Source organism: Reyranella sp. (assembly GCF_004297405.1).
Taxonomy (GTDB): Bacteria; Pseudomonadota; Alphaproteobacteria; order Reyranellales; family Reyranellaceae; genus Reyranella.
In genome coordinates this window covers 224,965-281,336 of the sequence record NZ_SCVC01000032.1, presented here as the reverse complement: position 1 = coordinate 281,336, position 56,372 = coordinate 224,965, and the positions used below count along the sequence as shown (strand labels likewise).

Genomic DNA, 56,372 nt, shown 5'->3' with positions numbered 1-56,372 from the left:
CGCGAGCACGACGTGAAGATCCGCCTGCTGGGCGACTTCGCCATCATCCATGCACGCACCAGCTACATAAAACCCGATGGCAGCACGGGCGGCGGTTGGTACACCGACGACTGGCAGCTCCGGCCGGAAGGCTGGCGCTGCGTCGCGGCCCATGTCAGCCGCGGCTGATCACCTTCCCCGCGTACCCTAGAGTATCCTCCATGTCCCCGAATGCAGGCGCTGATTCGTCGCCGGCCGCCTGGCGAGTCGTCTTCGCCTGCTTCCTCTCCGCCGTCTTTGCCTGGGGCTTCGGCTTCTACGCGCACGGCATCTACATCGTCGAACTGCAGAAGGAGCATGGCTGGTCGACCGGCCTGATCTCCACGATGGTGACGGCGCACTATGTGCTGGGCGCCCTGCTGCTGCCGCGCATCGCCGATGCGATCACACGCTTCGGCCCGCGCGCGGTGTTCCTCAGCGGCCTCGGCACGACTGCGGCAGCCCTGCTCTTGCTGCCATCGGTGACCGAGCCCTGGCAGCTCGCGGTGCTCTACATCGTCATGGCGCCGGGCTGGAACGCCACCAGCGTCGCGGCGATCGCTTCGACCGTCGGCCAGTGGTTCGACAAGAAACGTGGCCTCGCGCTCAACCTCGGGCTGAGCGGCGCGACCGTAGCGGGCCTCGTGATGGCACCGGCACTGCTTGCGACCATTCCCATAATGGGATTCGCCGACGCACTGCGGCTGATCGTGCTGATCTCGCTCGTGATTGCCGGCGGCGCCGTTCTGTTGTTCGTGCGCCGCGGTCCGCTCTCGCCCAAGCCGGCGCCCGCGGGAACAAGTCGCCTAGCGCCGCTGCGCAGTTGGCACTTCTGGAGCATTTCCGCCCCCTTCGCGCTGATGCTGGTCTCGCAGGTAGGTTTCCTCACCCACCTCGTGCCGTTTATCAGCGCGCGCGTCGCCGCCGGTGCGCCGGCGGTCGATCCGGGTCTTGCCGTCGGCATCAATGCTTTCATGGCATTGGTTGGCCGCATCGTGCTGGGCTTCGTCATCGACCGATTCGAGCCGCGGCGGGCGTCGGCCGCCTGCTTCATGGTGCAAGTCGCGGCCATTGCCGTGCTGGCCTTCGCCGAGGCGCCGCTGGTGGTCTACGGCGCGTGCGCCGTCTACGGCTTCTCGGTCGGCAACAACATCACCCTCTCGCCGCTGATCGTGCAGCGCGAATATGGCCCGGACCTGTTCCCCGCCATCGTCGCGCTTTCGTCTGCCGTGGTGCAGATCGTCTATGCCTTCGGTCCCGGCCTGCTCGGCATTCTGCGAGACGCCTCCGGCGGCTACGGCGTGCCGCTCGCCGTCTGCATGGCATTGAACGTCACCGCATCGATCCTGGTCATGATGCCACCACGCGCAATCGCGCGGGAACTGACTAAGCCAGGAACTTGAGCCCGTTGATCACCTTGTCGATGGTCTTGCGCGGCCCGTGCACGCCCAAGCCGACGAAATCCAGCGCATCGGCCGGCGCCGCGGCGACGGCGGCGCGATTGTCGGCATCGTTGGTCGTCTTGAACATGGGCTCGATGTAGATCGCAGGAACCAGCTCGCGTGAGAGCGCGCGCTGGTGGGTCCGGCGCAGCTCTTCGAGTGTGGCGCCGAAGACGAAGACCGGCTCGCGGATCAGAGGGGAATAGGACCGCCCGGTACCATCACGGTAGGGCTCTCCCATCAGTTCAGGACGCGTGCCGGCCAATCCACCGGCGAGGAAAGCGGCGATGTTGGCCAGTTGCCAGGCGGCAAGATCGGCACGCAGGACGAGGGCGGTCTTGGTCTCGTAGATCATGCTCCCCATATGGAGCATGCTGCGCCCACCGTCTTGAACGTTCGTGCATGAGCCCCACCCCTCCCCGCTCCGACCGCATTCGCCTCGACCGCCCCTCTTCGGGCCTGCAGCGCCTGGCGGCTCGTTTTGGCGGCCATGCCTACGACCCGCATCGGCATGAGACCTACGGAATCGGTCTCACGCTCTATGGCGTGCAGCAGTTCAATTATCGCGGCAGCCTGCGCGCGAGCCGGGCGGGTGACGTGCTGGTGCTGCACCCGGACGAGGCTCACGATGGCCACGCCGGCGAGGGCGGCGCCTTCGCCTATCGCATGCTCTATGTCGATCCAGCGGCGATCTCTCAGGCGCTGGACGGCGCCAGTCCGCCCTTCGTCACCGACGTCGTCAAGCGCGACACCGCCATGGCCGGTCTGATCGACGAGGCCTTTGCGGATTTTCCGCGTCCGCTCGAACCGCTGGCCATCGATGCCACGGTGGCACGGATGGCCGATCTGCTGGAGCGCCGCAGCGATGGCTATCGTCGCCGGCCGGTGACCAACACAGCAGCACGCGCAGTCCATCAAGCGCGCGAGTTCCTGGTCGCTGAAGCTCATCGCACAGTTGCCTCGGAGGAGCTGGAACGCGTGAGCGGCCTCGACCGGTTCACCCTCGCCCGCCATTTCCGCCAAACCTTCGGCACCTCGCCACATCGCTTCCAAGTCGGACGCCGGCTGCAGCGGGCGCAGTCCATGATCGCCGAGGGTGCCGCATTGTCGGAAACTGCAGCGGCCACGGGCTTTGCCGACCAGAGCCATCTCACGCGACATTTCTCCGCGCGTTTCGGGCTGACACCTGGACGCTGGGCGATGCTGTCGCGATGAATATCGCCTAAGCGAAACGTTTGGCGCCGGCGACGCAGAGAACGACCAGCCCGGTCACTGCGATCATCGACCAGGCGACAGGTTCGCCGAGGAGCATCCCCGCAAGCACCAACCCGAAGAAGGGCTGAAGCAACTGCAATTGCCCAACTCCGGCAATGCCGCCGAGAGCGAGGCCCCTGTACCAGAAGATGAAACCAACGAGCATGCTGAAGACCGAGACGTAGGCCAGTCCAAGCCAGGCCGGACCGCCGATCCCGGTCCAGACATCCGGCAAGGTCACAACGGCGATCAACGCCATGATCGGAAGCGCGACCACGAGCGCCCAGGAGATCACCTGCCAGCCGCCCAGGCGGCGCGACAAGCGGGCTCCCTCGGCGTAGCCAAGGCCGCAGAGCAGGATGGCAGCGACCATAAGCAGATCGCCAGCCGATGCGGCGAAATCGCCATTCGCCAGAGCGAACCCCGCGACCGATGCAGCGCCGATAACCGAGAAAAGCCAGAAGGCTGGCTTCGGCCGCTCCCCACCCCGGACGACGCCGAATATCGCAGTCGCGAGCGGCAGGAGGCCGATGAACACGATCGAGCGCGCGGACGTGATGTGCTGCAGCGCCAAAGCCGTCAGCAGCGGGAACCCGATCACCACCCCAAGCGCCACCACCGCGAGCGGCACGAGATCTTCCTTCTCTGGGCGCTTCTGACGGAGCACCAGGAGCAGCATCACACCAAGCAACGCCGCGATAACGGCGCGAGCCGAGGTCAGAAACAGTGGGGTGAAATCACTGACCGCCACCCGGGTCGCCGGAAGTGAGCCGCTGAAGATGATGACACCGAGGAGGCCACTGCCCCACCCGTCTCCCCATCCGCCCGCCGTGCGCTGCATGATGATCCCCATCGCGACTCCCTTGGCGATAGCGGATGAGGCATTGCAGCGACAGCCACACACCCATACGGTGGGATCGAACAGTATGGATAACAGGAGCCATACAGTTGGTGAATCCCGAAACCGCAAACGGCACGGCAGCGACGCGCACGGAATCCGTGATGGCCGCGATCCATCGTCGCCTGGCAAGCCGCACTCTGACGGCCGGCGAGAAACTCCCGTCGATCCGGAAGTTCGCCCGCGACATGCATGTCTCGCCCTCGACCATCGTTGAGGCCTATGACCGCCTCGCCGCCGAGGGCCTGATCCGGTCCCGTCCGGGTTCCGGCTTCTACGTCGCCGGCGCATTGCCGCCGGTCGCCCTGGCGGATGTCGGACCCGAGCTCGACCGTGCAATCGATCCCTTCTGGGTGTCGCGGCAATCGCTCGATACCGGGCCCACGATGCTGCGGCCCGGATGCGGCTGGTTGCCGTCTGACTGGATGCCCAATGCAGCGATCCGACGGGCAATCCGCGCGCTGGCCAAAGCCGACGACGCCGTGCTGACGGATTACGGCGCCACGCGCGGATCCCTTGCGTTGCGCCGGCTCCTCGTCCGCCAGTTCGCCGCCGAGGGGATCGAAGTCGGCGCCGACCAGATTCTCCTGACGAGCTCGGGCACGCGGGCGATCGACCTCGTCTGCCGTTTCTTGCTCAATCCCGACGATACCGTGCTGGTCGACGACCCTTGCTACTTCAACTTCAGAGCGCTGTTGCGCGCGCACCGGGCTCGGATCGTGAGCGTTCCCTACACGCCGACCGGGCCGGATATCGCGTGCTTCAATGAGGCGCTCGCGACCCACCGCCCGCGCCTCTATATCACCAACGCCGCCCTCCATAATCCGACCGGCGCGACGCTCTCGCCGCAGACCGCTCACCGGATCCTGACCGCGGCCGCGGCCCACGACCTCACCATCATAGAGGACGAGATCTTCGCCGACTTCGAGCCTGAGCCCTCGCCGCGACTTGCCTCGCTCGATGGTCTCTCCCGCGTGATCCGCATCGGCAGCTTCTCCAAGACGCTTTCGGCCTCCATACGCTGCGGCTACATCGCCACTCGGCCGGACTGGATCGAAGGACTGGTGGATCTACAGGTGGCGACGGACTTCAGCGGGCCGAGCCCTGTCGCGGCTGAGCTCGTCGTAGGAACGCTGACCGACGGCAGCTATCGCAAACACGTGGCTGGCCTCCGCACCCGCTTGGCGAGACGACGTCGGGAGGTTGCCGGCCAGCTCGAAGGGCTTGGCATCCGCCCCTGGACATTGCCACGCGGCGGTTTCTACCTCTGGTGCCGACTGCCTGACGGGCGGGACGCGGCTGAGGTGGCGAAGGCTGCGCTCCGCGAACAAGTCGTGCTTGCCCCAGGCAATGTTTTCAGCGTGAGCCAGTCGGCCACCGATCTCATGCGCTTCAACGTGGCGCAGACCAACGTTCAGGCGCTTCGCATTCTCGGACAGGTGCTGCGCTGAGGGCACGGTCTACGTCGCGAAACCCGGCAAGACCAGTGGACTCAAAGCAAAAGCCCCGCACCAATCGGGCGGGGCTCTGCAGAACGTTCGAAGATCGTGACCTTGTGGCCGGCGCTCAGAGGCCGCCGTTCACGACCAGGCACTGCCCGCTGACATAGTCGCTGTCGGGGCTGCAGAAGAGATAGACCGAGCCGGCCGCTTCTTCCGGCAGGCCGCCACGGCCGAGCGGGATCATCTGGTTCATGGCGGCGATACGGCCACCCTGGACACCGACCTTGACCTTGCGGCCCTGGACTTCGATCTCGCCGGCATCGCCCTGGGAGAGCGGCTGGGTGAGACGCGTCTGGATGTAGCCGAACGCGACGGCGTTCACCGTGACGTCGTAGCGGCCGAATTCCTTGGCCAGCGTCTTGGTGAGGCCAACGATGCCCGCCTTGCCCGCCGAGTAGTTCGACTGGCCAGCGTTGCCGTTGACACCCGAGGTCGACGAGATGTTCACGACCTTGCGCACGATGCGCTTGCCCTCGGCACGCTCCTTCTCGACGGCCGTACGGAAATGCTGCTGGAAAGCGCGCAGGACGCGGAACGGCGCGGTCAGATGAACATCGAGGATGGCGTACCACTGCTCGTCGCTCATCTTCTGGATGACCGAGTCCCACGTGTAGCCGGCGTTGTTCACCACGACGTGGCAATCACCGAAGGCGTCGACGGCCGTCTTGACGATGCGATCGCCGAAGTCGGGCTTGGCGACGTCGCCGTTGCAGGCCACGGCCTGGCCGCCCATCTTCACGATCTCGGCCACGGTCTCCTTGGCCGGCGCGTCGTCGATGTCGTTGATCACCACCTTGGCGCCGTCGCGCACCAGACGCAGCGCGATCTCCTTGCCGATGCCGCGGCCCGAACCGGTGACGATCGCCACCTTGCCATCCATCTGACCCATCTTACGTCTCCTGTTTCCTCGGGCTAGGCCAGTGCGACCGTCGCGTTGCCCTGCAACGTGTCCTGGCCGTTCTGGTTGGTGCACTTGACCTCGAGGTCGACCAGCTTCTCGCCATTCGCCTCGCGCTTGCCCGTGACCTTGCCGCTCACGGTGATGACGTCGCCCACCCAGGTGATCGAGGTGAAGCGCGTGCCGAGCCCCCGCACCTGCTTCTGTGGCACCCAGGAGGTGACGATGCGGCCGAGGAAGGCCATCGACAGCATGCCGTGCGCGAACACGTCCTTGAAGCCGAACTTCTTGGCGAAGTCGATGTCGACATGGATGGGATTGTGGTCGCCCGAGCCGCCGCAATAGAGCGCGAGCTGGTGGCGGCTGATCGGCGGCAGCACGATCGGCTTGATCTCGTCGCCGACCTTGACCTGATCGAACTTGGGAACGGATGTCATGGTGCCCTCCCTTACTTCTTCGCCGCGTCGGGGTTGCGCACGACCGTGATGCCCTTGGCTTTGGCCACGAGCTTGCCGGCCTGGTCCTTGAGCTCGGTCTCCGAGGCCACGAACCACAGGGCGCCGCCCTTCTTGTCGTAGATGTCGACCACCTTCTGCTGGCAGGTGATCTTGTCGCCGACATGCACGGGCGCGAGATACTCGTAGTGCTGCTCGCCGTGCAGGATCAGGCCGATGTCGACATTGAGCAGGCGCAGGAGCCCGCCCTTGTCGGGATCATCATTGGTGACGGCGGTGAGATAAGTCGGCGGCGCCGGGATCGCGCGGTAGCCCGCCTTCTTGGCGGCCTCCTCGTCGACATAGATGGGATCGTCTTCGCCGATGGCCTTGCAGAACAGACGGATCTTGCCGGCTTCGACGGTGGTGGTGAATGGCTTGAACGTATGACCGATCAGCTTCTTGTCGAGCTGCATGGGCCGCCTCCTCCGTGGTTTGAAAACTAAAAACCCTCTCCCCGGTCCCGAGACCGGAGAGAGGGTTACCCTTGCAGGGTGCTACTCGTAGCGGCCGACGATGGCGACGCTCGACACGTTCTCGCGCGGCGCGCCGCCGAGATTGTGCGTCATGCCGATCTTCGGGTCCTTGAGCTGGCGAGCGCCAGCGCGGCCCTGGAGCTGCAAGTACATCTCGTAGAGCATGCGCAGGCCGGACGCGCCGATCGGATGGCCGAAGCACTTCAGGCCGCCGTCGATCTGGCAGGGGATCTTGCCGTCGGCGTCGTAGAAGCCGTCGAGCACGTCCTTCCAGCCCTTGCCCGTCTCCGAGATGTGCAGGTCTTCCATGGTGACGAGCTCGGTCACCGAGAAGCAGTCGTGCACTTCGAACATCGAGACTTCGTTGCGCGGGTTCTTGATGCCGGCCTCTTCATAGGCCTTCTTCGAGGCGATGCGCGTGGTGTGGAAGTAGCTGCCGTCCCACGAGTTGTGGCCCGACTCGGAACCGTTCGACACCGAGAGCTGCAGCGCCTTGACGCTGACGATGTTGGCCTTGCCCAGCGCCTTGGCGATCTCCGGCGTGGTCACGATGGCCGCGGCCGCACCGTCCGACACGCCGCAGCAGTCGAACAGGCCGAGCGGCGAGGCGATCATCGGCGCGTTCAGGATGGTGTCCATCTCGACGGCCTTCTGGAGATGGGCCTTCGGGTTCTTGGCGCCGTTCTGATGGCTCTTCCACGAGACGTGGCCGATCGCCTTCTTGAGGTCCTCGCCGCTCACGCCGTGCGCCGTCATGTAGGCGGTGGCGAGCTGGGCGAAGTTGCCCGGCGCCGTGCCGTTGGCGCTCCATAGGGCCTGCAGCGGACCGCCACGGCCGCCCGGCAGACCGCCGTAGCCCGTGTCCTTCAGCTTCTCGACGCCCAGTGCCAGCGCGAAGTCGGCCGCGCCCGAAGCGACAGCGTAGCAGGCGCCGCGGAAGGCCTCGGTGCCCGAGGCGCACATGTTCTCGACATGCGTAACCGGGATGTTGGGCAGACGCAGCGTCGTCGAGAGCGGAATGCCAGACTTGCCGACATGCACCTCGTCGATCGCGGTCGAGAACCAGGCAGCGTTGAGCTGCTTGGCGTCGATGCCGGCGTCGGCGATGGCTTCCTTGTACGCCTCGAGCATCAGCTCCTCGGCGCCGCTGTCCCAGCGTTCGCCGAACTTGGAGCAACCCATGCCGAGAATGGCGACCTTGTCCTTGATACCACGAGCCATTGCAGGTCTCCTTGGTGTTGACGGTTGAACTCTAAACCCTTGACCGGAGGAAGGCGATCAGACCGGAGCCGCCTTCCAGAAGTAACGCTTGAAGCCGCCGCGCATCGTGTCGTTGTCGCGGATGCGGAAGGTCATGCGCATCTTCGCGCCGACCTTCACCTGTTCCTTGTCGCTGTCGGTGAAGTCGGCCATGAAGCGGCCGCCCTCGGGGAAAGTGATCATGCCGTAGTAGGCGGGCGGATCCGGGGAGTAGGTCAGAGAGTCGGCGGTGAACGACATCACGTTCGCCTCCAGCCCTGCCATGGCGTAGGGATCCTGGCTGTCGATGGCATGGCAGTTGGGATTGACGCAGACCTGGCTGCGCGGGAACTGCACCGTGCCGCAGACCTTGCACTTGCCGCCGACCAATCCGTAGATCATGTCGCGCTTGCGCCACAGGACGGAGAGCGCGGTCTTCTTGTCGAACTCCGCGCGCATGCCTTTGTCGATCGGCAGCATCTCGTTGAAAGCGAGGAACTTCATGTAGTTCTTCTCTTCCTTGCGACGCGCCAGCCAGCCCGACAGGCCCTTGCGCTTCGGCAGCTTGGCGTTCTCGGCCGTGACCTCGAACACCAGCACGTCGACGCCCTGGCCGAAGGCCACGACCATGATCTTGTCGCCCTCCTTGGCGGTCTCGAGCGCATCGACCAGCATGACCAGCGCATGCGCCGAGCCGGTGTCACCGAGGTTGGCGCCCAGCAGGTCGCGCACCGCACCCTCACCGACGCCGCAGATCTTGGCCATCTGCTTCGGCACGGCCGGCATCGGGCTCGGCATGATGAAGTGGGTGACGTCGCTGCCCTTCAGCTTGCAAGCAGCGAGCGCGGCCTTGATCGCCGGCGGGACGATCTTCGAGTAGCCCTCGTCGCGGATCCAGCGCTCTTCCCAGCCATAATCGAACTCGGCGTCCTCGCCACGGAAGTGGTCGACGAAATCCATCGACACGGAGTGATGGCCGACCAGCTTGGCGATCACGTTCTCGGTGCCGCAGAGCAGCGCCGCGGCGCCGTCGCCGTAGTTCAGCTCGTTCGCGGAGGCGACGCGGCCCATGCGCTTGTCGGCAGCGGCGACCAGGGTAGCGTCGCCGCTCTTGGACGCGTTGAGGCCGGCGATCAGCGCCGAAGTGCCCGCCTTCAGCGAGCCGGCAACATCGGACGCCAGCAGGTTCTGCTCGATATTGAGCGCCGTGCCGATCACGCCGGCGTTCTGGCGATCCTTGAAGGGATGCGTCGTCGAGGCAAAGTAGATGTTACGAACGTCCTCGGCCTTGTGGCTGGTGAGGCAATCGCGCGAGGCCTCGACGGCCATCGTGATCGAATCCTCGTCCCAGTTGGACATCGAGCGTTCGCCCTTGGCGAGGCCACGCAGGCCTGCGGCGAACCACTTGTTGGCGTCGTACACTGCCTGACGGTTGAGGCGCAGGCGCGGCACATAGGCCCCGTAGGCCACGATTCCGACCATCGTTTCTTTCCTCCAACTGGTCCGACGGACCGCCGGCTCCTGCCGGCGGCATTTCATGAATGAGCGTTTATGCTTCGCTCTTAGCGCGCTCGCCTGTGGGGAGCGAGCCGCATTTGCTCATGGCAGCCCCTCCCGCAAAACTACCTTCCGGTCTGCGGAACACCACCGGCAGCCGGCATCTCGCGCACCAGGTTGCGATAACCCGCACCTTCAGGGATGTGCAGGAAGCGCTTGCCTTCCTTCTCTTCGACCCACGGCTGCACCGTGACGATCTTGCGTTGAGCGGCAGCCGCGATCGCACCGGCGACCGTCTTGCCTTCCGCCAGAAGCTCGAGGTTCTTCTGCGTCGCATGCACCAAGGTGCGCTTGCCGGCCTTGGCTTCGTCGATCGCTTCCTGCGCGCCGATCCACACCGAGTCGACCGACTCCGATCCATCGTGCAGTGCGATCTGGTCCTGAGGCGCTTCGGCGAGGAAGAACCAGGTGTCGAAGCGCTTCGGCACGAAGGTCGGCGTGATCCAGTGGGCGTAGGGCACCATCAGGTCGGTCGCGATCTCGAGGTCCTCGGCCTCGACGAGATCGAGGATGCTCGCCTCGTCCTTGGCGAGCTTGGCGCGCCAGCGCTCTTCGATGCTCTTGAGGTCGGCGGCCGCGATCAACGCCTTCTGCCCACGCTTGCGCGCCAGCAGGACGCCACACTCTTCGAACGCCTCGCGTACACCGGCGACGCGGAACTTGAGCTCGGCATCGCCGATCTTGTCGGCGCCGCCGCAGCGGCTGCGCAACGAGGCCGCGCCGTCGGCCTCTTCGAGCTTGCCGCCCGGAAAGACGAGCGCACCGGAGAAGGAATCGATCTGATGATGGCGCACCACCATAAAGACTTCGAGCGGTGAAGCGGCGTCGCCGGTCTTAGACGGACGCAGCAACAAAACGGTGGTGGCGGGGCGCGGCGGGGCCGCTTCTTTTTTCGGTTCGTTCATCCTTGCCTGCATTCTTGTGACACGAGACTGTCCCATACTAGCCGCGACAGTGCCAACAGCACGGTGTATCCTGACATTGTCCATTCCGCTCTGAAGGAGCACGCCATGTCCGACACGGCTCGCACTCCCAACCCCTCCTCCACTCCTGGCCCCACTTCCCTCGCCGATGGTCTCAAGGTCCTGCGCGCCAAGTGGGGATGGATCGTCGCTCTCGGTGTCGTCTTCCTGATCGCTGGTGTCGTCGCGCTGGGCAGCGTGGTGGTGGCCACGGCATCGGCGGTGATGATCGTCGGCATCATGATGATCATGGGCGGTGCCGCTGAACTGATCGCCGCGTTCGGCGTGAAGGACTGGAAGCGGTCTCTGTTCTGGGGCCTGCTGGGCGTCCTCTATGTCGCGGCGGGCATCATCGCGATCCTCAATCCCTTCGCGGCCGCCACCATCCTCACCCTCATGCTGGGCGCGGCGCTGGTGATCGGCGGCGTGCTGCGCATCTTCCTCGCTTTCGAGATGCGAAGCGCTGGCAAGCCCTGGGGCTGGGTCGTCTTCTCCGGCCTGATCACGTTGCTGCTCGGCATCATGATCATCGTGCAGTGGCCGGCGTCGAGCTTCTTCGTGCTGGGCATCTTCCTCGGCATCGACCTGATCTTCATCGGCTCGGCCTGGATCTCGATGGGTCTGGCGCTGAAGCAGCGCGCGTGAGACGGACACGCGTTGAATGCGGAAGGTCTGGATCGAGGTCGCGCTGAACGGCGCATGGGGCCGCGCGCTCCAGCCTGGCATTCCTGAAACGGTCGAAGAGATCGTCGCGGACGGGATCGCCTGCGCCCGTGCCGGCGCAGGCATCGTCCATACCCACGCCTATAGTGCCGACGGGAAGCCCACCTCCGACTGGCAGGTCTATGCCCGGATCATCGAAGGCATTCGTGCCGAGATCGACGTCCCGGTCTATCCGTCTTACCCGCCGATCCCGCGTGCCGGCATGGACGCCGCAACGCGTTTCGCACATGTCGAGGCACTGGCAGCACGCGGCCTGCTCGACTTCGCAGTGGTTGATCCCGGAAGCGTCAATTTCACGACGACCAAGACGACGGCGACAACCAAGCCGGCCGGCACCTATCTCAACCCCGAGGATCATGTCCGGCACGCGCTCGCCTTTGCCGCGCGCCAGGGGCTGCATCCGGCCTTCGCGATCTACGAACCTGGCTTCACGCGCGCGGGCGCAGCACTTGCCCGAGCCGCCGGCGTCAAGGCGCCGGTCTATCGCGTCATGTTCTCCGACAAGTTCGCCTTCGGCTTTCCGCCGAAGCCTTACGCGCTCGCCGCCCATGTCGCGCTTCTCGAAGAGTCGGCGGCCGGTGCGCCCTGGATGATCGCGGGCCTCGCCGTCGACATCCGACCGTTGATTGCCGAAACCGTAGCGCGCGGCGGCCATGTGCGGGTCGGCCTGGAAGATGCGCCGCTCGGTTCGTCGATGAGCAACGTCGCCTGGGTCGAGGCGGCGGTACAACTGGTGCGCGACAGCGGCGCCGAGCCAGCCTCTGGCCCCGACGTGCGAAACGCCTTGCAAGCGCTACCCGCCGCCGCCTGACGTCAAAGCCCTCTGCACATTTTGCATGCGCCGGGCAGGCCGGCGCAGTGTAGCGTCGAGCCCACGCTTCCCAGGAGGAAACGATGGGCTACGACCTCGTCATCAAGAACGGCATCGTGGTCGACGGTACAGGCGCGGCGCGCTACCAGGCCGACGTCGCGATCGCCGACGGCAAAATCGCTGAAATCGGCAAAGTGACGGAAGGCACGAAGCGCACCATCGATGCCCACGGGCTCGTGGTCACGCCGGGCTTCGTCGATCCCCACACTCACTACGATGCGCAGATCTGCTGGGACGGCGCCGTCACGCCCTCCTCCTGGCACGGCGTGACCTCCGTGGTGATGGGCAATTGCGGCGTCGGAATCGCGCCCTGCAAGCCCGCCACGCGCGAGATCGCGATGAAGGACCTCGTGAATGTCGAGGGCATCCCCTTCGATGTGCTGAACAAGGGCATCACCTGGGATTGGGAAACCTTCCCCGAATTCATGGACGCCGCTGCGGCGCGCAAGCCATCGCTCAACCTCGCCTTCATCGCGCCGCTGACGCCGTTCCGTCACTACGTGATGGGCGAAGCCTCGATGGAGCGCGCGGCCACTGCGGAAGAGACGGCGCAGATCGCCGCCCTCATCGGCGAAGCTGTGGACGCGGGTGCGCTAGGTTTCTCCTCGACCACGCTCAATCAACACATGGGCTTCGAGGGCAAGCCGCTGGCCTGCCGCAACGCCAGCCGCGAAGAGATGAAGGCCTACGCTAACCAGCTCAAGCAGCGTGGCAAGGGCGCCATCGAGATCGCACTGACCCGCCAGGTCGGCGTACTGGAACAGGACCAGTGCGAGCTGCTCGACTTCCTGCTCGAAGAGAGCGGTCGGCCCGTTACTTTCATCGCGCTGTTCGATCGCGACGACATTCCCGAAGCGGTGCGCGATACCCTGCGCCGCGCCGCGCCGATGATCGCCAAGGGCGCACGGCCGCAGACCTCGCCGCTGCCGCTGACTCGCGAATGCAACATGGACAATCCCTTCGCCTTCGCCGCCTTCCCGTCGTGGAAGCGGGTGTTCGCCGATACGGCGAAGGACGCACAAAAGAAGGTCTACGCCGACCAGACCTTCCGCGATCAGTTCCGCCATGACCTCAAGAGCCCGACCGGCTTCAGCGATTGGCGGCGCATGGTCGTGCACAACGTCAACAACCCGGCGCTGAAGCAATGGGAGCGCAAGTCGATCGCCGAGATCGGCCAGGCGCAGGGCAAGGACGGCGTCGATGCCTTCCTCGATCTCGTGCTGGCCGACAATCTCGACGTCGAACTCACCATCTCCTCGTGGAATACGCGCGAGGACCGCATGCGCGAGCTGCTGAACAATCCCGCCATTCTGATGGCGCTGGGCGATGGCGGCGCGCATGTCGACATGCTGTGCGACGCCGGCTACCCGACCTACCTGCTGGGCACCTGGGTGCGTGAGAAGCAGGCGATCACCCTCGAAGAAGGCGTGCGCAAGCTTACCTCCGATCCCGCCGACCTCTTCGGTCTCAAGGATCGCGGCCGCCTCAGGAAGGGTGTGCCGGCCGACGTCGCGATCTTCGATCCCGACCGCATCGGCTCAACCAACCACGGCGAACGCCGCCACGATCTCCCCGGTGGCGCCAAGCGCATCGTGATGCCGTCGAAGGGCGTCGAATACACGGTTGTCAACGGCGCGGTGACTTGGGAACAAGGCAAACTCACCGACGCGAAGGCTGGCAAGGTGTTGAGGGGGTAGAGACTACCATGCCACGTTAGTGCATCGGCGTTTAGGCAAACGCTGAACACCTCACGGAGCGGCATGACTGAGACGCTGTACTTCGAAAGCATTAAAGAGCTGCGAGATGGATACTTCGTTGAGTATCATCCGCCCGGCGCAGACGATCGATTTGCCAAGGCAAGTCTCACTTTCACGCAGGAGACTGAGAAGGCAGTTGTCTCCAAAGCGATGCTAATGGAGCTGGGCATATGGTTGGAGCGATATGGCGTCCCAATCATGATGTCAGCATGGGACAAACGAGAAAATCGAATTCTTACCCAAGACGCTGGAGACTCTTTCCTCGTGGGTTGGAAAACATCGACAGGGAAATTCGTACACTCCTGGCACTACATCGATCTAGACGGATTTCTCGAGGTCAATCAGACCGAGCTGGATCGGCGGGCCATCTACAAAGACGTGCCATTCAAGACCCAAGAGCAAGTCAAGTTGAATGCCGCTGCATACGCTGCAGAACGTAGGCGTCAGAATCGGTACCTGAAGACGATCCTTCTTGTATGGCTTGTCGTGGTTCCAACCGGCATTGCTCTCATTGAGTATTTTGGTCCGGATTGGCTCGCGCTTATCGCACTCGTCTTAAGTTTGTGGCAGGCCGGAAAAGCAGGATACGGCTTGTGGCACAACTCAAAGCCATCACCGTGGGAAAAGGCCAAGGCCGAAAAGCAAAGAAGGATGGATCACTATTTCAATCATTGTGAGCGCAACCCGGAAGGCTTTGCACGTCTCGTAAGCGATAACTTCGAGAGAGAGGCAGTAGAACGAACACGCAAGGAAGCAGATGCACTCTCTGCCAAGCTGGTGATGGAGGGCCGGCGCGATGGCAAGCAGAACACCAGCTAAGGCTCGACCATGCGTGCAACAAAAATGGAGATCAGCAAGGTCGATGCTGCATGGCGACAACTGCGCACGGCAATCCCGGTGGCGCCAAGCGCATCGTGATGCCGTCGAAGGGCGTCGAGTACACGGTTGTCAACGGCGCGGTGACCTGGGAACAAGGCAAACTCACCGACGCGAAGGCTGGCAAAGTATTGCGCGGCTGACGCCACATCTCCATCTCATAGGCGCCCTCCGCCCTCTTTTCGCCTCTGTCACGGCCTGAAACCGCCACACGAGCCAAGGCGTAATGTTTCTACCCTTAGTGGCAGGCGAAATAGCCGAGCCATTACGGGAACGCCGGGGGAGGACGGGTCAGATGGGGCGCAAATCAAGCATGCGACTGCAGGCAGGCACGCTGGCCGGCCTTTCAATGCTCCTTCCTCTCCTCGTCACGCCGGCCAATGCAGAGAGCTGGAAGGCGGACATGCAGCTCGACAGGGCGCGCTCCGCGGGCATGTGCCTGAAAGGCGCGGAGAGCACCTACACCCTGGATCTGACGGGCAACACGCTCACCGGCAAAGCGACCACCAATTCGTTCCGAGCCCGGGTCGCGGCCGACGGAACGGTGCGCGACGATTTCCTCGCGGAACTCGACTTGGGATTGAATTCGACCGTGACGACCAAGCTGCAGAAATTCACGATCACGGGGAACGCCCAGACACGCGACCTCGAGCTGGCCTGGCCGGCGAGCGCCTGCATCTGGAAGCTGAAGCCACGCGGCGGCTGACCGCACCGGCGGTGTCGCTGAGGGCGTGATCGCTGCAAGGACCCTTGCTACGATCGGTCGTTGCGATCGGGCGCCCCGCGTTCCTACCCCTCACGGAGATACAGTGCAGACCACCCCGCTTTCGGACGACATCAAGCAGGCCCTGTCCAAGGTGACGACGGCCAGCATCACGACGATCCTGCTGAAGAAAGGCCTGCGCAATGTCTGGATGCGCGGCACGCGGCCGATCAAGCCCAGCCAGGGCCGGCTGGTGGGCCGCGCCTTTACCTTGCGGTTCGTGCCGGCGCGCGAAGACCTGGCGACGCCGGAGAGCTGGGGATCGCCGATCTCGACACGAGCCGCCATCGAGGCGATGCCCGAAGGCGCAATCGTCGTGGCCGACTCCATGGGCGTCACCGACGCCGGCATCTTCGGCGACATCCTCTGCGCGCGCATGGCCAAGAAGAAAGTCGCGGGCCTCGTTACCGACGGCGTGATGCGCGACATGGCGGGCGTACTCGCGACCGGGCTTCCCGTCTGGTGTCAGGGTGCTGCGGCGCCGCCGTCGGTCGCCGGATTGACCTTCGTCAACTGGCAGGAGCCGATCGGCTGCGGTGGCGTGGCCGTGTTCCCCGACGACGTGGTGGTGGTCGACGATGACGGCGCCGTGCTCATTCCCAAGGCGCTGGTCGAAGCCGTCGCCAAGGAAGGCCAGGAGCAGGAACGGCTCGAAGGCTGGATCATGTCGGAGGTGGAACGCGGCGTGCCATTGCCGGGCCTCTATCCGCCGAACGACGAAGCCAAGGCGCGTTACGCCAGCTTCAAAGAGAAGAAGTAGCGATCGTATCCGACGCTGCTTCCGCGCGTCGGACTTAGGGTCTGCCTGACAAGTCGCAACGACGGACTGTTGTTGCGAATGCCTTCGGGGCGGCGTCACGCTGCGCTCAACGCGGCCCTCCAGTGCCGCTCCCGGAGGACAATGCTCATGATCAGATCCCGAAGCGTGCGCCGCCGCGCCGTGTTGGCGACAGGTGCCGCCGCCGTGCTTTCCGCACCGGCGATCCTGCGCGCGCAGAATTATCCATCGAAGCCGGTGCGCGTGGTGAATGCCTACAGCCCCGGCGGCACTGCCGACGTCGTTTGCCGCATCTTCTGCGCCGCCCTGTCGACGCGGCTTGGCCAGACCTTCACGGTCGACAACAAGCCGGGCGCGGCCGGCACGGTCGCCGCGCAGATCGTCGCCCGCGCGCCGCATGACGGTTACACCCTGCTCTACGATGCCACCGCGCATTCGGTGAACCCGTCGCTGTTCGCGGGCCGCCTGCCCTACGACACGCAGCGCGATTTGCTGCCGGTGTTCCTCACCATGCAGACGCCGAACACGCTGATGCGCAATTCCAAGTTCGAGGCGCAAACGGTCGCCGAACTGATCGAACTGGCGAAGAAGAAGCCCGGCGCACTCGATTGCGCCTCGACCGGTGTTGGCACCGTGCAGCACGTCTCGCTGGAATTGCTGAACCAGCGCGCCGGAGTGCGCATCAATCATGTGCCCTACAAGGAATTCGGGACAGCGCGTAACGATCTGTTCGCCGGCCGCGTGCCGCTGCAGTTCAGCAACGTGCCAGGCACCGTCGCGGTGAAGAGCGCCAGCGAAGTGACCTGCATGGCGCATACCGGACCGAAGCCGGTCGGGGTGCTGGCGGATGTGCCGGCGATCTCCGGGGTGCTGCCGGGCTTCGAGACCTGGGAGTGGAACGGCCTCTTCGCGCCGGCCGGCACCGATCCCAGCCTGATCACCAAGCTGAATGCGGAACTCAACCAGGTGCTCAAGGTGCAGGAGACGGTGCAGCGGCTCTCGGAACTCGGCGCGCTGACGCGGGCCAACACCGTCGCCGAGTTCGCAGCCTTCCGCGAACAGCAGATCGCGTTCTTCGCCGAGATCACCAAGACTGCCAACATCCGGATCGAGTGAGGGCCGAGCGCATGTCCGATCCCCTCGTCCATCCCGCCTCACGCCAGATCATCGTGCGCGAGGACTGGCTGCGGCAGACGCAGGAGCCGATCCTCGAACCGGCGCTGCCGATCGTCGATCCGCATCACCATCTCTGGGCCAAGGACCACGGCGACTACCTCCTGCCGGATCTGCTGGAGGACACCGCCAGCGGCCACGACGTCCGCGGCACGATCTTCGTGCAGTGCGGGGAGATGTATCGCGCCAGCGGGCCAGACGACGAGAAGTCCCTGGGCGAGACGGAGTTCGTCACCGGTGCGGCGGCGATGAGCGCGAGCGGACGTTACGGTCCGACGCGCGCCTGTGCGGGCATCATCGGCATGGTCGACCTGACCCTGGGCGATCGCGTGGCTCCACTGCTCGAGGCACACACTGCTGTTGCCGGCGGACGGTTCTGCGGCATCCGCAACCGCACCGCCTGGCATGCTTCGCCCGAGGTGACCTCCAACCTCGTGACGCCGCCACCGGGCCCGCTCGAACACCCCGCCTTCGCCGATGGCGCGAAGCGTCTCGCCGCGTTCGGATTGCCGCTGGACGTGTGGGCTTATCACACGCAGTTGCCGCATGTGATTGCCCTCGCACGGGCGGTGCCGGAGCTGACGGTCGTCGTCGACCATGTCGGCGGCCCGCTGGGCATCGGCCCCTTCGCCGGCAAGCAGGCTGAGGTGTTCTCCGAATGGAAACGGCGGATGCAGGAGCTGGCCGCACTGCCGAACGTCGTGGTGAAGGTCGGTGGCCTCACCATGTATGTCAGCGGCTTCGATTTCCATCACCGGCCCAAGCCGCCGGGTTCGGAAGAATTGGCGAAGACGTGGCGGCCCTATGTCGAGACCTGCATCGAAGCTTTCGGCCCAAGCCGCTGCATGTTCGAGAGCAACTTCCCGGTCGACAAGGGCATGTGCAGCTACCCGGTCCTGTGGAACGCGCTGAAGCGTCTCGCCGCCGGCGCCGGCGCCGACGAGAAGACCGCGCTGTTCAGCGGGACTGCGATGCGCGTCTACAAACTCGACCGCCTGCCCGCTTCCCTTGCGATCGATCTTTCGTCACCTTGAGGGCATGAAAATCGTCCGCATGCTGGCGTTCGCTTTCCTGGGCGCCCTGGTGTCGGCGGTGTCCGGCGTCATGGGAAGCGCCTGGGCCCAGGCCGGCCGCCAGCCCATCGACTGGTCCACCGTCTCCCTCGACTCGATCGGCGGCGGCCCGCTGCCGACCGGCAATTACAAAGGTCAGGTAGTCCTGCTGGTCAACACGGCGTCGCTGTGCGGCTTCACCGGCCAGTATCGCGGCCTCGAAGCGCTGTGGCGCAAATACAAGGACAAAGGCTTGGTCGTGCTGGGCGTGCCGTCCAACGACTTCGGCGGCCAGGAGCCTGGCTCCAAGGAAGAGATCAAGCGCTTCTGCGAGGCCACGTTCGACGTCACCTTCCCGCTGGCCGACAAGCAGGCGGTCATCGGACCCGACGCCCACCCGCTTTATCGCTGGGCCGCGGCGCAGACGGGGCCGCTCGGCACGCCGAGTTGGAACTTCCACAAGATCCTGATCGGGCGCGACGGCCGGGTGATCGACTGGTTCACGGCCATGAGCGGAGTCGGCCCGAAGCTCGACAGCGCCATCGAGGCTGCTCTTGCCCGCCAATGAGACCGCGATGGTGCATAGCCGCGCTGCTGTTCGTCCTCACTGCAGCCCCTGCTTTCGCACAAGCTGACGATCACGTCTCCGACAGCGATGAACTTATCGGCTACTGCCTCGGCGCCAACACCGAACTGGTCGAACGCTTCCGCAAGATGCAGCTCTGGGGCTGCGGCAACGCGCCGGCGATGGCCTGGTGCCGCGAGGCCAAGAAGAGCGCCCCCGAAGCCATGCGCTACCGCGAGCGGCTGGTGATGCGCTTTGCCCGGGTGTTGTCCGAGAAGGGCCTGCTCGACGTCGAGCAACCCACGGCCGCCCGCAAGAAGCTGAAACAGTTCATCACAGATGGCACGAACGATGCGGAACTCTGTTTCAACGAAAAAGGTGACAGGGACGAAGCCGCCTGCGACCGGCTACAACGTTGCGCCGAAGCCGAGAAGTTGACGGGAATATCGTCGAAGTGAGGACGGGAAGATGAGCAAGTCGAATTGGCGGGACCGTGCAGGCACAAAGTTCACCTGCGAGAAGCAGCCGGCGCACGGCAGCAACGGCATGGTGGTGTCCAACCATCCGCTGGCCTCCGCCGCCGGCATGGAAATGCTGGCCGCCGGCGGCAATGCCGTCGATGCCGCTGTTGCCACGCAGTTCGCGCTCACCGTGGTCGAGCCGATGATGGTCGGGCTCGTCGGCGGCACGACCTGCCACATCCGCCTCGCCGATGGCAGCCATCGCATCCTCGACGGCATGAGCGCCGTGCCGAAGTCCGGCCGCCCCGACATGTACAAGCCCGTGCCCGGCGCCGCGCCCGAGGTCTACGACGTCGAAGGCCAGGAAAATCTCGTCGGCCCGAAATCCGTCGCGACCCCCGGCTCGCTGCGCACCTGGTGCCAGGCGCTCGAGCGCTTCGGCACGATGTCGCTCGCCGACGTGATGCAGCCCGCGATCCGTCACGCCGCGCGCGGCTTTGCCGTGACTCCCTATCTCTCCGATTGCATCCAGAGCGCCGCCTCCGACCTCGCGAAGGACAAGCCGGCCGCCGCCCTCCTCCTGGCCGATGGCGCACCGCTCAAGCCCGGCACGCGCCTCGTCCAGGGCGACTATGCCGAGGCGCTGACACTCGTCTCGAAGCAGGGCGAGAAGGCGCTGCATGGCGGCCCGCTGGGCGACCGGCTGGTCGAGTGCATGGAGAAGACCGGCGGCTTCGTCGCCCGCGCCGACCTCACCGACTACAAGGTGACGGAACGCGCGCCGATCCGCGGCCAGTATCGCGGCTGGGAAATCCTGGGCCCGCCGCCGCCTGCGGCCTCCGGCGTGCACATCACGCAGATGCTGAACATCCTCGAAGGCTACGACATCGCGAGTCTCGGTTTTGGCACCGTCGACACGCTGCACCTTCTGGCCGAAGTGCTGAAGATCGCCTTCGCCGACCGCGCCGAGGCGAGCGGCGATCCGGACTTCGTGAAGGTCCCGGTCGAGCGCATCGTCGCCAAAGCCTATGCCGACGCCCGCCGCTCCGCGCTCGACCTCGCGCGTGCTTCCGCCTGGACCGGCGGCCTCGCGGCAGCGGAAGGCGCGGACACCACGCACCTCACCGTTGCCGACGGCAAAGGCAACGTCGTCTGCACCACGCAGACCATCAACAGCCTGTTCGGCGCGCGCTTCATCGTGCCCGGCACCGGCATGATCCCCAACAACTACATGAACAACTTCGACCCGCGGCCGGGCAACGCGCTCTCGATCGCGCCGGGCAAGCGGGTCACGACCTCGATGTCGCCGGTGATGGCGGCCAAGGACGGCAAGGTGCGCTATGCGCTCGGCCTGCCCGGCGGCCGCAAGATCTTCCCCTCGGCGCTGCAGGCGCTGATCAACCTCATCGACCATGGCATGTCCCTGCAGGAAGCCGTCGAAGCACCGCGCATCTGGACCGAAGGCCCCGTGCTGGAGATCGAGCACGGCATCCCCGAGACCGTCCGCAAGGGCCTCGAAGCGCGCGGCCACAAGCTGCAGATCATGCCGACCGTCGCCGGCGGCATGAACGCGATCCAGTTCCACGACGATGGCAGCATGACCGGCGCCGCCTGCTGGCGCGCGGATGGCGTGGCTGCGGCATTGGGTGGTGGACTGGCGCGGGCGGGCGTGCGGTTCGAGCTGCCGCGCTAGGCCAAACGCCAAGCCAGAACGGGCAACGCCCCCTCAGCCGAAGCGCACGCCGTACTGGCCGGCAATGCCCATCACGTCGTCCGGCGTGAGCGGGCCCTTGGCGGCGGCGCGGTCGAAATGGCGGAACATCTCGGCCGCCTGCACGCCAGGCTGCGCCATGACCAGCAGGCGCACGGTCGCGTCAGTGTCGTTGCGAAAGCCGTGCAGGTCGCCGCGCGCAAAACGCGCGCAAGTGCCGGCGGCCGCTTCGGTCTCGCCGGCTTCGCTGATTAGGGTCAGACGCCCTTCCATGACATAGAGCAGCTCGTCGTCCGCCTCATGGCGGTGCGGCGGCACGAAGTAGCCCGGCGGCACGGGATGCTCGGCGACGAACAGGCCAGCCTCTTCCTTCACGATCATCGGCGCGCCCAGCACATTCAAGGTCTCGCTCATCTCGGTCTCCTCGGTTGAATGACGCGGACGAGGCTAGGCGCACCGCGATGGACCGAGGAGACGGCGGTTCTGGACAGATTGTTCGCCGGGGCGAACAATGGCGGCATGCACGATCTCGCAGGAATCGAGGCCTTCGTGGCCGTGGTCGAGCGCGGCAGCTTCACCGCCGCGGCCAAGACGCTGCAGACCGCCAAGTCTTCGGTAAGCGAAGCGGTGCGCGCACTCGAAGACAGGATGGGCGCGCGCCTGCTGGGGCGCACGACACGCAGCGTCGCGCCGACCGAAGCTGGCGCCACCTTCTATCGCACCTGCCGGCGGCTGCTCGACGAGCTGGCGACGGCGCGCGCCGAAGCGCAGACGCGCCACAAGAGCCCGACCGGCACGCTCAGGGTGGCCGCGCCCGACGGATTTGCGCCGCGCTTCATCGTGCCGGGCCTGTCCTCGTTCCGCGCCGCCCATCCGGCGATCGATATCGACCTGATCGAGGGCGCTTCGGCCGCGCGGCTGGTCGATGAGCGCATCGACCTCGCCATCCGCATCGTCGCGAAGCCCGAGCCCAGCCTCGTCGTGCGCCGCATCGCCACGTCGCGCATCGTCATCGTGGCCGCGCCCTCCTACCTCGCCGCGGCGGGCACGCCGACCGCACCGCGCGACGTCACGCGGCACCAGTTGATCGGCTTCTCGCCGCTCGACTGGCGCGAGAGCTGGCGGCTCGGGAAGGAGACGGTGAAGGTGAAGCCGAAGTTGCTGACCAACGCCACGGAGTCGCTGCGCGCCGCCGCGTTGGCCGGGCTGGGACTGGCCGCCGTGCCGGAATGGCTGGTGGCCGACGCGATCGTGGCGGGCCAGCTCACGACGGTGCTCGACGGCCATCCCGCGCCGGTGGGCGGCGTCTACGCGGTCTATCCGACCAACCGCCTGCTGACGCCGCGCATCCGTACCTTCGTCGACCACCTCGCGCGCGACCTCCGCGCCCGCGGACTGCCGCGATGAATGCCGTGGCCCTGCGCCGATCATGGCCAAGCAGATGCTCGGAGCCGACATGATCCCTCAAGATTACATGAAGACTCTTGACTAGCTCGGCCAGCCCGGCGGTCGCAAATTCTTGCCTTCAGCGATGGAGGCGCTGATCAACCTCATCGACCATGGCATGCCCCTGCAAGACGCTGTTCATTCGGGCCGGCGCGGGGCATCTAGCCCGACATCGTCGTGCGGGCTTAAGTCATCAGACCGCTCTGCTGGGCTCGGCTGATCCTAGGCGACCTTACGATGCATCGGAAAGTTGGCGAAAACGTCTCAAGCTCGAAGAAGCTAGCCGCTTTCCCGGCACCCACGTCTAGCGCGCTGCCACGTCGCTAGCCTAGTTTGGCAAGTCAAGGTCTTCGCTCTAATGCCGGGGTATGTCTGCCGATGACTGGACTGTGGCAGATCAATCTCGCGCCTGCTCGGTTAGTAAGGCGTTAACGAGGGCAATAGGGGCATTCTCCTGACGACCGTCTATAGCGGTTATGATCCCACCGAGGCCCTGCAGCCGACCACCTAGGTCAACTATCACAATCCCTCTCCCCTTCCCTTTCCCCCTCACCTTCAATTTGTTGTAGTGGAGAAGTTGGGTGCGCGTCCAACGAGGGGATAGGCCGGCAAACAGAACAACCCAACCTCCATCCATGGCTTCCTCGATGTTTGCCTCCAAATCTTCCCTAAGAGTCTGACTACTTGCATCCGCGCCCACTATGCTTTGCGCGACACCAAAGCCTGCCTCCACAAGCGCAGCAGAGTAAGGAGCCACGGCTTTCCGGTCCCCGACGTCGAACATGAAATACACAAACGTATCTCTTAGAAATTTATCAAGCTGTTGTGCATCGAAGTCAGACCTATCGACACGGATGTGGCCGATACGCTTTGGCTTCTTGTGTCTGGCTAGTTCCACGGCGTGTCGTTCGCGCTGAACCCATTGGGACCGTTCGGCCGCCTCACTTTCGCAGTACAGGAAGAAGTTGCGCGCAAGTATCTCTCGCTCAATCAGCGGCCAGAATTCTTCTGCATTCGTTAGAGCTACGAGATGGAAAAGAAGGGGAATAGTGTCCTTCTCTTCAAGGTAGTTGCGAACCCGTCGTACCATCTTGATGTCGGCACTAGCATGCGAAACGAAGATTAGCGTCTTGCCGATCATTTTCGCGTGCGCTCCTATCGCTAAGGAAGCGTGGTCGGTCTTGGAAGAAGTAATGCAGGCACGCCCACGTGGCAGAACGTGGGCTCACCCCTCCGCCAGCTTCGCCGCCAACCGATTATGCGTCGCCACGACGGGCGCCATGTCCATCGTGACGATCTCGCCGTCCTTCACCACCACGCGGCCGTTGATCACCGTCGTGCGGGCGGGCTGCGGCGCACAGAAGAGGACGGCGGCGACGGGATCGTGGAGCGCGCCGGCATAGCCGATCGTGTTCAGGTCGAGCGTGAAGAAGTCGGCGCACTTGCCGGGTTCGAGCGAGCCGATGTCGGAGCGGCCGAGAACGCTCGCGCCGCCCAGGGTCGCGAGTTCCAGCGCTTCGCGCGCGGTCATCCATTCCTTGGCGCGCACGGGATGCGACTGCGAGAGGTACATGTACTTGCGCGGCCCCTCGGGCGGCAGCAGGCCGAGCCGCAGCCGCGCCAGCAGCATCGCCTGGCGCGCCTCCATCAGGATGTTGGAGGAGTCGTTGCTGGCCGAACCGTCGACGCCGAGGCCGACCTTCACGCCGGCCGCCATGTACTTCTTGATCGGCGCGATGCCGGAGCCGAGGCGCATGTTCGAGCACGGGCAATGGGCCGCGCCGCAGCCGGTCGCCGCGAACTTCTTGATCTCGTCGTCGTCGACATGGATGGCGTGGGCGAACCACACATCCTCGCCCAGCCAGCCGAGCGACTCCATCCAGTCGACGGGGCGCAACTGGAAGCGCTCCAGGGTGAAGCGCTCCTCGTCGAGGGTCTCGCAGAGATGGGTGTGCAGCTTCACCTTGTAGTGCCGCGCCAGCTTCGCCGTCTCGGTGAGCAGCGAGGTCGTGACGGAGAACGGCGAGCACGGCGCCAGCACGATCTGGGTCATCGAGCCCGTGCTGGCGTCGTGATACTTCTCGATGACCCTCTGGCTGTCCTTCAGGATGAAGGGCTCCTCCTCCACGCAATCGTCCGGCGGCAGCCCGCCCTTGGATTCGCCGAGCGACATCGACCCGCGGCTGGCATGGAAGCGCACGCCGATGTCCCGCGCCGCCTCGATCTGGCAATCGACGTTGTTGCCGTTCTTGAAGACGTAGGAATGGTCGAAGACCGTGGTGCAGCCGGAGAGCGCCAGCTCGGCGAGGCCGACCAGCGTGCTGGCGCGCGAGGCTTCCGGCGTCGTCCGCGCCCAGACGCGATAGAGCGCCTTCAGCCAGGGGAAGAGGTTGTTGTCCTGCGCGCCCGGGAAGTTGCGGGTGAGCGTCTGGTTGAGGTGGTGGTGGGTGTTGACGAAGCCCGGCAGGCAGATCTGGCCGGTGAGGTCGATCACGGTGTCGGCAGTGGCCGGCAGTTCCTCGTTGGGGCCGACCTTCTTCAGGATGCCGTCCTCGGCATAGAGCCCGGCGTTCTTCAGCTCCCGACGCCCACCGTCCATGGTGACGAGGACGGACGCATTCTTTGCCAGCAGCGTCGCCATTTTTCGCGAATCCCACCCAGTTCCAGCCCGGGCCAGAATAGGCAATGCAATCGATTGCACCAGCGGAGAATGGTGAATGGCCCGGCTCAGGTCACAGCGGTGCCACTGGGCCAATCCGGCTCGCCTCGGATACGGTGTCGCGGCAACAAACCGTATGCGGAGAGCAGAATGGCCAAGCTGCAAATGGGACGACGCGCGATTGCGGCTGTCGTCGCGGCCGCCGCCGCGGCAGCGGCCCCCCTGCGTGGCGCACGCGCCCAGGATCGCCCCGGCCAGTCACCCGGGGGCCAGTCACCCGGGGGCCACTCGCCCGGGGCAGGTCGCCCGCCTCCGGAGGGTGGCCGCGACCGCGGCGGACTCATCTGGGCCCGCAACGAGTCCGAATTCGCCCAGGCGCTCCAGAGCGGCGCGGACGACGGCTACGTTCCCATGTTCGACCCACGCACCCAGGTCACGCTGACCAAAACCATCACCGTGCGGCAGAAAAGTAACGACGGAAGCCCCTGGGGCGCCAACGGCAACTTCGCCAGGGTCAACTGGGAGGGTCCCGCCAATGCCGACATGATCGTCTATCGCGGCGTGAAGGGCGTGCAGAACCGTGGGCTGTTCCTCGAGAAGTTTTCTCTGTCCGGCAACGGCTACAAAGGCACCCCGTGCGGCGCCTGCCTGAAGCTCTATGCACCGGATGGCGATGAGGGCGCGCTCTACAAGTTCACCTTGCGCGACATCTACACCTCCTACGGCACCTACGGCATCGTGCTGCAGGGCGCGGTGTTCGAGGGCATGTGCGAGAACGTCCACGGCGAGAATCACCGCAAGGACGGCATGCTCATGCAGCACACCAACGTCCGTCGGGACAATCGCGGCATCGTTTCCAACATCCAGCTGATCCACCCGAACATGAGCCGCAACATGGGCGCGGGCGTGCGATCGGTCTATTCCTGCAATGCGGTCTTCGGTTCGTTCATTCTCAATGCCGAGGGCGGCATCGTCGCACCGGACGGGCTGCGGGTCGGCTTTGCCAACAACGGAGAGAACACGGGCGAAGCCGTCTATGTCGTGCCGAGCAACGGCTACGGGTCCAACATCCTCTACAGCGAAGGCTCGACGGACGGCTCTACCCATGCCCGCGAGTTCGTCGATGGCCAATGGAAGAGCGTCGGCAAGCCGCAACTGTATCTGTTGTCCCGGGGCGCAGGCGTCAACGAGACCGGCAATCATGTTGCGACCTACGGCAATGCGGTCGGCAATCGCGCCATTCGAACCGTCAAGTAGGGCGACGGCGCTCGGCGCCTGATGGCCATCCGCAGAGCGGGAGTCGCCCACGACAGGGTTTGGTCGTCGCGTCGCGGCCGGGCTATCGTCGGCGGGCTTCGATCCCTCAGGAAACGCCCACTCGCCATGACCCAAGACAGCAGCACCTACTGGAAGAAATCGCGCGTCGAGCTGCGCGCCGCCGGGTTCGATCCGGACCGCACGGCCAAGACCACGGCGGTGGTCACCATCGCCAGTGCCTGGACGAACGCACATCGCTGCAACAACCGGGTGCGCGGCATCGCCGACCTGCTGGTCGAGCTGCTGGCGGAGCGCGGCGGACAGGGCCTGGTCGTCGGTGCGCCGGCGGTATCGGATGCCTTGACCCAGGGAACGCCGACGGCGGGCTATAGCCTCGTCTCCCGCGACGTGGTCGCCGACTGCTTCGAGATCGGCCACTACGCCCATCACGGCGATGCAATGATCGTAATCTCCGGCTGCGACAAGACCGGCGCGGCCGCGCTGATGCCGCTGGCGCGCACCAACGCCTTCGGGCTGGTGCTCTATCCTGGCACCAGCTCGCCGGGCAAGGTGAGCTTCGAGCCGTGGGCGTCCAAGGGCACCAACCTCACCATCATGGACTATGCCGAAGGCCGCGCCGCCCAGGAGGCCGGCCGCATCTCCGCCGCGGAGCTGGTCGAGCTGGAGCGCAATGTCATGCCGGGCAGCGGCACCTGCGGCGCGATGTTCACGGCCAACACGATGAGCACGACTGCCGAAGCGATCGGCATGATGCTGCCGCGCGGCGCCTCGCATCCCGCCGACTACGAGGCGGGCAGCGACATCCACGCAGATGTGCGGGCGCAGGCACGCGCGTCGGTCGAGGCACTCTACCGGCTGATGGAGGCCGGCATCCGGCCGCGCGACATCATGACGGAGCGCGCCTTCGAGAATGCCATCACGACGGTCTATGCGATGGGCGGCTCGACCAACATGTATCTCCACCTGCTCGCCATCGCGCGGGCGGCCGAGGTGCCGCTCACCATCGAGCGCATCCAGCAGATCGGCGAGCGGGTGCCGCTGATCAGTAACCTGCAGCCGCACGGCCCCTATGCGATGACGAGCCTGCATGCGATCGGCGGGGTGCCGGTCGTGATGAAGGAGCTGCTGCGCGCGGGCCTGCTGCACGGCGACGTGATGACGGTCACCGGCAAGACGCTGGCGGAGAATTTGGCCGCGACGCCGACGCTGGAGGAGATCGCCAAGCAGGACATCGTCCGTCCGGTCAGCCGGCCAGTTGCGCCGGCCAACAACCACATCAGCGTGCTGCGCGGCAACATCGCGCCAGAAAGCTGCGTGCTGAAGCTCTCGGGCAAGACCCTGGAAAAAAGCGAGTTCCGCGGCACGGCCAAGGTGTTCGACTCCGAGGCCGACACGATGAAGGCGATCCGCGCCGGCGAGATCAAGCCCGGCACCGTGATCGTAGTGCGCAATGTCGGCCCCGTGGGCGGACCGGGCATGCCCGAGATGGTGATGCTCACCATCCAGCTCCAGGGACGCGGGCTGGGCGAGGACGTGGCGCTGATCACCGATGGCCGCTTCTCCGGCGTGAGCCACGGGATCCTGATTGGCCACATCTCACCCGAAGCGGCGCGCGGCGGACCGATTGCGGCGGTGCGCGACGGCGATACGATCGTGATCGATCCCGGCAAGCGGACCTTGAACGTCGAGCTGTCGGATGCCGAGATCGCCCAACGCATGGCCGAATGGCGGGCGCCCGATCCAGCGGGGCGGCTGCGGCCGGGTTCGGTGCACGACAAGTACGTCCGGCTGGTATCGTCGGCGCACTATGGCTGCGTGGTCTGAGGGAGGGCGAGAGATGGACACGATTACAACGACGACACTCAGCGCCGCCGACCATGCGCAGGTGATGGCCGAATACAGTCGGGCCGGCGAAGCGCGTGCCCGGGCGCTGGGCAATCGCGGACCGATCCGCTTCGGCGCCGACGGCAAGCTCGACCCGGCGATCCTCGACGCTTACTGGACGAACGGCTTCTACGTGTTCGAGGGCACAGTCGATCCGGAGGAGCTGGCGGAGCTGCGCGCCGATGTCGAAGACGTGCTGGCGCGCGCCCCGGCCGAGCCCGGCTCGTCAGTGGACCGCAATGGCCGTCCGGCGCTGGGCGAGGGAATCATCAAGCCGCCTTATCGCTTGGCCAAGCCGTTGAGCGATTCGCTCGGTGGGACGACGAAGAACAACGGACGGCATCCCGTCGCCATGGAGCAGCCGACGCTGGGCAAAGACGGCCCAGCCTGGACCGTGGAACTGCTCGACGGCAACCTGCACCTGATGGATGCCTGCCTGCGGCTCTACGGCCATCCGGGGCTGCTGGCCGTCGCCGCGGCGATCAACGGCGACGATTTCGTGCCCTACAACGAGGTGACCTTCGTCAAGGAGGCCGGCCTCGGCCCGTCGGTAGCCTGGCACCAGGACGGCACGACCCACTGGGATGCCGCCGACTGGGACCCCGGCGCGCACGGCTTCAATTTCATGACCCAGCTCTATCCTAGCACGGCCGGCAATTGCGTCTGGGTGCTGCCGGGCAGCCACAAGCTCGGCAAGGCGGACATCAAGAAGCTGGCGGCCGAGAGCGGCTCAGACCGGCTGGACGGCGCCGTGCCCATGCTGAGCGGCGCGGGTGACACGATCATCACCAACCGTCAGCTCCTGCACGGATCGTTCGCCAATTCGTCGCCCGATCGCCGCATCACGCTCAATGCGGGATTCTTCCCGCGGCGTCGCGTGCTGGGCGTGACGACTCGCCGGCTGACCGGTGTGGTCGAGACCTACACCGAGGAGCGCATTGCCGAACGCTCCCGCATTATCCAGCTCGCCATCGACGCCCGTCGGCAGCGGTTCCCGCACGAGCGCGCTTACGACTACCGCCCCCTGGCGGGCCAGGAAGACCAGAATCGCTGGACCGAGGCAGCCCGCGAGGCGCTGCTGAAGAACTACAATCAGCGTGATATGTTCATCTAGGCAGGACGGGGCCGCAAAGACGGCCCTTGTCCGCCCCGCCCTCTGTCCTATATCCACCGCCGACAATTCACCTACGTCGGATGGCAGGGAATGAACGGAGACACCGGGACCGCGCAGTCGCATCAGTTCCAGGCCGAAGTGGCCGAACTGCTGAACCTGATGGTGCATTCGGTCTATTCGGAGACCGATGTTTTCCTGCGGGAGCTGATCTCCAACGCGTCCGACGCCTGCGACAAGGTCCGCTACGAGGCGATCGCTAACCCCGCGCTACTGGCTGGCGACGAGCGGCTCGCCATTCGCCTCAAGCCGGATGCCGCCGCCAAGACCCTCACCATCGCCGACAATGGCATCGGCATGGACCGGCAGGAGCTGATCGACAATCTCGGCACGGTGGCGCGGTCCGGCACAAAGGCCTTCCTGAAGGGCCTGAAGGACGCCAAGGACGGGCTGGGGCTGATCGGCCAGTTCGGCGTCGGCTTCTATGCTGCGTTCATGGTCGCCGACCGCATCGACGTGACCAGCCGCCGCGCAGGCTCCTCGGAAGCCTGGGTCTGGACCTCCACCGGCGGAGCGGGCTTCGACGTGGCACCGACCAGTACCGAGCAGGCCGGCCGTGTGTCGCGCGGCACCGAGATCGTGCTGCACCTGAAGGAAGATGCGGCACGCTACCTGCAGGCCTACGAGCTGGAGCGGGTCGTACGCACCTACTCCGACCACATCCTCTTCCCCATCGAGCTGATCGACGAGAAGGGTGAGGCACGGCAGGTCAACGCCGCCAGCGCCCTTTGGCAGCGCTCGAAGTCCGAGGTGAAGCCCGAGGATTACACGCAGGCCTATCGCTCGATCGCGATGGCGTTCGACGAGCCGGCGCTCACGCTGCACTACAAGGTCGAGGGCCGGCAGTCCTATGCCGTGCTGCTGTTCATGCCAACGACCCCGCCCTTCGACCTGACCGACCCTGCCCGCAAGGGCCGCGTGAAGCTTTATGTCCGGCGCGTCTACATCACCGACGATGCCGAGCTGCTGCCTGCCTATCTGCGCTTCGTGCGCGGCGTGGTGGACAGCGAAGACCTGCCGCTCAACCTCTCGCGCGAGATGCTGCAGAACAATCCGCAGGTGAAGCAGATCCGCAGCGGTTTGATCGGTCGCGTGCTGGGCGAGCTTGAGAGTGCGGCGACCAAGGAAACGGAGAAATACGAGAAGGTCTGGCAGGCCTTCGGCCCCGTGCTCAAGGAAGGCCTCTACGAGGATCAGGAGCGCCGCAGCCAGCTTCTCGCCCTGGCGCGCTTTGCCAGCACGGCCAGCGGTGAAAAGCTGCGCTCGCTGAAGGACTATGTCGCGGACCTGAAGCCCAACCAGACCGAAATCTACTATCTGGTCGGCGAAAGCATGGACCGTTTGAAGTCGAACCCCAAGCTGGAGGCAGCCCGCGCCCGCGGCATCGAGGTCCTGCTGCTGACCGATCCGATCGACGCTTTCTGGACGACCCTGCCCCAGGAATTCGACGGCAAGCCTTTGAAGTCGCTGAGCCAGGGCGATGTCGATTTCGGCCTCGTCCCGCTCGTGGACAAGACTGACGACAAGTCGGCCGACGACAAGACGGATACCGCCAGCGACGAGGCGATCCTGAGTGCTGTGAAAGAGGTGCTGGGCGACAAGGTCGCCGATGTGCGGCCCTCGCAGCGCCTGACCGAGAGCGCTTCTTGCCTCGTGGCCGATGTGCAAGGCCGGGATCGCGAACTGGAGCGCCTGCTGGCACGCCAGAACCGCGGCGGCAGCACCAAGCCGATCCTCGAGCTAAACATGAAGCATGCGCTGGTGCGTCTGCTGGGCGCCGCCAAGACCGCTGGACAGGAGCAGGATGTCGGCGACCTGGCGAGCCTGCTTCTCGACCAGGCGCATATCCTCGACGGCGAGATCCCGTCCGACCCAGCGGCTTTCACCAAGCGACTGAACGCCTTCGTGGTGCGCAGCCTCGAGTCGAAGGGATAGCCCGTCAGGTCGCGCGGCCGCCGCTTCGCCAGTAGCGATAGAGCGTCGCCTCGTCGCCCTTGAACAGGTTGCGGTCGCAATGGGAGATGCCTGGAATGGCCCGCGGCGTTGAGCCGTAGGCCGCGTCCGCCTCGGTCTCGTCGGCGACGTACTGCCAGAGGCGCCAGCCCTTGTTGGCCCAAGCGTAGGGAACTTCCGGCTGCTCGCGATAGTCGGCCAGCCACAGGTCGCAACGCGCCAACACCGAGCTGGGCGACACGGCCTGGCCCAGGCTGAGACGGTGCTTGCCGAAGCGCTCACCGTTGGCCCAGGCCGGGTGGGAATAGAGAAGCGGCAGCCGACCGGTCTGCTGGTAGACGACCTGTACGAAGGCTTCGGCCTGAGCGACCTGCATCGTGTTGCGCGGGTTGCGCTCATTCGGTTCGAGATCGAGCGCAAGCAGGGTCTGAGGGCCCGGTCGCGCGATGGCGAGGAAAGCCATGGCCTGATCGGAACCGGAATATTGTCTGGTGCCGAAGTGATAGGCGCCCCACAGCAACCCTGTCTGCTCGGCCTGGTTTCGCCGCGACGAATAGGAGGGATCGATCCAGTCGCCGCCCTCGGTGCATTTGTGGATGACGCCCAGGATGCCACTGCGCCGCACGGCACGGAAGTCGCTGACCGTGACGTTGTGGCTGATGTCGATTACCGCATCCAGCCCCTCGACGGCGGGACGATAGCTCTCGCCGGAGCCAGGTGCCGGCATATAAGACGCCGCAGACAAAGGTGCCGGACGTTGACCGCACCCCGCCAGGGCAGGTGCTGACAAACCGGCCAGCCCGCCCAACATCAACCTACGAGATATCATTCAGGCTTCATTCCCACCGAACGAGGTCGCTTTCTTCTTTTACCACGTGCGTCCGTGGAAAGGGAGAATGCACACCGCCGCAGCGACGTAATTTGCCGAACTCCGTGATCACGATCGCGTCGGATCGTCCGAGACCTGCACCAGGAGCTTGCCGAAGTTCTTGCCCTTGAGCAGACCCATGAAGGCCTGCGGGGTATTCTCGATGCCCTTCACGACGTCCTCGCGATACTTGATCTTCCCGGCCTTCATTGCCGCCGGCACTTCCTTCCAGAAACCGTCCATCTGGTTGAAGTGATCCGAGACGATGAAGCCCGTCACCGTGGCGCGCTTGATCAGCAAGAGGCGCCAGTCGGGACCAGGATTCATCTGCATCTCGTTGTATTGCGAGATCAGGCCACAGAGGGGAACGCGCGCGAAGTCGTTGAGCTGCGGCACGACCGCCGCCTGGACGGCACCGCCGACATTCTCGAAATAGATGTCGATGCCCTTGGGCGCCGCCGCACGCAGCTCCTTGTGGAGGTTGGCGCCGGCCGCGCGATAGTCGACGCAGGCGTCGAAGCCCAGTTCCTGCACGACATAGTCGCACTTGTCCTTGCCGCCGGCGATGCCGACCGCGCGGCAGCCCCTCAACTTGGCGAGCTGCCCGACCACCGATCCCACGGCGCCCGACGCAGCGGAAACCACGACGGTCTCGCCTGCCTTGGGCTTGCCGATCTCCATGAGGCCCCACCAGGCCGTCATGCCCGGCATGCCGAGCACGGAGAGGGCCGTCGAGAGGGGCGCGATGGCCGGATCGAGCTTCATGACGCCCGCGCCGTTGGAGACGGCATAGCTCTGCCAGCCCGAATACTCGACGACATAGTCGCCTTCCTTGAACTTCGGATTCTTCGACTTCACGACCTGGCCCACCGTGCCGCCGACCATCGGATCGCCCAGGTTGACGTTGGCCGCGTAGCCTTTCGCTTCGGCCATGCGGCCGCGCATGTAGGGGTCGAGCGACAGCCAGATCGTGCGCGAGAGATACTCGCCATCCTTGGGCTCGGGGATCGACACCTCGTCGATCGCGAAATTGGCGTCGGTCGGTTCGCCCTGCGGGCGCGAGTTCAAGAGCACGCGACGATTGCTGGCCATGGAATCCTCCCAATCTTTGCGGCAGGCTAGCACGCTGATCGAAACTGGAGAACGATGCGCACCTTCCTCACCCTGCTCATTCTGCTATGGAGTGGCGTCGTGACTGCCCAGTCCCCCTCCGCCCCCGCTCTCACCGCCAACGAGCGTGCGTTGATCGACGCCACCCAGCGCAACGACATAGAGGCGGCGCGCCGCCTGATCGCTGCCGGCACCAACGTCAACGCCCAGGACGAGAAGCGCGACAGTGCTTTCCTGCTCGCGGGCGCAGAGGGCCGGCTCGAGATCCTGAAACTCACCCTGGCGGCCGGCGCCGACCTCAAGAGCACCAACCGCTACGGCGGCACAGCGTTGATCCCGGCCTGCCATCACGGCCATGTCGAAACGGTGCGCGAGCTGCTGAAGACCGCCATCGACGTGAACCATGTGAACCGGCTGGGTTGGACGGCCCTGCTCGAGACGGTGATCCTCGGCGATGGCAGCCCAACCTATATCGAGATCGCGCGCCTGCTGGTCGCCCACAAGGCCGACGTCAACCTGGCCGACAATCAAGGCATCACCCCGCTCGGCCACGCCCGCCAGCGTGGACAGCGCGAGATCGTTGCGATCCTGGAGGCCGCTGGCGCCCGCTGAATGACCCCGAAGCGTACCTATGTCTGTCTGCCCGGCGCCTGGATGGGTGCCTGGTCCTGGCAATTCGTCCTCGAACGGCTTACCGCGGCGGGCCACGATGCACGCGCCCTTCCCTTTCGCGGCGTCGGCGAGCGTGCCGCCGAGCTGGCGCCCGAGCTCGACAACGATGTCTTCCTCGCCGACACGATCGCCACGTTGGAGCGAGAGGGTCTGCGCGACCTCGTGCTGGTCGGCCACAGTTTCGGCAGCCTGATCGCCGGCCTCGTCACCGACCGAATCCCTGACCGCATTGCCCATCTCGTCATCATCGATGGCGGCATCCCGCAGGATGGCCAATCAATCTTCGGTCGCATCCCCAAGGAGATCGTCGCCAAGCGGCAGAAACTGGTGAAGCAGGTCAACGGCACCGACGTGCTGCCTTTCGCGCCGGTCGGCAGCTTGATCATCGACGATCCCGAACTGGCGGCGTGGACGCACCGCCAACTCACGCCGCACCCGCTGGCCTGCTACACCAAGCCGATCCGGCTCGCCCATCCTGCCGGCAACGGCCGGCCAATGACCTATATCGCCTGCACCAAGCCGCGCTATCCGGTGTCGGCCGGCATGCACGAGAAGGTGCAGGCCATGCCGCACATTCGCTACCGCCCGATCGAAGCTGGCCACAACTGCATCATCTCGGCGCCCGATCTGGTGGCGAACGAATTGCTGGCCGTTCCCTAGAACGATTCCTTGTAGGGACGCAGGTCGATCTCCTGGCTCCAGGCGCTGCGCTGCTGGCGGTGCAGGTGCCAGTAGTTGTCGACGATCGCATCGACCTTGAGCAACCCGTCGGTACCAGCCTTCTCGGCACGGTCGGGCATGCGTGACAGCAGGCGGTCGCCTTCGATCCCGCCATCGATGATCACATGCGCCACATGGATGCCCTGCGGCCCGAACTCGCGCGCCATCGACTGGACCAGCAGCCGCAGTCCGCCCTTCGTGGCGTTGAAAGCCGCGAAGCGTGGCCGCCCGCGCATCGAGCCCGAGGCGCCGGTGAACAGCACTGTGCCACGGCCGAGCGGCGCCAATCGGCGCATGGCCTCCCGGCCGAACAGGAAGCCGGCGTAGCAACCGACGCGCCAGGAATCCTCGAAGTGCTGCGCCGTCATCTCGCGGAAATCGACGGCGGCGTTGTTGCCCATGTTGAAGACGAAGAGATCGGCCGGGGTACCATCGGCATCATCCGTCATCGCTTTGTCAAAAAGCCGGATGACCTCGTCTTCCTTGGTGCCGTCGACCGTGACGGCCGTCGCCGATCCACCCGCCTGATGGACGGAAGCGACGACCTTGTCGATTTTGGCCACTGTGCGGCCAGCTACCAGCACATGATAGCCCTCCTTGGCAAAACGTAGACTCGCCGCGCCGCCGATGCCGCGCTCCGCACCGACGCCCAGGATCAGGGCTTTGGGTTTCTTTGCCATCGAAGTTCCTCATTACAGAAAGGTTTCGACCGAAGGTGCGGCGTGCGCTGCCGGTTCACCACCGTCCGGGCGCATGAAATTACCTCCGCATCTCATGATTGAATCCAACGAAGGCTCGCGACTGCAATAACCCGCCTCGATGTATTGCACCGCGCAGGTAGTTCGGTACGATAACGTACAGGGTGTGGTTTTGTGGGTGGTGTATGTCTACGACAGCAATGAATTTTGCGCTGAGCTCGACGTATCAGAACAATCTGACGTCGAGCGGCGCAGGTAACAACGGCGTCTATGTCAATGCCACGGCCTTCGACGGCAACGGTAACTTCGTCGGAACGATCAACCTGATTTCAAACGGGGTCATGTCGGGCACGAGCTCCCTGCAGCTCACCAACGGCACGACCCTGACCGGCGGCAACGTCGTCATCACCGTCCAGCAGACCGGGGGCACGATCGCGCCCCTCACCCTCAACAGCAGCACGACAATCGGGAGCCTGCTCAATACGGGCAACGCGACGGCGAGCAACTATCGCTACGACGCGATCGAAGTCACGTTGCTGGGCGAAGGCTCCGACGTCGCCGACCTGACGAACATCGTGCAATTCGGCGCCCCGATGTCGCTGTCGGTGAGCTATAGCGGAGCCTCCGGCCTGCCGACAGACACGCGCGGTTATGCCATCAGTGGCCAGACGCTGATCAACGACCTGATCGCGCTCTCGCCGTCGGGTTCACAAAACTATTCATTCGCGCCGGGATCGCCGCTCAACCAGCAGCGCGAGACCCTGTCGCTCGCCAACAACGTCAATCCCAATCCGCTGAACGTCGCCAGCGACTGGAACTCCTACGTCACCGGCTTTCAGAGCGTGACGGGCGATGTCTACCTGGCGGCCTATTTCAACGGCGTGTCGGGCGGGCCCGGCCCCAGCCTGTCGTATTACAACGTGGCCTACGATTCCTCGGCCGGCGTTTTCTGGCTGAACCCTGTCGCGCTCAACGGCATTTCGACGACCAACTACTCGCTTCGGATTCCTGCGACCCAGACAAGCGGCTCTCAGGTCAACGCGCTGACGCAGAACATCTACACCCAGGGTGGCACGCTCGACGTCTATACGGCGCAGAACGGCACCTTGGTGCAGACCTACAACACCTTCACGCCCAACAATGCCTACGGCAACATCGCCAAATATCTGGTTGCCGGTTTCGATGCCGGCTTCTGGGGCGGCAGCGCAAATTCGGCCAACCCTCTGTCCACGGGCAAGATCGATCTCAACCAGACCTGGAACTGGGGCGCCAACTACGCCTACGCGGCGATCAATGCGCCGGCGGGCAGTGGCAGTTTCGGCTACACAAACTCGATCGGTACCGGGACCGGAACGGTCGGCGACCCCGCGCGCAAGATGTACTACGATCCGTTCGCTGCGGAGTTCTTCAAAAGCAGCAACGCCTACGGCTACAGCTATTCCGACCTGATTTCCAACGGCGGTGGCGTCAACCCCGGTATCAGCGTCTACGATCCCGGCACCAAGACCAACGTCACAGCGATCGACGTCAAGCTGTTCGATCTCAGCGAGACGCCCACCGGCTACAAACCGCCGACCTTCAACTATGTGGCTCCGACAGGCTCGACGTATTCGCCGGCCGCAACTGCCACGTCGGACCAGTTCCTGTTCGACTTCTCGCTGGCCGGCAAGTATGCGCCCGTCAGTGGTACGCCGATGGCGTTCCGATTCTATGCGCCCGGTCAGGCGCAGGCCGGCAGCGATGGCTTCGTCACCTTCAATTTGCCGGTCAACTACAACCAGATCTACTCGCTGACCAATTCGGGCGGCCAGTGGACGCTGACGGCCAACGCCAGCAGCGGCGCCATTGGCTACTTCAATATCACCGGCGCCCCCATGACCAGCGATGGCTCGACCTCCTGGTATCAGATCGTTCTCGGCACCGGCAGCTCGGCCAAGACCTACAACATCTATGCGCATGGCACGGCCAGCACGGTCACCTCCGCCGTGATCGACGGTGGGGCCGAGGCCCAGTTGATTCCCGGTCAGGCGAATCAGGTCAAATTCAGCTTCAATCCTGGCGGCAGCATCACCTTTGACCCCGCCTACTTCGCGTCGAGCAACCCGACACCCCCGACGCCTCCCCCGCAGAACTTGGCGGCGCCGCTCGTTGGCACGCTGAATTCGGGTGGCAGCTTCAACCAGTTCGCGAGTCTACTGGACCTCAAACAGAGCGATGTCGCCTTCAGCTGGTCGTCGACCGGCGACGGCAACAAGATCGAGGCCGGCAACATCGCCGAGATCAGGCTCGCCGACAAAGATAATGCCGACTGGATCATGACGCCGATCATCACCCAGTCGACGCTGAACGGCGACTGGGTGACGAAGCTCAGCTCGCAGTTCGGCAACGGCGACTACAGCGCCTTCATGCAGCAGTACCGGCCAACCGATTACGACCTCAACAATCCGGTCGACTCCGCAACGGTGGCCGTCGATTTCTCGGTCAACCTCGACACGCTCGGCCTCGTCTCGGCTGATGGCGGCACGGCGCTCGGCCTCACAGCCGGCGGTTCGACGACGGCCGGCAACTGGATCCAGCTCAACGCCACAAGCTCGACCTTGCCCAACGGCACGTTGATCGCCTACGCGACAGACGCCAGCGGAAACATGATCGCGCGCGACGGCTCGATCACGACCTCGCTGGACGCCGCAGCCCTCGGCCGCATCGGCTCGGTGGCCAGCGACAGTGGCGCGACGTTCTTCAGCGGCGAGCAGTCGATCTACCTGCCTGTCGGCCAGGAGCTGCACTTCGCGATCGTTGCGGGCAACGGCGTGGTCGACACCACTCCGACGGTCAGCGTCACCGGCAGCGGCCCTACGCTCGGCATCTCGGTAAGCGACAGCTTCGGCCGCATCAATCTCACGGCCCAGGTGGACAATACGCTCAGCGAATCGGCGACCCTGGCGGCCAGCCAGCGGCTGACCGATCATGGCTGGATCTATCTCACCCAGAACGCGCAGGTCGGCGTCAACCTCGCCTGGAGCGGCGACTACGTGAACACGCTGCATTTCGTCCGCATCGACGTCAATCCGGCGGATGCAACGCAGTGGCAGGTGGGTGGTGTCGCCTACGGCGATACGGATGCTTTCCGCAATGCCGTCCAGAGCAACTGGGAGTTCATGTCGACCCAGGGTCACTCTACCGGTACCGCCAACGCGGTTTGGAGCGTACAGGGCGATAGTGGCTACTACGCACCCGTTCTCGTCACGCCCGATGGCATGTGGATGCTCAACAACTCGGCGACCAGCACGGCGAATAGCGATGGCCGCCAGCACGTCCGCACTTTCGGCGAGAATGTCTTTGGCTTCGAGGACACGATCGCCAGCAAGGGCGCCGATTTCGACTACAACGACATGATCGTCAAGTTGACGATGCTCTGAGGCCCTGAAACCTGCTCGGGCCGGTGACCTACACCGGCCCTTTTTCGCAACGCGACGAGTCCGTCGACGCCTTCAGCAGAAGACTTGCCGTCCACGCTGCCCCGTGGCTACGGTCCGCCGCATGAAATTGCCACCTTATCCCCTGATCGAGCCCAATCTTGGTGCGCCACTCGACGTGCACCGCGCGACCGTCCTACCGGAATGGATCGACTGGAACGGCCACATGAACGTGGGCTTCTATGTCGTGGCCTTCGACAAAGCGACGGATACTCTGTGCCAGCAATTCGGCTGCGGCTGGGAGTACACGCGCGACAAGCTCGGCATGACCTTCGTGCTCGAAGCGCACGTCACCTACGATCGCGAGGTCAAGGAAGGCGATCCCCTGCGCATCACGACGCAAATTCTCGACCACGACGCCAAGCGCATCCACTACATCCACGAAATGCATCACGCGACCGAGGGTTACCTCGCCGCCACCAACGAGTTGATGTTGATGAACATCGACTATGAGACTCGGCGCTCCGCGCCCTGGCCGGATTTCGCCATGGAGCGCATCGAGAAACTCGCCGCGGCGCACGCCGGACTCCCACGTCCGAAGCAGGCCGGCCGCCTCATTGGTATCAAGAAGAAGTAGAAGTCACCTTCATGCTGCAATCCCTGCCCTACGAACTGCCCGAGCTCGTCACACGCGCGCCGCTCGATACCCACCGCTCGACCGTCGTTCCAGAATGGGTCGACTGGAACGGCCATATGAACGTCGCCTTCTATGTCGCCGCTTTCGACCAAGCATCCGGCGCCTTCATGCGTAACATGGGTCTGGGCCGGCGCTACGTCGACGGCAAGCTCGGCATGACTTTCGTGCTGGAAACCCACGTCACCTACGATCGCGAGCTGCGCGAGGGTGCGCCTATGCGCTTCACGACGCAGCTCCTGGCCCGCGACGCCAAGAAGGTCCATCTCTTCCACGAGATGTATCACGCCGAGCAGGACTATCTGGCGGCGACCAACGAGACGATCGTGATGAACATTGACTACGCCACGCGGCGTTCTGCGCCGTGGCCGGTGCCGGTGGCCGGACGACTCGACGCCATCTGGGAGACGCACAAGGCGTTGTCCAAGCCGGCCAAGTCGGGACGGGTCATGAGCCTGGCTAAGAAGACTTAGCCAGCTTCTCCAGCGCCTCGCCGCTCAACCGGTAAGGCAACCAGTTGCGGATCCAGCGATAACCCAGCCGCTCGTAGAAGCCCCGGGCCGGGTTCCAGTCGAGCACGTTGAGGTCGATGCGCTGGTAGCCCTTGGCCGTGCATTCCAGTGCCAGGCCCTGCATCAGAGCGCGCGCCACACCCCCACGGCGCTCCTCCGGCACGACCCAGATGTCCTCGATGAAGATGCCGCGCGCTGCCGTCCAGACGGAGTAATTGAAGGTATAGAGCGCGAAGCCCACGGGCTTGCCGCCGCGTTCAGCGATCAAGGCCGCGAACTGAGGGTTCTGGCCGAAGCCATCGCGCGCCAGTGTTTGCGGCGTCGAGGTGACGGCATCGGGCTCATCCTCGTAGGTCGCGAGATCGACCGAGAAACGGTGCAGTGTATCGACATCATCGACGGTGGCCGGCCGTACGACGATGTCCTTGATTTCATCCGGCAAGATAGCCTCCGTCGACGGGCAGGATCGCCCCGGTGATGTAGCTCGCCGCGTCGGAGCAGAGGAAGACCACCGGCCCCGCCAACTCCTCGGGCTCGCCAACCCGGCGCATCGGCACATGGGTCAGGAAGGAGGCCAGCCGTTTGGGATCGGCGCGAGTCACCTCGGTCATGGCAGTGGCGATGATGCCCGGTGCGAGTGCGTTCACCCGTACGCCATCGGCCGCCAGCTCTGTCGCGAGCGCCCGCGTGAACTGCGCGAGCGCGCCCTTGGACACCGGGTAGACGCCGTTGCCAGCGGGCGCCACGAACGAGTTGGTCGAGGCGATGTTCACGATGCTGCCCTTGGTGTGCTTCAGCTGTTCGATGAAGGCCATGGTGACGTTGTACGGTCCCTGGACATTCACCTCCATGGTCCGCTCCCAGCGCTCGCGACCATCCGGCGCCATGAGATTGCCGCGCAGGAAGATACCGGCATTGTTCACCAAGATGCCGATCGGGCCAACCAGCAGCGAGATGTCCTGGGCGAGCTTGCGGCAGCCTTCGGCATCGGTGACATCGAGCGCATGGCCGCGTGCATCGCCACCCGCCTTCACGATACTGTCGGCGATGGCACGGGCAGCGTCGAGATCGACATCGGTCACGATCACCCGCGCCCCCGCGGCGGCAAGGCCACGGGCGATGGCAGCGCCATTGCCGCGGCCAGCGCCGGTGACCAGAGCAAGTCGTCCGGTGAGCACGTCCTTCATGTACCCTCTTCTTCCAGCGATTGGCGGGCGGCCGCCAGCGCTTCGTGGATCGCCGCCTCGTCGCCGACATGGTTGGCCAGCAGCAGGATCAATCTGGCATCGAAAGCGCGGCACTGCTCATCGGTGAGGTCCTTATGAGCCTCGACGATGGCATTGTAGACCTCGTCGGGCCGCGCAAGATTCAGCGTCCGCCGCAGGGCGCCCGTCACGACGGCAGAGGGGGCGTCATCCGACATCGCGGCTCCTTCAGCCATTGCCCGTCGCACGCCGGACTGCTGCATCGACGGCCGCGGGATCATAGCGGCGCCAGCGGGCGGCGACATAACGGTCGGGGCGAATGAGATAGCTCGTGCCCGGCTGGGCGTCATAACGCTGACGGGCCAGCCCATCGCCTGAAACGCAAAGTCCGGTCACCCGTTGCGGCAGCCGCTCGAAAGCAAAGCCACGTTCGGCAAAGGTGAGCAAGGTGAAGCCAGGCCCCATGCGGTCGACCAGCCAGCCCTCCCCTTCGCCACCAACCGGCGCATCGACCATGGCCCGGCCCGGGGTCGGGCCACGGCGCCAGTCCTGATCGGTATCTGGCGTGTCGAGCGCAGAGCCGGCATGACCGGTGGGCACCGACAGCCGGCCGCTGTTGATCAGGGCGCGGGCAAAGGGAAAGTCGCGGGCCAGGGACAGGGTGGCGTCGCGGAAGGCACGCGCGGCCGCGAACTTGGGCGTGATGAAATCGGTGCTGCGCGTTGAGTTCAGGATGTTCTCGCGCGAGGCGGCGCGCCGTTCGCTGCAGTAGCTTTCGAGCAGGTTCGCAGGCGCCGATCCTTCGAGGACGAGCGCGAGCTTCCAGGCGAGATTGTCGACGTCGGCGATGGCGCCGTTGCCGCCGCGTGCCCCGAACGGCGACACGACATGCGCGGCATCGCCGGCAAAGATCACCCGGCCATGCAGAAAGCGCTCCATCATGCGGCAGGTGAAGGTGTAGACGCTGGTCCATTCGTGCTCCCAGCGCGCGTCGGGGCCGAACATCTGTCGCAGCCGGCGATCGACATTCTCGGACTTCTTCTCTTCCTCGGCATCGGCATCGCGGCCGAGTTGGAAGTCCACGCGCAGGACATTGTCGGCCTGACGATGGAGCAGCACGGAGTTGGTCGGATGGAACGGCGGATAGAACCAGAAGCGCCGTTCCCGCGGCAACTCGCTCAACAACCGGATATCGGCGATCAGGAACTGGTCGTGGAAGACCTCGCCGGGATAGGGCAGCCCCAACATATGCCGCACCGGACTGCGGACGCCGTCGCAGGCGACCAGCCAATCAGCTTCGAGTGTGTAGCGGCCGTCAGGCGTCTCGACCTCGACCGTGACACCATCGTCGCGCGACGCCACACCGACCACCTTGTTGCGAAAGCGCAGATCGACGAGCGGCTCCGCCAGGCAGCGTTCGAAGAGATATTCTTCGACGTAGTATTGCTGCAGGTTCACGAAAGCGGGGAACTTCTGTTCCGGCTCGGGCTGCAGGTTGAAGCGATAGATCGGCTTGTCGCGGAGATAGACCTCGCCCTGCTCCCAGGTGATGCCTTTCTCGACCATGCGTTCGGCGATGCCGAACCGATCCCAGATTTCGAGGCTGTGCTTGGCCTGGCAGATCGAGCGGCTGCCGAGGCTCACCGTATCGTCTTCGTCGAGCACGACCGTGGCTATGCCGCGCTGCGCCAGCGACAGGGCAAGCGTGGGCCCGGCCATGCCGGCGCCTACGATGACAACCGGGACGACCGGCCGGCGCTCCGCCTGGCCGTCAAGCTCGGCCGGCCGGCGATATGGATAGCGGCGGTACGTGTAGGAGCTCAGCCGGCCTTCTCCAGCGCGGCCCACATCTCGATGTCGCGTTCGGCGGTCCAGATGCGCGGATGATCGAGGCCCTTGGCTTCGTCGTAGGCGCGCGACACGTCGAACGGCATGCAGTGCTCGAAGATCACCCAGTTGCCGTAACGTGGCTGCAGCGCCAGCACTGCCTTGTCGTAGGCCTGCTTCAGCGACTCGCCCGCCTCGGCGCTGGCCGAGACCGCCTTGTAGAGATCGCTGAGGAAAGCCTGCGTGCCGGCAATGCCTTCCTCGACCGCAGTCTCGCCGATCAGCGCATCGCCGCGTCCCGGCACCAGCGCCTGAGGCCGGAGATCGCGCAGCTTCTGCAGAGTTTCCGGCCAGTCCTTGTAGTGGGCGTCGCCGGCATAGGGCGTGGCGCCGTACTCGACGAGGTCGCCGCTGAACAGCGTGCGCTCCTCCGGCAACCAGACAATCGTGTCGCCCTTGGTGTGACCGCGACCGGCATGGATGATGTCGACCTGCAGCTTGCCCAGCCACAGCGTCATGCGGTCGTTGAAGGTGATCGTGGGCCAGGTGAGGCCGGGAATGGTTTCGGCCGCCTGGAACAGCCGGGGGAAGCGCTGCAGTTCGGATTTGTAGTCCTGGGCGCCACGCTCGACGATCATCTCGCGCGTCGCCTCACTGCAGATGATGTGCTCGGGATTGTAACCGGCTGCTCCCAGCACGCGCACCGCGTGATAGTGCGACAACACCACATACTTGATGGGCTTGTCGGTAACGGTGCGGATACGCTCGATGACCTGCTCCGCCATTTTTGGCGTCGCCTGCGTATCGATCACCATCACCGCATCATCACCAACGACGATGCCGGTGTTGGGATCACCCTCGGCGGTGAAGGCATACGCATGGTCGGACAGCCGGCTGAAGGTGATCTTCTTTTCCGCCATATCCGCCTGTGAGGCGAAGGCTCTGGCCATCGTCATCTCCCGTACGCTTGGTCGTTCATGTGAACCTATGCAGCGGCCGTGCTCGAAGTCAAAGCACGGCTATACACAGGCAGTCATCGAGATCGGTCAATCCGAGCCGAACTTTTGATAGGTGGCGCGATCACCGGTCCGTACCGTCACCTCGAAGGCATCTTCGTCGCGTTCCATCCGCAACTTGACCGGCGTGCCAGCGGGTCCGCTACTCCAGAGCTTGCGATAGAAGTCGGCGAGATCGTCCAGCACATCGCCGTTGAGCGCGTGTAGAATGTCGCCGCGCTGCAGGCCGGCGCGATCGGCCGGACCGCCATCGGAGATACCGGCGACCACGAGCTGGCCCACGTGCTCGAGCGTGTAGAGGCCAAGCCACGGCCGGGGTGGAGTCGACAGCCGGCCGGTCGACACCAGCTCCTGAAAGATCGGCTTCAGCCGGTTGATCGGCACATACATGTTGCCCGGAAAGGCGGGCGCGCCAGGACCTAGGGCCTCTGGCACCAGGAGCGAGCCGACACCCAGCAGATCGCCGTCTATGCCGATCAAGGCCGAGCCGCCCCACTGCGGAAAGGCCGGCACGGTGAAGATCGCGTTGTCGAGGAGATACTCCCAGTAACCCGCAAATTCGCGGCGGCCGGCAATCTTGACCTTGAGTGTCGCCTTGGCGCCGCCCTGGCCTGCAACATAGGCCTCACTGCGCAATATCAGGGAATCCGAGTCGCCGAAGCGCAGCGGCCTATGGCGCACCGGAACCTCCGTGCGGACCAGACCGAAGCCGCTCTCATAGTCATAGCCTACGATATGGGCCGGCAACTCCCGTCCGTCGATATCGGTGATCGTCACGGTATCGGCCTCCATGATGAGGTAACCGATCGTGACCACGAGGCCTTCGTCATCCAGCAGGATGCCGTGGCCTTCACGCTCCGTGCCCAATGTCTGAGCCGAGCGGCGGTTCGCGGGAATAGTCGTCTTGACGCCGACGACGGCTGGCAGTGCTGCCATGACCGCCGGTGGCAGATTCGAGCCATCGCTGCCCGGCGTCTGGGCGACAACACCCTCCTGGCCGGGTGGCGGCCAGTGGCCTGCACCATTTGCGGAACCGTTCAACCCTCGGGCCATCCGCATACCTCCCGCGCGCCAACGAGCGCTTCCACAGTCTAAAGATAGGCGTCTGCCGTCCCGATTGCTATATGACGGTTCATGGCGCCCCCCGCCGATCCTTTTGAAATCACCGACGACCCCGTACCGACTGATCCCGTTCCGGCACGGCGCGCCGTTGCGCCCACCGCCCATCTCGACGGGCTGAACGAAGAGCAGCGCAAGGCCGTCACCCATACCGGCGGCCCTCTGCTGGTCCTGGCTGGTGCCGGCACGGGCAAAACCCGTGTGCTGACCACCCGGATCGCCCATCTATTGATCACCGGCCAGACACGGCCCTCGCAGGTGCTCGCCGTCACCTTCACCAACAAGGCGGCGCGTGAAATGCTCGACCGCGTGGCGAGCCTGATAGGCGGCGCCGCCGACGGGATGTGGCTCGGCACCTTCCATTCGGTCGGCGTGCGCGTGCTGCGACGCCACGCCGAACTGATCGGGCTGAAGAGCAACTTCACCATTCTCGACACCGACGACCAGACCCGGCTGATCAAGCAGCTCCTGCAAGCCGAAGGGATCGACGACAAGAAATGGCCGGCCCGGATCCTCTCGGGGATCATCCAGCGTTGGAAGGACCGTGCGCTGACGCCCGAAAAGGTTTCGGCCGACGATGCCGGCGATTTCGCCAACGGCAAGGCGGCAGATATCTACCGCCAGTACCAGGCGCGACTCGCCGAGGTGAACGCCGTCGACTTCGGTGATCTCGTGATGCACTGCGTCACCCTGTGGCAGCAGCATCCCGACATTCTGGAGATCTATCATCGTCGCTTCCGCCACATCCTGGTCGACGAGTATCAGGACACCAACGTGGCGCAGTATCTTTGGCTGCGTCTGCTGGCGCAGGGCACGCAGGACGTCTGTTGCGTCGGCGATGACGACCAGTCGATCTACGGATGGCGCGGCGCTGAAGTCGGCAACATCCTGCGTTTCGAGAAGGACTTCCCCGGCGCCACCATCGTGCGCCTCGAGCGCAACTACCGTTCGACGCCACACATCCTGGCCGCCGCCTCGCATTTGATCGCCCACAATGAAGGGCGGTTGGGCAAGACGCTGTGGACCGACACCAAGGAAGGCGAACGCATCTCGCTGCGTGGCGTATGGGACGGCGACGAGGAAGCCCGCACCATCGGCGAGGAGATCGAGGCGCTGCAGCGCGACAAGCACAGGCTCGCTCAGATTGCCATCCTGGTGCGCGCCGGCTTCCAGACGCGCGAATTCGAAGAGCGCTTCATCACCATGGGCCTGCCCTATCGTGTGATCGGCGGCCCGCGCTTCTACGAACGCCAGGAAATCCGCGACGCCCTGGCCTATTGCCGGGTCACGGTGCAGCACGACGACGACCTGGCCTTCGAGCGGATCTACAACACGCCGCGCCGGGGTCTCGGTGAATCGGCCCTGCGTACCTTGCGCATCGTCCAGCGCGCACAGAAAGTATCGCTGTTCGAGGCGACGCGTCGGGCGCTCGAAACCGACGAGTTGAAAGCCCGGCCGCGCAAGGCGCTGGGTGATCTGATCCGCAGCTTCGAGCGCTGGCGCGCCATGCTGGACGGCATGAACCATGTCGAGGTGGTCGAAACCATCCTCGACGAGTCAGGCTACACCGACATGCTGCGCATGGATCGGTCACCTGAGGCCGAGGGTCGGCTGGAGAATCTCAAGGAACTCACCAACGCACTGCAGGAGTTCGACTCCCTGCCGGCGTTCATGGAGCATGTGGCGCTGCTCACCGACAATGCCGAGCGGTCCGACGGCGACATGGTGAGCGTGATGACGCTCCATGCCGCCAAGGGCCTGGAGTTCGACACGGTGTTCCTGCCGGGTTGGGAGGAAGGGCTGTTTCCCAACCAGCGTGCTCTCGACGACAAGGGCCTGGCGGGTCTCGAGGAGGAGCGGCGGCTGGCCTATGTCGGCCTGACGCGCGCGCGCAAGCGGGCATACGTCTCCTTCGCCGCCAACCGCCGTGTGTTCAACCAGTGGCAGGCCGCCATCCCTTCGCGCTTCCTGCGTGAGCTGCCGACCGACCAGCTCGCGGAAAGCAGCGACGCCGGTCTCTACGCCACCTACTCCGCCGGCCATCATGGCGGTCTGCGCGAGCAGGCAAGTGGCTTCGACTATGAGAGCCTGGGCGTCGCCTCGGGCCGGCGCCCGCGCTGGCGTGACGAGACGGCCGATGACCGGCGCGCCGTCGACGGCGACAAGCTCGACCTCAGTGTCGGCCAACGCGTCTTCCACCAGAAGTTCGGCTACGGCCGCATCGTCGCCGTGGACGGCAACAAGCTCGACATCGAATTCGAGAAGGCCGGTTCAAAGAAGGTCCTCGACAGCTTCATCGAAGCTGCCTGACAAAGATAAAAAAACTGCAGGAGAGAAACGCTATGTTCCGCCGCTCAGCCCTCGCCTTTGCTGCTCCCCTGGCTCTCGTTCTCGCCACGGGAACTGCCTTCGCCCAGGCCGGCAAGGTCACGGTGGTCACGTCTTTCTCGAAGGACGTCACCGATCCCATCAAGAAGGCCTTCGAAAAGGCCGTGCCGGGCGCCACGCTGGAAGTGCAGAACCGCAACACCAATGCCGGCGTGAAGTTCCTCGAAGAGACCAAGGGCAACAACCAGGTCGATCTGTTCTGGGCCTCTGCGCCTGACGCGTTCGAGGTGTTGAAGGGCAAGAAGCTGCTCGCCGCCTACAAGCCCAAGGCCACGGGCATTGCCGAAAAAGTCGGCTCCTATCCGGTGAACGACAAGGACGGGTTCTATTCGGGCTTCGCCGCCTCGGGCTACGGCATCATGTGGAACGAGCGCTATGTAAAGGCCAACAAGCTGCCGTCCCCCAAGGAGTGGCAGGACCTCGCGAAAGCTCCCTATTTCGACCATGTGTCGATCTCGGCCCCCTCGCGCTCGGGCACGACACACCTCACCATCGAAACCATCCTGCAGGGCGAGGGCTGGAACAAAGGCTGGCGTACCATCAAGGACATCTCGGGTAACCTGCGCCAGGTCACGGATCGCTCGTTCGGCGTCCCCGAGGCGGTGAATTCTGGCCAGGTCGGCTACGGTATCGTCATCGACTTCTTCGCCTTCTCCTCGCAAGGCGCAGGCTTCCCGGTGAAGTTTGTCTACCCCTCGGTCACGACGCTGGTGCCCGCCAATGTCGGCGTCGTCGCCAACGCCCCCAACAAGGCCGGCGCCGAAGCCTTCATCGAGTTCCTCCTGTCTCCGGCCGGCCAGGAAGTGCTGCTGGAACCGACCATTCGCCGCCTGCCCGTCCGGCCGGAGACCTACGCCAAGGCGCCGGCCGACTATCCCAATCCCTTCAAGGACAAGAACCTGCAGGGCCTGCTGACCTTCAATGCCGAACTGTCGGAGAGCCGCACCGCGGCGGTCGACACCTTGTTCGACCAGCTCATCACCTTCCAGCTCGAGCCGCTGAAGGCAGCCACCAAAGCGCTGCATGAAGTCGATGCCGCTCTCGCCAAGAAGGACAATGCCCAGGCACGAGCGCTCGCCAAGGAGGCACGCGACCTGATCGCCGCCATGCCGATCACCGACGCGCAGGCGGCTTCTCCCGAGATCAAGGCAGCCTTCACCGGCGGCAAGGAGAAGTCGTCGCGCCAGGCCGAACTCGAGCAGCAATGGTCAGCCTTCGCCAAAGAAAAGTACGCCGCTGCCAAGGCAAAGGCCGACGAGGCGTTAAAGCTCCTTCGCTAAAGCTCACGCGTTGACCGTGCGTTCGCCTGGCCAGGTTGCCCTGGCGCTGGCCATTGCCCTCTTCCTCGGGGTGTTCCTGGTCGTGCCCGTGGCGACCGTGGTCTACGTCGCCTTCACCGAGAAGGGCGGCGGCGCACTCACGCTGATCAACTTCGTGGACTTCGCGCGCACCGAGCTGTTCGTGCGCTCCTTCTGGAATTCTGTCTACGTCTCGGCGATGACGGTCGTCTGGGCCTCGGCGCTGGCTTTGCCGCTCGCCTACCTCACGACGCGCTTCGAGTTCCGAGGCGCCATGCTGGTCCAGACATTGGGCTTCCTGCCGTTGATCATGCCGCCTTTCGTCGGCGCCGTGGCGATGCAACTCCTGTTCGGACGCAACGGCTCGGTCAACCTGCTGCTCGACGAATGGTTCGACTTCAAGATCGGCTTCATGGAGGGGTTGAACGGCGTCATCTTCCTGCAGGCGATCCACTACTTCCCGTTCATCCTGGTCAATCTGTCCGCTGCGCTGCGCAACATCGACCGCAGCATGGAAGAGGCCGCGCAGAACCTGGGATCACATGGGCTGCGCCTGTTCCGCCGCATCGCCTTGCCGCTGGCGCTGCCCGGCTACATCGCTGGCGCCAGCCTGGTGTTCGTGAAGGTGTTCGACGACGTCGCCACACCGCTGTTGCTGAACGTGAAGGAGATGCTGGCGCCGCAAGCCTATCTGCGTATCACCTCGATCGGCATCGACGATCCGATGGGCTACGTGATCTCGGTCGTGCTGATCGTGGTCGCGGTGGCGACCATGTGGGCGACGGCGCTGGTGATGAAGGGTAAGGACTATGCCACCACGCAACGCGGCGGCGGTGGCCTCGCGCGCCGCCAGCTCAAGCCGCGCGAGCAGGTGCTGGCTTATGCGGTCGTCATCCTGATCCTGCTGCTGGTGCTGGCGCCGCATTTCGGACTGGTGCTGCTGTCCTTCGCGACTGTCTGGTCGTTCAGCCCCCTGCCCGACGGCTTCACGTTCGCCCACTACGCACGCGTGCTGGGCGATAGCTCGGTCTACATCAAAAACACGCTGCTCTATTCGGGCCTCGCGGCGGCGATCGACGTCGTCATCGGCGGTGCCATTGCCTACCTGGTGCTGCGCACTCGCCTACCCGGCCGACAGTGGCTCGACTGGGCCGCCAGCACCGCCCTCGCCGTGCCGGGCGTCGTGCTAGGTATCGGTTACCTGCGCGCCTTCTACGGCGTGAAGCTGCCCGACGGTACGCCGCTGGCAGCACTCTGGATCGTGATCGTGCTGGCCATCGCCATTCGCCGCCTGCCCTACGCGCTGCGCGCCGCCTATGCGGCCCTGCAGCAGATCTCGGTATCGCTGGAAGAGGCCGCCGAAAATCTCGGCGCCACCAAGGCCCGCACCGTGCGCCGCATCGTCGTGCCCTTGATGACCGGCGGCCTGCTGGCAGGCTTCGTCACCAGCTTCGCCACGGCGGCGGTCGAACTCTCGGCCGTGCTGATGCTGGTGCAGTCCAACTCCGATGCGCCGCTGGCCTATGGGCTGTACGTGCTGATGCAGACGCCGGCCGGTCGCGGGGCCGGCGCGGCATTGGGCGTGATCGCGGTGATCATCGTGGCGGTCTGCATGTGGCTGTCGCAGCTCGCCGCCGACCGCTCGCAACGCGCGCGCGGCCTCGATATATGACGGGGATGACCATGTCGAAGCCGGCAACAGCCTTGAAGGCAACGGGCATCGAGATCAGCGGCGTCAACCTCTCCTACGGGTCGACTCACGTGCTGAAGGACGTGGCGCTGTCGATCGAGCCCGGCGAGTTCTTCGCCTTCCTGGGTCCGTCAGGCTGCGGCAAGACCACCCTGTTGCGCCTGATCGCAGGCTTCGCCCAGGCCCAGACCGGCCGCGTGCTGCTCGATGGCCAGGATGTGGCACCATTGCCGCCCTGGAAGCGCAATGTCGGCATGGTGTTCCAGAGCTATGCCCTGTGGCCCCACATGACGGTAGCCAAGAACGTTGCCTTCGGCCTGGAGGAACGCCGCCTGCCACGTGCCGAGATCGACCGCCGCGTCGCCCAGGCGCTCGAGCTGGTCGGCCTCACGGACTATGCCCAGCGGCGACCGGCCCAGCTCTCGGGCGGCCAGCAGCAGCGGGTCGCGGTCGCGCGGACCGTCGCCATCGAGCCCAAGGTGCTGCTGCTCGACGAGCCGCTCAGCAACCTCGACGCCAAGATGCGGGTGAGCGTGCGGCGCGAGCTGCGTACCCTGCAGCAACGGCTCGGCCTGACCACGATCTTCGTCACGCACGACCAGGAAGAGGCCAACACGATCTGCGACCGTATCGCCGTCATGGAAGCCGGCGTCATCCGTCAGGTCGGCACGCCGATGGAGCTTTACGAGAAGCCGGCCAACCTCTTCGTGGCGAGCTTCCTCGGCTCAGCCAACATTCTGGGCGAAGGCGCAGGGATTGCCGTGCCCGCGGGCAAGCGTCTGGTCTTCCGGCCGCAGCATGCCACGCTGTCACCCGCCGAAGGCGCCGCCTTGCACGGGCCGGTCACGCACCGCGAGTTTTTGGGCGCCACCGTGCGCTATGGTGTGCGCATCGGCGAGAGCGAGATTCTGATCGAGACGCCGTTCCACTCCGGCAACGAATTGCGCATCGTCGGCGATGTCGTGGGAGTAGCCTTGCCGCCCGAGCGCATGCTCTACCTGCCCGCATGAGTACTGTCCGCAAAGCAGGGTTCGTCGTGCCCGCCGCAGAGCGTGCCGCATGGGAAGCGCTCCTCGAAGAGCGGTTGAGCGAGGATGGCTTCATCGTCGCGAGTTGCGAAATCTCGCGTGACGGGCCCTGGCGCATCGACGTCTTCGGAGAAGGTGATGCGGCATCGGTCGAGGCCGCAATCGTCGCCGCGGCACAAGCATTGGGCGTCACCCGGCCAGACTGGCAGTGGGAAGACCTTCCCGACATCGACTGGGTCGCCGAGAACCAGCGCTCGTTCCGCCCCTTCGCCGTCGGTCCGTTCTGGGTCCATCCCTCGCATGTCAGCGACGGCATGCCGGGCGGACTGCTGCCGTTGCGCATCGATGCCGGACTTGCCTTCGGCACCGGCACGCACGCCACGACGCGCGGTTGTCTGGAAATGCTGGCGACACTCGATCCTCGCGAGACCGTGAATGCCGTCGATGTCGGCTGCGGCAGCGGCATCCTCGCCATCGCCATGGCCAAGCTCTGGCGGCGGCCGGTGATCGGCGGCGACAACGATGCCGAGGCCGTGGACGTGGCGCGCGAGAACGCCGAACTGAATGGTGTCGCTGACCTTTGTCGTTTCTTCGTGTCGGTTGGCCTCGAAGCCGACGAGCTGCGGAAGCCCGCGCCCTACGATCTCGTTGTCGCAAACATTCTCGCCGGGCCGCTGGTCAAGCTTTCGGAATCCTTTGCCGCCTCGGTCAGGCCCGGCGGGCGCGTGCTGCTGAGCGGGCTGCTGGTCGAGCAAGCCGCTCAGGTCCTGTCGGCCTATGGTCAGCGCGGCTTTGCCTTCGAGCGCCGCATCGATTTCGAAACCGGTGGCGCCTGGTGGCGCAGCCTGGTGCTGCGACGGACCTAAACGAAAAAGGGCCGGCTAGGCCGGCCCTTGTACGCTTACGCTACGCTACAAACTCTACGCTGCGCGACGCAGATTCTGATTGGCCGCAACGACGAGGCCAGTGACACCGTCGATCTGCGGGACCACACCCTCGGCGGCCTCACGGACGGCGAAGGAGATATCCGCACGGCACAGGCCGAGATCGGCCAGTTCGCGGTCGGTCATGCGGTGAAGCTGGGCCTCGGCGGCCCGCACCTTCATGTCGGCTTTGATACCTGCGACGAGCCGGTCGTATTGCCGGCCGAGCCACAGGAGCCCGTCACCCACGGCGTTGGCCAGCAACTCGGCGCGTGCATAGCGGGCACGCAGCTCGATCAGGTGGCGATCGTCGACGGTGAAGCCGATCTTGGTAATCTCGTTTCCCCCCGCCGGCGCAGTTTCGCTGGTCAGATCTTTAAAAGTCCGAATCGGCTGGGTCATCATGATAGTCTCCTTCTTGTGCAACGCGGTATTCAATGTTGCGCTGCACCCAGCAAATATAGAGCCTTGAGTTACAACAATAAGTGCGGGTCTTGAAGGTTCGATATGCATCCAATGCATGGCACAAGATAAGTTTGCATCTCGCGGGTGCGAAAGAACAAATATTGCTTAATTTGCCTGTCCCCAGCACGGCGCGTAGGGTCCCGATCCATCATGAGTTCCGCCCCAGACGACGTTCTTCACCTCCTCCGCCAGCGTGGGCGTAATCCCGACCCGGCGGCCCTCGATTCGCTGATGCGCGGCGTGGCTGCAGCGCCCGAAGGCCTGGCAGGGCCTGAGTGGGTCGAGCTGGTCGAACCCGGCGCCGACGCTGAACTGACCAGGGCATTGACCAAATGGCGGGCAGAACTTGCAGAGGCCGGGGATGGTCTCGACGCCTCGCCCGCACCAGCGAACCGCCTTGAAGACCTGCGGGCCGAACTGAAGCGCCGCGGGCTCGACGGCTTCGTCGTGCCGCGTGCCGATGAACATCAAGGCGAGTACGTGCCGCGCCGCTCCCAGCGCCTGGGCTGGCTTACGGGCTTCGCCGGATCTGCAGGCCTCGCCATCGCATTGGCCGACAAGGCGGCGATCTTCGTCGACGGCCGCTACACCCTCGCCGTCCGCGCCCAGGTCGATACCGCGGCCTTCGTCCCCCACCAGATTCCCGAGGAGTCGCCTGAGCAGTGGATCACGACGAACCTGCCACGCGGTGGCAAGCTCGGCTTCGATCCCTGGCTGCAGACCGTCGATGGCTACGAGCGCTTTGCGCGTGCCTGCCAGCGCGCCGGTGGCAGTTTCGTTGCGGTCGAGGCCAATCCCGTCGACTCGGTATGGCATGACCGGGCACCGGCGCCGCTGGCACCCGTCGTGCCGCAGCCCGTCGAGTTTGCCGGCGAGGCGAGCGAGACCAAGCGGACGCGCGTCGCCCAGGCCATCGCCGCCAAGGGTGCGGATGCCGCGCTGATCACGGCGCCCGATTCAATCGCCTGGCTCCTGAACGTGCGCGGTGGCGACGTTCCGCGGACGCCCTTCCCTCTGGGCTTTGCCGTGCTGCACGCCGACGGCCATGTCGATCTCTACATGGACCGCCGCAAGGTGCCCGACCGTACCGCTACCTGGCTCGGCAATGCCGTCACCCTGGCACCACCCGAGGAACTGGGCAGCGCCCTCGATGCACTCGGCCAGATGGGCAAGCGAGTCCTGATCGAGACGGCGACCGCACCTTACTGGGCGGCCACACGCCTGCAGGCCGCCGGCGTCACCATCGTGCGCGATGCTGACCCGGTGTCGCTGCCCAAGGCCTGCAAGAACAAGGTCGAACTGGAGGGAATCCGCAGCGCCCATCGCCGTGACGGTGTCGCAGTCAGCCGCTTCCTGGGCTGGCTCGCCCGCGAATCGAAGACCGGCAAGCTGCGGGAAATAGAAGTCTCCGACCGCCTGCAGGCACTGCGCGAGGAAACCGGCAAGCTCCGCGATCTCAGCTTCGACACGATCTCCGGCGCCGGTCCCAATGGCGCAATCGTCCACTACCGCGCCTCCGAGGCGACGGAGCGCCCGCTCGAACCCGGCAGCCTCTATCTGGTCGATTCAGGCGCGCAGTATCGCGACGGCACCACAGACATCACCCGCACGGTAGCTATCGGAACGCCCTCGCCGGAGATGCGCGACCGCTTTACTCGCGTGCTCAAGGGCCATATCGCGCTCGCAACGGCGCGCTTCCCGGTCGGCACCTCGGGCTCCCAGCTCGACGCGCTGGCGCGCTACGCTCTCTGGCAGGTCGGGCTCGACTACGACCATGGCACTGGCCACGGCGTCGGTGCCTATCTTTCGGTGCATGAAGGGCCGCATCGTATCTCCAAGATGCCCAACACCGTGGCACTGCAGCCCGGCATGATCGTCAGCAACGAGCCGGGCTACTACAAGGCGGGCGGATACGGCATCCGCATCGAGAACCTGATCGCGGTGAAGGAAGCCGAGATCGAGGGCGCCGACCGGCGCTATCTCGAATTCGAGACCCTGACGCTTGCGCCCATCGATCTGGCCTGTGTCGAGCCGAAACTGCTGACCGAGGCCGAACGTCAGTGGCTCAACGATTATCACCGGCGCGTGCGCGAAACGGTCGAGCCCGAAGCCGACGAAGCAACCCGCGCCTGGCTGGCCGAGGCGACCCGTCCGATCTGAGTCCGGTCCCGAGGCTCATCCGGCGACGAGCTTCAGCCACTCCTCCTCGGTCATCGTCTGGATGCCGAGTTCGGCCGCCTTGCGCGCCTTGGAGCCGGCATTCTCGCCGACCACGACCAGGCTGGTCTTCTTGGAGACCGAGTCCGTGACCTTGGCCCCCAGCTCCTCGGCCTGCGCCTTGGCAGCGTCGCGGGTCATGGTGGAGAGCTCACCGGTGAAGACCACGATCTTGTCCCGCAGCTTGGCATCGGCCGCGACGACCCGTCGTTCTACCGGCTGGACGGTGAGCTGCTTCAGAAGATCGCGAATGATCTCGACCGTATGGCCCTCGCTGAAGAAAGCGCACATCGCGTCGGCCGTGGTCACGCCGATCTGCTCGACATTGCATAGCCGGCCGTAGCTCGGACCGACTGTGTCGGTGGCTTTTTCTTTCTTTACATCGTCAGGATACTTCTTGCGCTCCCGCGAAGCCGCCAGCATCTCGGCCAGCCATGTGTCGGCATCGCCGTACTCCTGAGCCAGGATCTTAGCCGTGGCCTCGCCAATCAGCGGAATACCGATGGAATTGATCAGCCGATCGAGCGGGATGGTCCGGCGGGCTTCGATCGCGGCGATGAGGTTTCGGACCGACAGATCGCCCCATCCTTCGCGCTTCTTGATGACGTCAACATGCTCTGTCAAACGGAAGATGTCGCCGGGCAC

General features: G+C 65.0%; 54 protein-coding genes (2 of these 54 only partly in view). 32 read left to right on the top strand and 22 right to left on the bottom strand.

Annotation, left to right across the window (positions count from 1 at the left end; all coding sequences use genetic code 11):
• Both EPO50_RS21415 and EPO50_RS21410 read left to right on the top strand, forming a co-directional pair.
• Positions 1-168 carry the final stretch of a nuclear transport factor 2 family protein gene (locus tag EPO50_RS21415; protein WP_296347258.1) on the top strand. It extends 204 nt beyond the left edge of the window, so 168 of the gene's 372 nt are visible here — the last part of the coding sequence; the start codon falls outside the window, past its left edge; its stop codon occupies positions 166-168.
• Positions 169-200: 32 nt separating this feature from the next.
• Positions 201-1,421, top strand: coding sequence for an MFS transporter (locus tag EPO50_RS21410; RefSeq protein ID WP_296347257.1), 1,221 nt, complete (start codon positions 201-203; stop codon positions 1,419-1,421).
• Here EPO50_RS21410 and EPO50_RS21405 read toward each other — a convergent pair.
• Complete coding sequence (locus EPO50_RS21405) at positions 1,405-1,815, bottom strand: DUF2000 domain-containing protein (protein ID WP_296347256.1); 411 nt, start codon at positions 1,813-1,815, stop codon at positions 1,405-1,407. The two genes, EPO50_RS21410 and EPO50_RS21405, sit on opposite strands and share 17 nt — an antisense overlap.
• 47 nt (positions 1,816-1,862) lie before the next feature.
• Here EPO50_RS21405 and EPO50_RS21400 point away from each other — a divergent pair, with 47 nt between their 5' ends.
• On the top strand, positions 1,863-2,675 hold the full coding sequence (locus tag EPO50_RS21400) for an AraC family transcriptional regulator (protein ID WP_296347255.1): 813 nt from the start codon (positions 1,863-1,865) through the stop codon (positions 2,673-2,675).
• Between the two features lie 7 nt (positions 2,676-2,682).
• Here the strand turns inward: EPO50_RS21400 and EPO50_RS21395 are convergent, their stop codons facing one another.
• A complete protein-coding gene (locus tag EPO50_RS21395) occupies positions 2,683-3,567 on the bottom strand; it encodes a DMT family transporter (protein WP_296347254.1) in 885 nt (294 codons plus the stop codon).
• 149 nt (positions 3,568-3,716) lie between these two features.
• Between EPO50_RS21395 and EPO50_RS21390 the strand changes: the two genes are divergently transcribed.
• Positions 3,717-5,063, top strand: a complete 1,347-nt coding sequence (locus tag EPO50_RS21390; protein WP_296347253.1) for a PLP-dependent aminotransferase family protein — start codon at positions 3,717-3,719, stop codon at positions 5,061-5,063.
• 115 nt (positions 5,064-5,178) lie between these two features.
• Here the strand turns inward: EPO50_RS21390 and EPO50_RS21385 are convergent, their stop codons facing one another.
• From EPO50_RS21385 to EPO50_RS21360, 6 genes are all read right to left on the bottom strand, one after another.
• Positions 5,179-6,003, bottom strand: coding sequence for an SDR family NAD(P)-dependent oxidoreductase (locus tag EPO50_RS21385; RefSeq protein WP_296347252.1), 825 nt, complete (start codon positions 6,001-6,003; stop codon positions 5,179-5,181).
• Positions 6,004-6,026: 23 nt separating this feature from the next.
• Positions 6,027-6,449, bottom strand: coding sequence for a MaoC family dehydratase (locus EPO50_RS21380; RefSeq protein WP_296347251.1), 423 nt, complete (start codon positions 6,447-6,449; stop codon positions 6,027-6,029).
• A gap of 11 nt (positions 6,450-6,460) precedes the next feature.
• A complete protein-coding gene (locus EPO50_RS21375; RefSeq protein ID WP_296347250.1) occupies positions 6,461-6,922 on the bottom strand; it encodes a MaoC family dehydratase N-terminal domain-containing protein in 462 nt (153 codons plus the stop codon).
• An 81-nt stretch (positions 6,923-7,003) separates the two neighbouring features.
• On the bottom strand, positions 7,004-8,203 hold the full coding sequence (locus EPO50_RS21370; RefSeq protein WP_296347249.1) for an acetyl-CoA acetyltransferase: 1,200 nt from the start codon (positions 8,201-8,203) through the stop codon (positions 7,004-7,006).
• A 57-nt stretch (positions 8,204-8,260) separates the two neighbouring features.
• Complete coding sequence (locus EPO50_RS21365) at positions 8,261-9,703, bottom strand: OB-fold domain-containing protein (RefSeq protein ID WP_296347248.1); 1,443 nt, start codon at positions 9,701-9,703, stop codon at positions 8,261-8,263.
• A gap of 140 nt (positions 9,704-9,843) precedes the next feature.
• Positions 9,844-10,683 (bottom strand): NUDIX hydrolase, encoded by an 840-nt coding sequence (locus EPO50_RS21360; RefSeq protein WP_296347247.1) that lies wholly within the window; start codon positions 10,681-10,683, stop codon positions 9,844-9,846.
• Between the two features lie 105 nt (positions 10,684-10,788).
• Between EPO50_RS21360 and EPO50_RS21355 the strand changes: the two genes are divergently transcribed.
• The 12 genes from EPO50_RS21355 (at position 10,789) to ggt (ending at position 21,452) form a co-directional block, all read left to right on the top strand.
• Positions 10,789-11,385, top strand: a complete 597-nt coding sequence (locus EPO50_RS21355) for an HdeD family acid-resistance protein (protein WP_296347246.1) — start codon at positions 10,789-10,791, stop codon at positions 11,383-11,385.
• 16 nt (positions 11,386-11,401) lie between these two features.
• Positions 11,402-12,274, top strand: a complete 873-nt coding sequence (locus EPO50_RS21350) for a 3-keto-5-aminohexanoate cleavage protein (RefSeq protein ID WP_296347245.1) — start codon at positions 11,402-11,404, stop codon at positions 12,272-12,274.
• Between the two features lie 83 nt (positions 12,275-12,357).
• Positions 12,358-14,031, top strand: coding sequence for an amidohydrolase family protein (locus EPO50_RS21345; RefSeq protein ID WP_296347244.1), 1,674 nt, complete (start codon positions 12,358-12,360; stop codon positions 14,029-14,031).
• Positions 14,032-14,094: 63 nt separating this feature from the next.
• Positions 14,095-14,910: a hypothetical protein gene (locus EPO50_RS21340; RefSeq protein WP_296347243.1), complete on the top strand. Its 816-nt coding sequence runs from the start codon at positions 14,095-14,097 to the stop codon at positions 14,908-14,910.
• A gap of 50 nt (positions 14,911-14,960) precedes the next feature.
• A complete protein-coding gene (locus EPO50_RS21335; RefSeq protein WP_296347242.1) occupies positions 14,961-15,110 on the top strand; it encodes a hypothetical protein in 150 nt (49 codons plus the stop codon).
• Between the two features lie 152 nt (positions 15,111-15,262).
• Positions 15,263-15,673 (top strand): hypothetical protein, encoded by a 411-nt coding sequence (locus EPO50_RS21330; RefSeq protein WP_296347241.1) that lies wholly within the window; start codon positions 15,263-15,265, stop codon positions 15,671-15,673.
• 103 nt (positions 15,674-15,776) lie between these two features.
• Entirely contained in the window at positions 15,777-16,490 is a 714-nt protein-coding gene (locus EPO50_RS21325; protein ID WP_296347240.1) for a ribonuclease activity regulator RraA, read from the top strand.
• A 147-nt stretch (positions 16,491-16,637) separates the two neighbouring features.
• On the top strand, positions 16,638-17,624 hold the full coding sequence (locus EPO50_RS21320) for a tripartite tricarboxylate transporter substrate binding protein (protein ID WP_296347239.1): 987 nt from the start codon (positions 16,638-16,640) through the stop codon (positions 17,622-17,624).
• An 11-nt stretch (positions 17,625-17,635) separates the two neighbouring features.
• A complete protein-coding gene (locus EPO50_RS21315; protein ID WP_296347238.1) occupies positions 17,636-18,715 on the top strand; it encodes an amidohydrolase in 1,080 nt (359 codons plus the stop codon).
• Between the two features lie 4 nt (positions 18,716-18,719).
• Positions 18,720-19,301 (top strand): glutathione peroxidase, encoded by a 582-nt coding sequence (locus tag EPO50_RS21310; protein ID WP_296347237.1) that lies wholly within the window; start codon positions 18,720-18,722, stop codon positions 19,299-19,301.
• Positions 19,298-19,756 (top strand): hypothetical protein, encoded by a 459-nt coding sequence (locus tag EPO50_RS21305; RefSeq protein ID WP_296347236.1) that lies wholly within the window; start codon positions 19,298-19,300, stop codon positions 19,754-19,756. Before EPO50_RS21310 ends, EPO50_RS21305 begins: the two co-directional genes overlap by 4 nt.
• 10 nt (positions 19,757-19,766) lie before the next feature.
• Positions 19,767-21,452, top strand: a complete 1,686-nt coding sequence (gene ggt / locus EPO50_RS21300; protein WP_296347235.1) for a gamma-glutamyltransferase — start codon at positions 19,767-19,769, stop codon at positions 21,450-21,452.
• 33 nt (positions 21,453-21,485) lie between these two features.
• On the opposite strand, the gene EPO50_RS21295 is transcribed toward ggt, so the two are convergent.
• Positions 21,486-21,884 (bottom strand): cupin domain-containing protein, encoded by a 399-nt coding sequence (locus EPO50_RS21295; RefSeq protein WP_296347234.1) that lies wholly within the window; start codon positions 21,882-21,884, stop codon positions 21,486-21,488.
• 105 nt (positions 21,885-21,989) lie between these two features.
• On the opposite strand from EPO50_RS21295, the gene EPO50_RS21290 reads away from it, so the two are divergent.
• The gene (locus EPO50_RS21290; RefSeq protein ID WP_296347233.1) at positions 21,990-22,877 is read left to right on the top strand and encodes a LysR family transcriptional regulator; all 888 of its coding nucleotides are present in this window, start codon (positions 21,990-21,992) and stop codon (positions 22,875-22,877) included.
• Between the two features lie 436 nt (positions 22,878-23,313).
• On the opposite strand, the gene EPO50_RS21285 is transcribed toward EPO50_RS21290, so the two are convergent.
• On the bottom strand, positions 23,314-24,057 hold the full coding sequence (locus tag EPO50_RS21285) for a toll/interleukin-1 receptor domain-containing protein (RefSeq protein WP_296347232.1): 744 nt from the start codon (positions 24,055-24,057) through the stop codon (positions 23,314-23,316).
• A gap of 84 nt (positions 24,058-24,141) precedes the next feature.
• Positions 24,142-25,557, bottom strand: coding sequence for an 8-oxoguanine deaminase (locus EPO50_RS21280; protein ID WP_296347230.1), 1,416 nt, complete (start codon positions 25,555-25,557; stop codon positions 24,142-24,144).
• Between the two features lie 168 nt (positions 25,558-25,725).
• Between EPO50_RS21280 and EPO50_RS21275 the strand changes: the two genes are divergently transcribed.
• The 4 genes from EPO50_RS21275 (at position 25,726) to htpG (ending at position 31,843) form a co-directional block, all read left to right on the top strand.
• A complete protein-coding gene (locus EPO50_RS21275; RefSeq protein ID WP_296347229.1) occupies positions 25,726-26,832 on the top strand; it encodes a hypothetical protein in 1,107 nt (368 codons plus the stop codon).
• A gap of 126 nt (positions 26,833-26,958) precedes the next feature.
• Positions 26,959-28,677 (top strand): dihydroxy-acid dehydratase, encoded by a 1,719-nt coding sequence (locus tag EPO50_RS21270; RefSeq protein ID WP_296347228.1) that lies wholly within the window; start codon positions 26,959-26,961, stop codon positions 28,675-28,677.
• Between the two features lie 13 nt (positions 28,678-28,690).
• Complete coding sequence (locus EPO50_RS21265; protein WP_296347226.1) at positions 28,691-29,851, top strand: phytanoyl-CoA dioxygenase family protein; 1,161 nt, start codon at positions 28,691-28,693, stop codon at positions 29,849-29,851.
• A 90-nt stretch (positions 29,852-29,941) separates the two neighbouring features.
• Positions 29,942-31,843, top strand: a complete 1,902-nt coding sequence (gene htpG / locus EPO50_RS21260) for a molecular chaperone HtpG (protein WP_296347224.1) — start codon at positions 29,942-29,944, stop codon at positions 31,841-31,843.
• A gap of 4 nt (positions 31,844-31,847) precedes the next feature.
• On the opposite strand, the gene EPO50_RS21255 is transcribed toward htpG, so the two are convergent.
• The gene (locus EPO50_RS21255; protein ID WP_296347222.1) at positions 31,848-32,588 is read right to left on the bottom strand and encodes a glycoside hydrolase family 25 protein; all 741 of its coding nucleotides are present in this window, start codon (positions 32,586-32,588) and stop codon (positions 31,848-31,850) included.
• 210 nt (positions 32,589-32,798) lie between these two features.
• On the bottom strand, positions 32,799-33,821 hold the full coding sequence (locus EPO50_RS21250; protein WP_296347220.1) for an NADP-dependent oxidoreductase: 1,023 nt from the start codon (positions 33,819-33,821) through the stop codon (positions 32,799-32,801).
• A gap of 54 nt (positions 33,822-33,875) precedes the next feature.
• Here EPO50_RS21250 and EPO50_RS21245 point away from each other — a divergent pair, with 54 nt between their 5' ends.
• Both EPO50_RS21245 and EPO50_RS21240 read left to right on the top strand, forming a co-directional pair.
• Positions 33,876-34,451 carry an ankyrin repeat domain-containing protein gene (locus EPO50_RS21245; RefSeq protein ID WP_296347218.1) on the top strand — a complete coding sequence of 192 codons (576 nt, stop codon included), beginning with the start codon at positions 33,876-33,878 and terminating at the stop codon, positions 34,449-34,451.
• Positions 34,452-35,171, top strand: a complete 720-nt coding sequence (locus tag EPO50_RS21240) for an alpha/beta hydrolase (protein ID WP_296347217.1) — start codon at positions 34,452-34,454, stop codon at positions 35,169-35,171. It abuts the gene before it with no gap.
• On the opposite strand, the gene EPO50_RS21235 is transcribed toward EPO50_RS21240, so the two are convergent.
• Complete coding sequence (locus EPO50_RS21235; RefSeq protein WP_296347215.1) at positions 35,168-35,911, bottom strand: SDR family NAD(P)-dependent oxidoreductase; 744 nt, start codon at positions 35,909-35,911, stop codon at positions 35,168-35,170. The genes EPO50_RS21240 and EPO50_RS21235 overlap by 4 nt on opposite strands.
• A 218-nt stretch (positions 35,912-36,129) precedes the next feature.
• Here EPO50_RS21235 and EPO50_RS21230 point away from each other — a divergent pair, with 218 nt between their 5' ends.
• From EPO50_RS21230 to EPO50_RS21220, 3 genes are all read left to right on the top strand, one after another.
• Positions 36,130-39,348 carry a hypothetical protein gene (locus EPO50_RS21230; protein ID WP_296347214.1) on the top strand — a complete coding sequence of 1,073 codons (3,219 nt, stop codon included), beginning with the start codon at positions 36,130-36,132 and terminating at the stop codon, positions 39,346-39,348.
• A gap of 121 nt (positions 39,349-39,469) precedes the next feature.
• Positions 39,470-39,982, top strand: coding sequence for a thioesterase family protein (locus EPO50_RS21225; protein WP_296347212.1), 513 nt, complete (start codon positions 39,470-39,472; stop codon positions 39,980-39,982).
• A gap of 11 nt (positions 39,983-39,993) precedes the next feature.
• A complete protein-coding gene (locus EPO50_RS21220) occupies positions 39,994-40,512 on the top strand; it encodes a thioesterase family protein (protein WP_296347211.1) in 519 nt (172 codons plus the stop codon).
• Here EPO50_RS21220 and EPO50_RS21215 read toward each other — a convergent pair.
• The 6 genes from EPO50_RS21215 to EPO50_RS21190 all read right to left on the bottom strand — a co-directional run bounded on the left by EPO50_RS21215 (position 40,499) and on the right by EPO50_RS21190 (position 45,652).
• A complete protein-coding gene (locus tag EPO50_RS21215; protein WP_296347209.1) occupies positions 40,499-40,993 on the bottom strand; it encodes a GNAT family N-acetyltransferase in 495 nt (164 codons plus the stop codon). The genes EPO50_RS21220 and EPO50_RS21215 overlap by 14 nt on opposite strands.
• Positions 40,983-41,738 (bottom strand): SDR family NAD(P)-dependent oxidoreductase, encoded by a 756-nt coding sequence (locus tag EPO50_RS21210; RefSeq protein ID WP_296347207.1) that lies wholly within the window; start codon positions 41,736-41,738, stop codon positions 40,983-40,985. The genes EPO50_RS21215 and EPO50_RS21210 overlap by 11 nt, the downstream gene beginning before the upstream one ends.
• Positions 41,735-41,974 (bottom strand): DUF2783 domain-containing protein, encoded by a 240-nt coding sequence (locus EPO50_RS21205; protein ID WP_296347205.1) that lies wholly within the window; start codon positions 41,972-41,974, stop codon positions 41,735-41,737. Before EPO50_RS21205 ends, EPO50_RS21210 begins: the two co-directional genes overlap by 4 nt.
• Positions 41,975-41,984: 10 nt before the next feature.
• Positions 41,985-43,604, bottom strand: coding sequence for an FAD-dependent oxidoreductase (locus EPO50_RS21200; protein ID WP_296347203.1), 1,620 nt, complete (start codon positions 43,602-43,604; stop codon positions 41,985-41,987).
• The gene (locus EPO50_RS21195) at positions 43,577-44,533 is read right to left on the bottom strand and encodes an MBL fold metallo-hydrolase (RefSeq protein ID WP_296347201.1); all 957 of its coding nucleotides are present in this window, start codon (positions 44,531-44,533) and stop codon (positions 43,577-43,579) included. The genes EPO50_RS21200 and EPO50_RS21195 overlap by 28 nt, the downstream gene beginning before the upstream one ends.
• A 96-nt stretch (positions 44,534-44,629) precedes the next feature.
• Complete coding sequence (locus tag EPO50_RS21190) at positions 44,630-45,652, bottom strand: S1C family serine protease (protein ID WP_296347199.1); 1,023 nt, start codon at positions 45,650-45,652, stop codon at positions 44,630-44,632.
• An 81-nt stretch (positions 45,653-45,733) separates the two neighbouring features.
• Here EPO50_RS21190 and EPO50_RS21185 point away from each other — a divergent pair, with 81 nt between their 5' ends.
• From EPO50_RS21185 to EPO50_RS21165, 5 genes are read left to right on the top strand one after another with little or no spacing between them, the layout of a single operon-like run.
• On the top strand, positions 45,734-48,028 hold the full coding sequence (locus tag EPO50_RS21185; protein ID WP_296347197.1) for an ATP-dependent helicase: 2,295 nt from the start codon (positions 45,734-45,736) through the stop codon (positions 48,026-48,028).
• 32 nt (positions 48,029-48,060) lie between these two features.
• Positions 48,061-49,386 (top strand): ABC transporter substrate-binding protein, encoded by a 1,326-nt coding sequence (locus EPO50_RS21180; protein WP_296347195.1) that lies wholly within the window; start codon positions 48,061-48,063, stop codon positions 49,384-49,386.
• A gap of 10 nt (positions 49,387-49,396) precedes the next feature.
• Positions 49,397-51,076 carry an iron ABC transporter permease gene (locus EPO50_RS21175; RefSeq protein WP_296347193.1) on the top strand — a complete coding sequence of 560 codons (1,680 nt, stop codon included), beginning with the start codon at positions 49,397-49,399 and terminating at the stop codon, positions 51,074-51,076.
• A gap of 5 nt (positions 51,077-51,081) precedes the next feature.
• Entirely contained in the window at positions 51,082-52,104 is a 1,023-nt protein-coding gene (locus EPO50_RS21170; RefSeq protein WP_296347191.1) for an ABC transporter ATP-binding protein, read from the top strand.
• Positions 52,101-52,988 carry a 50S ribosomal protein L11 methyltransferase gene (locus EPO50_RS21165; protein ID WP_296347189.1) on the top strand — a complete coding sequence of 296 codons (888 nt, stop codon included), beginning with the start codon at positions 52,101-52,103 and terminating at the stop codon, positions 52,986-52,988. The genes EPO50_RS21170 and EPO50_RS21165 overlap by 4 nt, the downstream gene beginning before the upstream one ends.
• A gap of 54 nt (positions 52,989-53,042) precedes the next feature.
• On the opposite strand, the gene EPO50_RS21160 is transcribed toward EPO50_RS21165, so the two are convergent.
• Positions 53,043-53,450 (bottom strand): DUF1127 domain-containing protein, encoded by a 408-nt coding sequence (locus EPO50_RS21160; protein WP_296347186.1) that lies wholly within the window; start codon positions 53,448-53,450, stop codon positions 53,043-53,045.
• Between the two features lie 210 nt (positions 53,451-53,660).
• Here EPO50_RS21160 and EPO50_RS21155 point away from each other — a divergent pair, with 210 nt between their 5' ends.
• Positions 53,661-55,670 carry an aminopeptidase P family protein gene (locus EPO50_RS21155; protein WP_296347184.1) on the top strand — a complete coding sequence of 670 codons (2,010 nt, stop codon included), beginning with the start codon at positions 53,661-53,663 and terminating at the stop codon, positions 55,668-55,670.
• Positions 55,671-55,685: 15 nt separating this feature from the next.
• Here the strand turns inward: EPO50_RS21155 and ligA are convergent, their stop codons facing one another.
• Positions 55,686-56,372, bottom strand: the end of a protein-coding gene (ligA, locus tag EPO50_RS21150; RefSeq protein ID WP_296347183.1) for an NAD-dependent DNA ligase LigA. 1,473 nt of this gene lie beyond the right edge of the window; only the last 687 of its 2,160 coding nucleotides appear in the window; its start codon lies off the right edge, out of view; its stop codon occupies positions 55,686-55,688.

Excerpts from the sequence above, each read along its gene's own strand:
- EPO50_RS21340 (WP_296347243.1), top strand. The coding sequence starts at position 14,095 with ATGACTGAGACGCTGTACTTCGAAAGCATTAAAGAGCTGCGAGATGGA.
- EPO50_RS21390 (WP_296347253.1), top strand. The coding sequence starts at position 3,717 with ATGGCCGCGATCCATCGTCGCCTGGCAAGCCGCACTCTGACGGCCGGC.
- EPO50_RS21245 (WP_296347218.1), top strand. The coding sequence starts at position 33,876 with ATGCGCACCTTCCTCACCCTGCTCATTCTGCTATGGAGTGGCGTCGTG.
- EPO50_RS21305 (WP_296347236.1), top strand. The coding sequence starts at position 19,298 with ATGAGACCGCGATGGTGCATAGCCGCGCTGCTGTTCGTCCTCACTGCA.
- EPO50_RS21240 (WP_296347217.1), top strand. The coding sequence starts at position 34,452 with ATGACCCCGAAGCGTACCTATGTCTGTCTGCCCGGCGCCTGGATGGGT.
- EPO50_RS21365 (WP_296347248.1), bottom strand. The coding sequence starts at position 9,703 with ATGGTCGGAATCGTGGCCTACGGGGCCTATGTGCCGCGCCTGCGCCTC.
- EPO50_RS21250 (WP_296347220.1), bottom strand. The coding sequence starts at position 33,821 with ATGGCCAGCAATCGTCGCGTGCTCTTGAACTCGCGCCCGCAGGGCGAA.
- EPO50_RS21295 (WP_296347234.1), bottom strand. The coding sequence starts at position 21,884 with ATGAGCGAGACCTTGAATGTGCTGGGCGCGCCGATGATCGTGAAGGAA.
- ggt (WP_296347235.1), top strand. The coding sequence starts at position 19,767 with ATGAGCAAGTCGAATTGGCGGGACCGTGCAGGCACAAAGTTCACCTGC.
- EPO50_RS21400 (WP_296347255.1), top strand. The coding sequence starts at position 1,863 with ATGAGCCCCACCCCTCCCCGCTCCGACCGCATTCGCCTCGACCGCCCC.
- EPO50_RS21190 (WP_296347199.1), bottom strand. The coding sequence starts at position 45,652 with ATGGCCCGAGGGTTGAACGGTTCCGCAAATGGTGCAGGCCACTGGCCG.
- EPO50_RS21410 (WP_296347257.1), top strand. The coding sequence starts at position 201 with ATGTCCCCGAATGCAGGCGCTGATTCGTCGCCGGCCGCCTGGCGAGTC.
- EPO50_RS21280 (WP_296347230.1), bottom strand. The coding sequence starts at position 25,557 with ATGGCGACGCTGCTGGCAAAGAATGCGTCCGTCCTCGTCACCATGGAC.
- EPO50_RS21335 (WP_296347242.1), top strand. The coding sequence starts at position 14,961 with ATGGCGACAACTGCGCACGGCAATCCCGGTGGCGCCAAGCGCATCGTG.
- EPO50_RS21310 (WP_296347237.1), top strand. The coding sequence starts at position 18,720 with ATGAAAATCGTCCGCATGCTGGCGTTCGCTTTCCTGGGCGCCCTGGTG.
- EPO50_RS21235 (WP_296347215.1), bottom strand. The coding sequence starts at position 35,911 with ATGGCAAAGAAACCCAAAGCCCTGATCCTGGGCGTCGGTGCGGAGCGC.
- EPO50_RS21375 (WP_296347250.1), bottom strand. The coding sequence starts at position 6,922 with ATGCAGCTCGACAAGAAGCTGATCGGTCATACGTTCAAGCCATTCACC.
- EPO50_RS21285 (WP_296347232.1), bottom strand. The coding sequence starts at position 24,057 with ATGATCGGCAAGACGCTAATCTTCGTTTCGCATGCTAGTGCCGACATC.
- EPO50_RS21275 (WP_296347229.1), top strand. The coding sequence starts at position 25,726 with ATGGCCAAGCTGCAAATGGGACGACGCGCGATTGCGGCTGTCGTCGCG.
- EPO50_RS21205 (WP_296347205.1), bottom strand. The coding sequence starts at position 41,974 with ATGTCGGATGACGCCCCCTCTGCCGTCGTGACGGGCGCCCTGCGGCGG.
- htpG (WP_296347224.1), top strand. The coding sequence starts at position 29,942 with ATGAACGGAGACACCGGGACCGCGCAGTCGCATCAGTTCCAGGCCGAA.
- EPO50_RS21225 (WP_296347212.1), top strand. The coding sequence starts at position 39,470 with ATGAAATTGCCACCTTATCCCCTGATCGAGCCCAATCTTGGTGCGCCA.
- EPO50_RS21230 (WP_296347214.1), top strand. The coding sequence starts at position 36,130 with ATGAATTTTGCGCTGAGCTCGACGTATCAGAACAATCTGACGTCGAGC.
- EPO50_RS21210 (WP_296347207.1), bottom strand. The coding sequence starts at position 41,738 with ATGAAGGACGTGCTCACCGGACGACTTGCTCTGGTCACCGGCGCTGGC.
- EPO50_RS21315 (WP_296347238.1), top strand. The coding sequence starts at position 17,636 with ATGTCCGATCCCCTCGTCCATCCCGCCTCACGCCAGATCATCGTGCGC.
- EPO50_RS21165 (WP_296347189.1), top strand. The coding sequence starts at position 52,101 with ATGAGTACTGTCCGCAAAGCAGGGTTCGTCGTGCCCGCCGCAGAGCGT.
- EPO50_RS21330 (WP_296347241.1), top strand. The coding sequence starts at position 15,263 with ATGGGGCGCAAATCAAGCATGCGACTGCAGGCAGGCACGCTGGCCGGC.
- EPO50_RS21360 (WP_296347247.1), bottom strand. The coding sequence starts at position 10,683 with ATGAACGAACCGAAAAAAGAAGCGGCCCCGCCGCGCCCCGCCACCACC.
- EPO50_RS21345 (WP_296347244.1), top strand. The coding sequence starts at position 12,358 with ATGGGCTACGACCTCGTCATCAAGAACGGCATCGTGGTCGACGGTACA.
- EPO50_RS21185 (WP_296347197.1), top strand. The coding sequence starts at position 45,734 with ATGGCGCCCCCCGCCGATCCTTTTGAAATCACCGACGACCCCGTACCG.
- EPO50_RS21160 (WP_296347186.1), bottom strand. The coding sequence starts at position 53,450 with ATGATGACCCAGCCGATTCGGACTTTTAAAGATCTGACCAGCGAAACT.
- EPO50_RS21380 (WP_296347251.1), bottom strand. The coding sequence starts at position 6,449 with ATGACATCCGTTCCCAAGTTCGATCAGGTCAAGGTCGGCGACGAGATC.
- EPO50_RS21355 (WP_296347246.1), top strand. The coding sequence starts at position 10,789 with ATGTCCGACACGGCTCGCACTCCCAACCCCTCCTCCACTCCTGGCCCC.
- EPO50_RS21350 (WP_296347245.1), top strand. The coding sequence starts at position 11,402 with ATGCGGAAGGTCTGGATCGAGGTCGCGCTGAACGGCGCATGGGGCCGC.
- EPO50_RS21385 (WP_296347252.1), bottom strand. The coding sequence starts at position 6,003 with ATGGGTCAGATGGATGGCAAGGTGGCGATCGTCACCGGTTCGGGCCGC.
- EPO50_RS21265 (WP_296347226.1), top strand. The coding sequence starts at position 28,691 with ATGGACACGATTACAACGACGACACTCAGCGCCGCCGACCATGCGCAG.
- EPO50_RS21255 (WP_296347222.1), bottom strand. The coding sequence starts at position 32,588 with ATGCCGGCACCTGGCTCCGGCGAGAGCTATCGTCCCGCCGTCGAGGGG.
- EPO50_RS21220 (WP_296347211.1), top strand. The coding sequence starts at position 39,994 with ATGCTGCAATCCCTGCCCTACGAACTGCCCGAGCTCGTCACACGCGCG.
- EPO50_RS21270 (WP_296347228.1), top strand. The coding sequence starts at position 26,959 with ATGACCCAAGACAGCAGCACCTACTGGAAGAAATCGCGCGTCGAGCTG.
- EPO50_RS21155 (WP_296347184.1), top strand. The coding sequence starts at position 53,661 with ATGAGTTCCGCCCCAGACGACGTTCTTCACCTCCTCCGCCAGCGTGGG.
- EPO50_RS21195 (WP_296347201.1), bottom strand. The coding sequence starts at position 44,533 with ATGGCCAGAGCCTTCGCCTCACAGGCGGATATGGCGGAAAAGAAGATC.
- EPO50_RS21180 (WP_296347195.1), top strand. The coding sequence starts at position 48,061 with ATGTTCCGCCGCTCAGCCCTCGCCTTTGCTGCTCCCCTGGCTCTCGTT.
- EPO50_RS21290 (WP_296347233.1), top strand. The coding sequence starts at position 21,990 with ATGCACGATCTCGCAGGAATCGAGGCCTTCGTGGCCGTGGTCGAGCGC.
- EPO50_RS21405 (WP_296347256.1), bottom strand. The coding sequence starts at position 1,815 with ATGATCTACGAGACCAAGACCGCCCTCGTCCTGCGTGCCGATCTTGCC.
- EPO50_RS21320 (WP_296347239.1), top strand. The coding sequence starts at position 16,638 with ATGATCAGATCCCGAAGCGTGCGCCGCCGCGCCGTGTTGGCGACAGGT.
- EPO50_RS21395 (WP_296347254.1), bottom strand. The coding sequence starts at position 3,567 with ATGGGGATCATCATGCAGCGCACGGCGGGCGGATGGGGAGACGGGTGG.
- EPO50_RS21170 (WP_296347191.1), top strand. The coding sequence starts at position 51,082 with ATGACCATGTCGAAGCCGGCAACAGCCTTGAAGGCAACGGGCATCGAG.
- EPO50_RS21370 (WP_296347249.1), bottom strand. The coding sequence starts at position 8,203 with ATGGCTCGTGGTATCAAGGACAAGGTCGCCATTCTCGGCATGGGTTGC.